At 44.7% G+C, this 55,566-nt stretch carries 71 protein-coding genes (1 of these 71 only partly in view); 67 read left to right on the top strand and 4 right to left on the bottom strand.

Annotation, left to right across the window (positions count from 1 at the left end):
• From IEW48_RS07525 to IEW48_RS07360, 33 genes are all read left to right on the top strand, one after another.
• Positions 1-139, top strand: the 3' portion of a protein-coding gene (locus IEW48_RS07525) for a hypothetical protein (protein WP_188623260.1). Its footprint begins 83 nt before the window's first position; only the last 139 of its 222 coding nucleotides appear in the window; the start codon falls outside the window, past its left edge; its stop codon occupies positions 137-139.
• A 73-nt stretch (positions 140-212) separates the two neighbouring features.
• The gene (locus IEW48_RS07520; protein WP_188623259.1) at positions 213-404 is read left to right on the top strand and encodes a superinfection immunity protein; all 192 of its coding nucleotides are present in this window, start codon (positions 213-215) and stop codon (positions 402-404) included.
• Entirely contained in the window at positions 391-699 is a 309-nt protein-coding gene (locus IEW48_RS07515) for a PrgI family protein (protein WP_188623258.1), read from the top strand. Before IEW48_RS07520 ends, IEW48_RS07515 begins: the two co-directional genes overlap by 14 nt.
• Positions 700-762: 63 nt before the next feature.
• A complete protein-coding gene (locus IEW48_RS07510) occupies positions 763-1,563 on the top strand; it encodes a TraC-like domain-containing protein (protein WP_188623257.1) in 801 nt (266 codons plus the stop codon).
• A gap of 44 nt (positions 1,564-1,607) precedes the next feature.
• Positions 1,608-3,461, top strand: coding sequence for a VirB4 family type IV secretion system protein (locus tag IEW48_RS07505; RefSeq protein ID WP_188623256.1), 1,854 nt, complete (start codon positions 1,608-1,610; stop codon positions 3,459-3,461).
• On the top strand, positions 3,458-4,621 hold the full coding sequence (locus IEW48_RS07500; RefSeq protein ID WP_188623255.1) for a hypothetical protein: 1,164 nt from the start codon (positions 3,458-3,460) through the stop codon (positions 4,619-4,621). Before IEW48_RS07505 ends, IEW48_RS07500 begins: the two co-directional genes overlap by 4 nt.
• Before the next feature lie 10 nt (positions 4,622-4,631).
• The gene (locus tag IEW48_RS07495; protein ID WP_188623254.1) at positions 4,632-6,053 is read left to right on the top strand and encodes a hypothetical protein; all 1,422 of its coding nucleotides are present in this window, start codon (positions 4,632-4,634) and stop codon (positions 6,051-6,053) included.
• Entirely contained in the window at positions 6,043-7,659 is a 1,617-nt protein-coding gene (locus IEW48_RS17495; protein ID WP_188623253.1) for a peptidoglycan DD-metalloendopeptidase family protein, read from the top strand. The genes IEW48_RS07495 and IEW48_RS17495 overlap by 11 nt, the downstream gene beginning before the upstream one ends.
• Positions 7,660-7,679: 20 nt before the next feature.
• On the top strand, positions 7,680-8,294 hold the full coding sequence (locus IEW48_RS07485; protein ID WP_188623252.1) for an EAL domain-containing protein: 615 nt from the start codon (positions 7,680-7,682) through the stop codon (positions 8,292-8,294).
• A complete protein-coding gene (locus IEW48_RS07480) occupies positions 8,278-8,568 on the top strand; it encodes a pilin (RefSeq protein WP_188623251.1) in 291 nt (96 codons plus the stop codon). The genes IEW48_RS07485 and IEW48_RS07480 overlap by 17 nt, the downstream gene beginning before the upstream one ends.
• Before the next feature lie 32 nt (positions 8,569-8,600).
• Positions 8,601-10,061 (top strand): response regulator, encoded by a 1,461-nt coding sequence (locus IEW48_RS07475; RefSeq protein WP_188623250.1) that lies wholly within the window; start codon positions 8,601-8,603, stop codon positions 10,059-10,061.
• Between the two features lie 245 nt (positions 10,062-10,306).
• Positions 10,307-11,029: a hypothetical protein gene (locus IEW48_RS07470; protein ID WP_188623249.1), complete on the top strand. Its 723-nt coding sequence runs from the start codon at positions 10,307-10,309 to the stop codon at positions 11,027-11,029.
• Positions 11,030-11,557: 528 nt separating this feature from the next.
• Positions 11,558-12,541, top strand: coding sequence for a replication-relaxation family protein (locus IEW48_RS07465; RefSeq protein ID WP_188623248.1), 984 nt, complete (start codon positions 11,558-11,560; stop codon positions 12,539-12,541).
• Complete coding sequence (locus IEW48_RS07460; RefSeq protein WP_007503370.1) at positions 12,535-12,732, top strand: hypothetical protein; 198 nt, start codon at positions 12,535-12,537, stop codon at positions 12,730-12,732. The genes IEW48_RS07465 and IEW48_RS07460 overlap by 7 nt, the downstream gene beginning before the upstream one ends.
• Positions 12,732-13,232 (top strand): hypothetical protein, encoded by a 501-nt coding sequence (locus IEW48_RS07455; RefSeq protein ID WP_188623247.1) that lies wholly within the window; start codon positions 12,732-12,734, stop codon positions 13,230-13,232. Before IEW48_RS07460 ends, IEW48_RS07455 begins: the two co-directional genes overlap by 1 nt.
• 155 nt (positions 13,233-13,387) lie before the next feature.
• Positions 13,388-15,265: a type IV secretory system conjugative DNA transfer family protein gene (locus IEW48_RS07450; protein WP_188623246.1), complete on the top strand. Its 1,878-nt coding sequence runs from the start codon at positions 13,388-13,390 to the stop codon at positions 15,263-15,265.
• 54 nt (positions 15,266-15,319) lie between these two features.
• Positions 15,320-16,132: a S1 RNA-binding domain-containing protein gene (locus IEW48_RS07445; protein ID WP_229703979.1), complete on the top strand. Its 813-nt coding sequence runs from the start codon at positions 15,320-15,322 to the stop codon at positions 16,130-16,132.
• Between the two features lie 13 nt (positions 16,133-16,145).
• A complete protein-coding gene (locus IEW48_RS07440; RefSeq protein WP_188623244.1) occupies positions 16,146-16,838 on the top strand; it encodes a hypothetical protein in 693 nt (230 codons plus the stop codon).
• Positions 16,839-16,897: 59 nt separating this feature from the next.
• Positions 16,898-17,344: a hypothetical protein gene (locus IEW48_RS07435; RefSeq protein ID WP_188623243.1), complete on the top strand. Its 447-nt coding sequence runs from the start codon at positions 16,898-16,900 to the stop codon at positions 17,342-17,344.
• A gap of 92 nt (positions 17,345-17,436) precedes the next feature.
• On the top strand, positions 17,437-17,742 hold the full coding sequence (locus IEW48_RS07430) for a hypothetical protein (RefSeq protein WP_188623242.1): 306 nt from the start codon (positions 17,437-17,439) through the stop codon (positions 17,740-17,742).
• 212 nt (positions 17,743-17,954) lie between these two features.
• The gene (gene iscB / locus IEW48_RS07425) at positions 17,955-18,893 is read left to right on the top strand and encodes an RNA-guided endonuclease IscB (protein ID WP_229703978.1); all 939 of its coding nucleotides are present in this window, start codon (positions 17,955-17,957) and stop codon (positions 18,891-18,893) included.
• Between the two features lie 584 nt (positions 18,894-19,477).
• The gene (locus IEW48_RS07420) at positions 19,478-19,651 is read left to right on the top strand and encodes a hypothetical protein (RefSeq protein ID WP_188623241.1); all 174 of its coding nucleotides are present in this window, start codon (positions 19,478-19,480) and stop codon (positions 19,649-19,651) included.
• A gap of 180 nt (positions 19,652-19,831) precedes the next feature.
• Positions 19,832-20,395, top strand: a complete 564-nt coding sequence (locus IEW48_RS07415) for a hypothetical protein (protein ID WP_188623240.1) — start codon at positions 19,832-19,834, stop codon at positions 20,393-20,395.
• Between the two features lie 167 nt (positions 20,396-20,562).
• Positions 20,563-21,036 (top strand): hypothetical protein, encoded by a 474-nt coding sequence (locus IEW48_RS07410; RefSeq protein ID WP_188623239.1) that lies wholly within the window; start codon positions 20,563-20,565, stop codon positions 21,034-21,036.
• Between the two features lie 42 nt (positions 21,037-21,078).
• Entirely contained in the window at positions 21,079-21,549 is a 471-nt protein-coding gene (locus IEW48_RS07405) for a hypothetical protein (protein ID WP_188623238.1), read from the top strand.
• A gap of 261 nt (positions 21,550-21,810) precedes the next feature.
• Positions 21,811-22,071 carry a hypothetical protein gene (locus tag IEW48_RS07395; RefSeq protein ID WP_188623236.1) on the top strand — a complete coding sequence of 87 codons (261 nt, stop codon included), beginning with the start codon at positions 21,811-21,813 and terminating at the stop codon, positions 22,069-22,071.
• Positions 22,072-22,180: 109 nt separating this feature from the next.
• A complete protein-coding gene (locus IEW48_RS07390; protein WP_188623235.1) occupies positions 22,181-22,375 on the top strand; it encodes a hypothetical protein in 195 nt (64 codons plus the stop codon).
• 108 nt (positions 22,376-22,483) lie between these two features.
• The gene (locus tag IEW48_RS07385; RefSeq protein ID WP_188623234.1) at positions 22,484-22,741 is read left to right on the top strand and encodes a hypothetical protein; all 258 of its coding nucleotides are present in this window, start codon (positions 22,484-22,486) and stop codon (positions 22,739-22,741) included.
• Between the two features lie 27 nt (positions 22,742-22,768).
• Positions 22,769-23,038 (top strand): hypothetical protein, encoded by a 270-nt coding sequence (locus IEW48_RS07380; protein WP_188623233.1) that lies wholly within the window; start codon positions 22,769-22,771, stop codon positions 23,036-23,038.
• Between the two features lie 185 nt (positions 23,039-23,223).
• Positions 23,224-23,784 carry a thymidine kinase gene (locus IEW48_RS07375; protein ID WP_188623232.1) on the top strand — a complete coding sequence of 187 codons (561 nt, stop codon included), beginning with the start codon at positions 23,224-23,226 and terminating at the stop codon, positions 23,782-23,784.
• A 15-nt stretch (positions 23,785-23,799) separates the two neighbouring features.
• Positions 23,800-28,575 carry a type ISP restriction/modification enzyme gene (locus IEW48_RS07370; RefSeq protein ID WP_188623231.1) on the top strand — a complete coding sequence of 1,592 codons (4,776 nt, stop codon included), beginning with the start codon at positions 23,800-23,802 and terminating at the stop codon, positions 28,573-28,575.
• A 103-nt stretch (positions 28,576-28,678) separates the two neighbouring features.
• Positions 28,679-29,149: a hypothetical protein gene (locus IEW48_RS07365; protein WP_188623230.1), complete on the top strand. Its 471-nt coding sequence runs from the start codon at positions 28,679-28,681 to the stop codon at positions 29,147-29,149.
• Between the two features lie 62 nt (positions 29,150-29,211).
• The gene (locus IEW48_RS07360; protein WP_188623229.1) at positions 29,212-29,727 is read left to right on the top strand and encodes a hypothetical protein; all 516 of its coding nucleotides are present in this window, start codon (positions 29,212-29,214) and stop codon (positions 29,725-29,727) included.
• Here the strand turns inward: IEW48_RS07360 and IEW48_RS07355 are convergent.
• Positions 29,715-29,879: a hypothetical protein gene (locus IEW48_RS07355; protein WP_188623228.1), complete on the bottom strand. Its 165-nt coding sequence runs from the start codon at positions 29,877-29,879 to the stop codon at positions 29,715-29,717. The genes IEW48_RS07360 and IEW48_RS07355 overlap by 13 nt on opposite strands.
• 150 nt (positions 29,880-30,029) lie before the next feature.
• On the opposite strand from IEW48_RS07355, the gene IEW48_RS07350 reads away from it, so the two are divergent.
• The 28 genes from IEW48_RS07350 to IEW48_RS07215 all read left to right on the top strand — a co-directional run bounded on the left by IEW48_RS07350 (position 30,030) and on the right by IEW48_RS07215 (position 45,076).
• Positions 30,030-30,326, top strand: a complete 297-nt coding sequence (locus IEW48_RS07350) for a hypothetical protein (RefSeq protein ID WP_188623227.1) — start codon at positions 30,030-30,032, stop codon at positions 30,324-30,326.
• 780 nt (positions 30,327-31,106) lie between these two features.
• Positions 31,107-31,349, top strand: coding sequence for a hypothetical protein (locus IEW48_RS07345; protein WP_188623226.1), 243 nt, complete (start codon positions 31,107-31,109; stop codon positions 31,347-31,349).
• 2 nt (positions 31,350-31,351) lie between these two features.
• Positions 31,352-31,792 carry a putative toxin-antitoxin system toxin component, PIN family gene (locus IEW48_RS07340; protein WP_188623225.1) on the top strand — a complete coding sequence of 147 codons (441 nt, stop codon included), beginning with the start codon at positions 31,352-31,354 and terminating at the stop codon, positions 31,790-31,792.
• 60 nt (positions 31,793-31,852) lie between these two features.
• A complete protein-coding gene (locus tag IEW48_RS07335) occupies positions 31,853-32,167 on the top strand; it encodes a hypothetical protein (protein ID WP_188623224.1) in 315 nt (104 codons plus the stop codon).
• A 182-nt stretch (positions 32,168-32,349) separates the two neighbouring features.
• Positions 32,350-33,225, top strand: a complete 876-nt coding sequence (locus tag IEW48_RS07330) for an ERF family protein (protein WP_188623223.1) — start codon at positions 32,350-32,352, stop codon at positions 33,223-33,225.
• Positions 33,222-33,455 (top strand): hypothetical protein, encoded by a 234-nt coding sequence (locus tag IEW48_RS07325; RefSeq protein ID WP_188623222.1) that lies wholly within the window; start codon positions 33,222-33,224, stop codon positions 33,453-33,455. Before IEW48_RS07330 ends, IEW48_RS07325 begins: the two co-directional genes overlap by 4 nt.
• Positions 33,452-33,775 (top strand): hypothetical protein, encoded by a 324-nt coding sequence (locus IEW48_RS07320; RefSeq protein ID WP_188623221.1) that lies wholly within the window; start codon positions 33,452-33,454, stop codon positions 33,773-33,775. The genes IEW48_RS07325 and IEW48_RS07320 overlap by 4 nt, the downstream gene beginning before the upstream one ends.
• Positions 33,765-34,442 (top strand): hypothetical protein, encoded by a 678-nt coding sequence (locus IEW48_RS07315; RefSeq protein WP_188623220.1) that lies wholly within the window; start codon positions 33,765-33,767, stop codon positions 34,440-34,442. The genes IEW48_RS07320 and IEW48_RS07315 overlap by 11 nt, the downstream gene beginning before the upstream one ends.
• Positions 34,420-34,629: a hypothetical protein gene (locus tag IEW48_RS07310; RefSeq protein WP_188623219.1), complete on the top strand. Its 210-nt coding sequence runs from the start codon at positions 34,420-34,422 to the stop codon at positions 34,627-34,629. Before IEW48_RS07315 ends, IEW48_RS07310 begins: the two co-directional genes overlap by 23 nt.
• 22 nt (positions 34,630-34,651) lie before the next feature.
• Positions 34,652-34,891, top strand: a complete 240-nt coding sequence (locus IEW48_RS07305) for a hypothetical protein (RefSeq protein ID WP_188623218.1) — start codon at positions 34,652-34,654, stop codon at positions 34,889-34,891.
• Between the two features lie 87 nt (positions 34,892-34,978).
• The gene (gene ssb, locus IEW48_RS07300) at positions 34,979-35,386 is read left to right on the top strand and encodes a single-stranded DNA-binding protein (protein WP_188623217.1); all 408 of its coding nucleotides are present in this window, start codon (positions 34,979-34,981) and stop codon (positions 35,384-35,386) included.
• Between the two features lie 52 nt (positions 35,387-35,438).
• Complete coding sequence (locus IEW48_RS07295; RefSeq protein ID WP_229703977.1) at positions 35,439-36,161, top strand: PD-(D/E)XK nuclease family protein; 723 nt, start codon at positions 35,439-35,441, stop codon at positions 36,159-36,161.
• 55 nt (positions 36,162-36,216) lie between these two features.
• A complete protein-coding gene (locus IEW48_RS07290; RefSeq protein WP_443092712.1) occupies positions 36,217-36,963 on the top strand; it encodes a Fic family protein in 747 nt (248 codons plus the stop codon).
• A 706-nt stretch (positions 36,964-37,669) separates the two neighbouring features.
• The gene (locus IEW48_RS07285) at positions 37,670-38,218 is read left to right on the top strand and encodes a hypothetical protein (protein ID WP_188623216.1); all 549 of its coding nucleotides are present in this window, start codon (positions 37,670-37,672) and stop codon (positions 38,216-38,218) included.
• Positions 38,219-38,231: 13 nt separating this feature from the next.
• A complete protein-coding gene (locus IEW48_RS07280; protein ID WP_188623215.1) occupies positions 38,232-38,576 on the top strand; it encodes a hypothetical protein in 345 nt (114 codons plus the stop codon).
• A gap of 102 nt (positions 38,577-38,678) precedes the next feature.
• Complete coding sequence (locus IEW48_RS07275) at positions 38,679-38,999, top strand: hypothetical protein (RefSeq protein WP_188623214.1); 321 nt, start codon at positions 38,679-38,681, stop codon at positions 38,997-38,999.
• 85 nt (positions 39,000-39,084) lie between these two features.
• Positions 39,085-39,297, top strand: a complete 213-nt coding sequence (locus IEW48_RS07270) for a hypothetical protein (RefSeq protein WP_188623213.1) — start codon at positions 39,085-39,087, stop codon at positions 39,295-39,297.
• Positions 39,294-39,656, top strand: a complete 363-nt coding sequence (locus IEW48_RS07265) for a hypothetical protein (RefSeq protein WP_188623212.1) — start codon at positions 39,294-39,296, stop codon at positions 39,654-39,656. Before IEW48_RS07270 ends, IEW48_RS07265 begins: the two co-directional genes overlap by 4 nt.
• 8 nt (positions 39,657-39,664) lie before the next feature.
• Positions 39,665-39,880 (top strand): hypothetical protein, encoded by a 216-nt coding sequence (locus IEW48_RS07260; RefSeq protein ID WP_188623211.1) that lies wholly within the window; start codon positions 39,665-39,667, stop codon positions 39,878-39,880.
• Positions 39,881-40,024: 144 nt separating this feature from the next.
• Positions 40,025-40,204 (top strand): hypothetical protein, encoded by a 180-nt coding sequence (locus IEW48_RS07255; RefSeq protein WP_188623210.1) that lies wholly within the window; start codon positions 40,025-40,027, stop codon positions 40,202-40,204.
• Complete coding sequence (locus IEW48_RS07250; protein WP_188623209.1) at positions 40,204-40,596, top strand: hypothetical protein; 393 nt, start codon at positions 40,204-40,206, stop codon at positions 40,594-40,596. The genes IEW48_RS07255 and IEW48_RS07250 overlap by 1 nt, the downstream gene beginning before the upstream one ends.
• Complete coding sequence (locus IEW48_RS07245; RefSeq protein ID WP_188623208.1) at positions 40,587-40,949, top strand: DUF6573 family protein; 363 nt, start codon at positions 40,587-40,589, stop codon at positions 40,947-40,949. Before IEW48_RS07250 ends, IEW48_RS07245 begins: the two co-directional genes overlap by 10 nt.
• A gap of 57 nt (positions 40,950-41,006) precedes the next feature.
• Positions 41,007-42,122 (top strand): DNA polymerase III subunit beta, encoded by a 1,116-nt coding sequence (dnaN, locus tag IEW48_RS07240; RefSeq protein ID WP_188623207.1) that lies wholly within the window; start codon positions 41,007-41,009, stop codon positions 42,120-42,122.
• Between the two features lie 5 nt (positions 42,123-42,127).
• Positions 42,128-42,865 carry a RadC family protein gene (gene radC, locus IEW48_RS07235; RefSeq protein ID WP_188623206.1) on the top strand — a complete coding sequence of 246 codons (738 nt, stop codon included), beginning with the start codon at positions 42,128-42,130 and terminating at the stop codon, positions 42,863-42,865.
• A 138-nt stretch (positions 42,866-43,003) separates the two neighbouring features.
• The gene (locus IEW48_RS07230) at positions 43,004-43,402 is read left to right on the top strand and encodes a DUF4258 domain-containing protein (protein ID WP_188623205.1); all 399 of its coding nucleotides are present in this window, start codon (positions 43,004-43,006) and stop codon (positions 43,400-43,402) included.
• 147 nt (positions 43,403-43,549) lie between these two features.
• A complete protein-coding gene (locus IEW48_RS07225) occupies positions 43,550-43,930 on the top strand; it encodes a hypothetical protein (RefSeq protein WP_188623204.1) in 381 nt (126 codons plus the stop codon).
• Positions 43,931-43,994: 64 nt separating this feature from the next.
• On the top strand, positions 43,995-44,204 hold the full coding sequence (locus IEW48_RS07220; RefSeq protein WP_188623203.1) for a hypothetical protein: 210 nt from the start codon (positions 43,995-43,997) through the stop codon (positions 44,202-44,204).
• Entirely contained in the window at positions 44,201-45,076 is an 876-nt protein-coding gene (locus tag IEW48_RS07215) for a hypothetical protein (protein WP_188623202.1), read from the top strand. Before IEW48_RS07220 ends, IEW48_RS07215 begins: the two co-directional genes overlap by 4 nt.
• A 162-nt stretch (positions 45,077-45,238) precedes the next feature.
• On the opposite strand, the gene tnpB is transcribed toward IEW48_RS07215, so the two are convergent.
• Positions 45,239-46,336, bottom strand: coding sequence for an IS200/IS605 family element RNA-guided endonuclease TnpB (gene tnpB, locus IEW48_RS07210; protein ID WP_188623201.1), 1,098 nt, complete (start codon positions 46,334-46,336; stop codon positions 45,239-45,241).
• 564 nt (positions 46,337-46,900) lie between these two features.
• On the opposite strand from tnpB, the gene IEW48_RS07205 reads away from it, so the two are divergent.
• From IEW48_RS07205 to IEW48_RS07195, 4 genes are all read left to right on the top strand, one after another.
• Positions 46,901-47,800 (top strand): DUF6744 family protein, encoded by a 900-nt coding sequence (locus IEW48_RS07205; protein WP_188623200.1) that lies wholly within the window; start codon positions 46,901-46,903, stop codon positions 47,798-47,800.
• Positions 47,801-47,825: 25 nt separating this feature from the next.
• Complete coding sequence (locus IEW48_RS17410) at positions 47,826-47,960, top strand: hypothetical protein (protein WP_268236552.1); 135 nt, start codon at positions 47,826-47,828, stop codon at positions 47,958-47,960.
• Between the two features lie 97 nt (positions 47,961-48,057).
• Entirely contained in the window at positions 48,058-49,161 is a 1,104-nt protein-coding gene (locus tag IEW48_RS07200) for an AAA family ATPase (protein WP_188623199.1), read from the top strand.
• 12 nt (positions 49,162-49,173) lie between these two features.
• Complete coding sequence (locus tag IEW48_RS07195; protein WP_188623198.1) at positions 49,174-50,571, top strand: vWA domain-containing protein; 1,398 nt, start codon at positions 49,174-49,176, stop codon at positions 50,569-50,571.
• Between the two features lie 213 nt (positions 50,572-50,784).
• Here IEW48_RS07195 and IEW48_RS07190 read toward each other — a convergent pair whose 3' ends face one another.
• Together IEW48_RS07190 and IEW48_RS07185 are read right to left on the bottom strand one after the other, a co-directional pair.
• Positions 50,785-52,002 carry a DNA-methyltransferase gene (locus tag IEW48_RS07190; protein ID WP_188623197.1) on the bottom strand — a complete coding sequence of 406 codons (1,218 nt, stop codon included), beginning with the start codon at positions 52,000-52,002 and terminating at the stop codon, positions 50,785-50,787.
• Between the two features lie 17 nt (positions 52,003-52,019).
• On the bottom strand, positions 52,020-52,649 hold the full coding sequence (locus IEW48_RS07185; protein WP_188623196.1) for an ApaLI family restriction endonuclease: 630 nt from the start codon (positions 52,647-52,649) through the stop codon (positions 52,020-52,022).
• 306 nt (positions 52,650-52,955) lie between these two features.
• Between IEW48_RS07185 and IEW48_RS07180 the strand changes: the two genes are divergently transcribed.
• A complete protein-coding gene (locus IEW48_RS07180) occupies positions 52,956-54,122 on the top strand; it encodes an IS256 family transposase (protein ID WP_188623195.1) in 1,167 nt (388 codons plus the stop codon).
• Between the two features lie 219 nt (positions 54,123-54,341).
• A complete protein-coding gene (locus IEW48_RS07175; RefSeq protein ID WP_188623194.1) occupies positions 54,342-55,391 on the top strand; it encodes a 2,3-butanediol dehydrogenase in 1,050 nt (349 codons plus the stop codon).
• Positions 55,392-55,566: the final 175 nt, after the last annotated feature.

The raw sequence follows: 55,566 nt of genomic DNA, 5'->3' as shown, positions 1-55,566 counted from the left end.
TGTAGCGGCTACATCCGGCAAAAACCCGGCCAAACGGGCCGAAGCGTGGGATGCCGTGAAATGGTACATCATGGCCGCCGCTTTCTTCTTTGCCGTACCTTTGCTGTTGGGTGTCGTGTTGCGTTTAGTGAATGTTTAAACGCCATTTGCCGATATAGAAAAATAGGGGGCGCAATGCCCCCTGCAAAAAATGAAATGGAGGTTGATGTTTTGTGGAACTGGCGATTTATTTGTTATTTTTCCTCTACTTTGTTCCTGCCATCGTCGCTTTGGTGAGGAAACACCACAACAAAATGGCCATCATTGCCTTAAATGTGCTTCTGGGCTGGACTTTACTGGGCTGGGTCGGGGCTTTGGTCTGGGCATTGACTCGTGTGGAGGGACAAAATGATGCCTCAGTATAATGTGCCGCAGGAGTTTGATTCAGAAGAAAAAGTTATAGGTGGATCGTTGTCGTTAAGACAGTTTGTTTATCTTGTCATCATTGTTGTTATTGATCTGGGAGCCCTTTTGTTTGTGCTGTTCAATCCGGTGGGGATCAGCTTTTCCGTATTGCTTACCATTACATTATCAGTGATCATTCCTGTCAGTGTCATTGGTTTGGCACTGGCTTTTTTTGAACACCCGGAATATGGGAAACTGGACAAACTATTGATTTCCTACATTCGGTATAAACGGAATGGAAAATACTACCGCTAGGAGGGGATTGCCATTATTGAACTGATTCTGCTGGCAGTATTGTTCATTGGTGTCGCCGTTTTTTTGCTGATTTCCAAACGGATGAAAAAGAAACTGGTTCAGCAGGCCGAACGGGAAGAAGAGGTACAGGAAGAAGAAAGGAATGAGGAAAAGAGGAAGGGGTCTGAAAATGACATACAGGAATTGATGCCGTTTAAAAAGATTGAAAACGGTCTGATCTGGCGTGAGGACGGCAGTATTCAGGCTGTTATCGGTGTGGATTCTTTGCACTATCACCTTTTGTCAGAAAACGAAAAGCGGACGATTGACGGGGCGTTGGGCAGTCTTTTGTCATCCCTGTCCTTTCCGGTTCAGCCCCTTAGTATTACACGGCCGGTTGATTTGGGGGATTATGTTGATTCCTTGAGAAATGTGCTGGATGAAGCACCGGAATCCATGAAAGAGTATGGACAGGATCACATCCTGTTTCTGGAGGAAAAAACGAGGCAGGAAGTGTTGATCAAGTACGATTATCTTGTTTTCGGCGTTGAGCATATGGATGACGAACAGAAGATGAAAGCGGAACTGGACAGGCGGGCGGGACTGATTCTTTCCGGTTTAAGAAGGGCGGGCATGTATGCGCGTGTACTGGATACACCGGAAGTGGCCGCCGTTTTCTATGACATTTTTCACGGTAACAGGGCCATACGCCAGCGGATACAGGACGCTTTTCGCCATGACTATTTTTCCCTGTATGTTTCCAGAAAGGAAGAACAGCCTCAACAGGGGCTGGATGCACCACCGCCACCTGAAATGGTTGACAAACCTGAACCTTCACAGCCAATGGACAAAGAGGAAAGAAAACGACTGGTCATGCTGGGTTAGCATAGCCTTTCGGTTTTACGAAGTGAAAAAGGAGGTCATGCTTGATGTTGTTTAAGAAGAAGATCAAGGAAAACAAATCTGACGGGATGCAAAAGAAAAGTCTGGAACAGGGCAAAACCACACTGAAGGAGTATCTGGCCCCGGAAGGAGCCGTCATTGAACCGGACTACATTCAACTGGGGTCCGGCGTTTTTATGCGTACTTACAGTATCAGCCACTTTCCTAGCAGTGTTTTTGTCGGCTTTCTGGACGGGGCGGCCAACATCGGGGATGTGGCCATTTCCACACATATCATGCCGATAGACGATTATGAGGTGGAAAAGGAGTTAACTTTGAAAATAACCCAGCTTGAGGCACAGCGCATGATACAGGAGAAACAGGGGAACATTCACCGGTTGGGTGAGTTGACCCGAAGTATAGAAGATGCATGGCGTTTGAGGGATGCCGTGGCCATGAACGAGGATAAGATGTTTTACGTCACGGTTGTGATTACAATTACCGCCAACAGTCTTGAAGAATTGGATCAGGTGTCAAAACTGCTGGAAGAGACGCTGGGCGGACGTTCCGTACAGTTGAGGCGCAATTTTCTGCGGCAGAAAGAGGGGTTGATCAGCACCCTACCCTTAAACCAGAACGAGATGGACAGATACAGAAACTTCAACTTGGGAGCCACCACGGCTCTTTTTCCGTTTACGGCTTCCAACCTTGTACATCCCAACGGGGTTTATCTGGGCACGAACCTCAGCACCAATGCTCCCGTTATCTTTGATCCGTTTATCGGGCCTCCGGTGATGCCAAATGCCAATATCAATGTCTTTGCCATGAGCGGATCGGGGAAAAGCTACACGTTAAAACTTTTGGCGGCCCGTTCGGCTTTAAGGGGTGTGCGGAGCGTATTTATTGACCCGGATGGTGAGTACCGGGCGTTAACGGAAAAAGTTGGTGGTGTCATTGTTGATTTCAGACCGGATCAGGAAGCACTGATCAACCCGTTTGACCTTGAGGAAGAGGAAGACGAACACGGGAACACAAAAGTCAATCTGCACGAGAAAATGCAGGACATCAAGAACCTGTTTAACGTCATGTTCACCAATAATGGCGGCTATCGTCTTTCACCGGAAGAAAACGCCGTACTGGATCGGTGTATCATGTCCTTATACAGCAAGCGGCAGATTACATCTGACCCCAACTCCCTTTATGAGCCTGATCCCCGTCCGGGGTATGTGGGCTACCGCAAAAAAGAGATGCCTACCATCAGTGAAGCCGTTGAGTGGCTGGAGGAACAGGGGACGGAAGTTGGCCAACGTCTGGCCACACTGCTTTTTCCCTATCGCAGGGGAAACCCGTTGGGTCTTTTTGACGGACAAAGCCGTGTGCGGCTGAAAGATGCCGTGGCCATTGACTTTGACATTTCACATCTTGAAGAGGGGATTATGAAGCCGTTGGCCATGCACGTCATTCTAAACTGGATATGGGAGAAATTTGTCAAGCGGAACCGTCATGTGCGTAAGCTGGTGGTGGCCGATGAAGCGTGGATGTACATGTATCACGAGGATTCGGCCATGTTTCTGGAGAAGATGAGCAGACGTTGTCGCAAAAGAAACACCAGCTTTTGCGTGGCTTCTCAATCCTTTGAAGAGTTTACCAGATCACAGCAGGGTAAAGCCGTTTTGACTAACGCTTCAGCCACTGTTTTGCTCAAACAGAATGAGACAGACATTGAATATGTGCAGGCTCAGTACCATTTGTCTGATGGGCAAAGGCAGTTTCTTGAAAGTGCCCATCCCGGTGAAGCGTTGTTGAAGATCGGGAAAAATTTGCTTTCGATTCGTATTGATGCTTCTTTTTATGAACATGAGTTTGTAAACACGACTCCCGGAGGAAGGAAAACGTCATGAAGAAGAAAACATTTGTTGTGCTTATGTTGTCTGTCTTTTTATATGCTTCCTTTCTTGGACAAGTAACAGTATTGGCCGTTGAACCTGTTCCTGAGCAGTTCAGAGGTGACGTTCCCTATTCACCGGATGAAGAATTGCGTCAAGAGGTCATGGAAAAAACGAAAAGGTCTGGCATGCTGGAAAGATTGCTGGCCGCCCTGATAAATGCAGTGGTTGATTTTGCCGCTTATCTGTTGGGAGGCACAAGCATAAAGCATGTTGTATTCGGGCAGGCCAATCCTTTTTCGGGGGCTTTATACGGAGAAAATGCTGTAGGCAACATATTTACGGCTCAGGAATGGAACAACGTGATCAATCCGTTAAGGCTGGCTTTCAGTTCGGTCGCTTGGATATTTTTCGCCATTTCCATTGGTTTTTACGGATGGAAAATGATGATTGAAAGCACCAATCCACTCAAGCGGTCTGACTGGCAGGACAAAATGATGGCCTATATTGGGGCATCTATCCTGCTCGTGCTTGCCCATCTTCTGTTCTTTCTTTTGGCCAATCTGAACAAGGCTTTTGTTGACGGACTGTATTCATTTGCCAGAAATATTCCGCTGTTGGAGTCGGGCTTTTCCGCTTTTTCCACCATCAATACAGATCAGTCGTTAACAGAAAGTGTGTTTTTGGATTCGATCATCTATCTTGCTTTGGCTGTCATGGGTTTGTGGTTAATTATTCTGTACATTTTCCGCAAGTTCATGATTGCGGTTTTGGTGATCATAGCTCCTTTTGCGGCGTGGGCTTTTGCCCGCAACAAAGACGGTATGGCTTTTAAACTTTGGGCGGCTGAATTGACTTCCCAGATTTTCATGCAAACGGCTCATGCATTGGTAATCGTGTTGTATTTCGGTTTTCTAAACGCCAGCTTGGGTTCAGGTAATATGTTTAACTCTGTAGGAAGTGTTCTGCAACCGATCATGACCTTCATATTCTTGAGCAGTGCTGTTGTGGCCGCAGGGGTGTTGCTGTGGAACGCTCTGAGACTGGCGGTGAGTTCCAAGAATCCAAGTATGCGCTATTCGGCCATCAAGGGATTGCAGTACAGTGCCTTTGGTTTTTTTATCAGCATTGGTGCTGTTTTGATCGTAAATATCCTAAGAGGACTTTGGTGGTAGGGGGGATATTATGTTCCAGTTTACGTTTATACAGGCGTTGTTTTTATTGTTTATCCTGTTACCTGCGGGGCGTTTCCTCCGCAGGTTCATTTATGCTCTTTTTGACATGTTTGACCGTGGCAATCCAATTGATGAAGCCGGTAACAGCCTTTGGGCCACCAGTCAAATGCTGAAAAGTGCGTTCAGAACGGTTGGTATCGGTAAAATGGCCTTTGGTAAAGGCGGCGGTGGAGGTGGAGGTTCAAGTCCCGGCCCTATTTCCGGCTCTCCCGCCCAGCCTGCCGGAACCCCGGATCGCTTAACGGGAATCGGCAATGAACGTTCTTTAGGCAATATGGGCGATATGGATATTGCCGCCAAAGCCGGAAAAACACCATTGACGGCCTCAGGTAACAACGGTTCATTAACAGCCACAGGTAATGATGGTTCGGTATCGTTTGGTGATGGTGTATCACCGTTGTCTGAATTGCATGGGATGGAAACAAATTCTCCCAAAATATATGGTTATCTGCCAGAACATCAAACAGGACAGATGCAAAAAGATTTTAACCAGCCTGTTCAACAGGGGGTTCAGCAAGGGCTGGAGAACATGACAAAACAATCTTTGTCAGCAACAGGGACCGATGGAATGGCCGTGTGGCGTACAAGCGGCCGTGAAAACAACCTGCCTGTTGGAAAAAGTTCTTCAGTAGTGGCAAGAGGAAGCACGTCTAACGGATACACTTCAGGAGGAAGGACTTCTTTTTCATCAGTTCCAACAGGAGGAAGGACTTCTTTTTCAACCGTTGGTGGTTCTGCCGTCAAGAGTGGAACGCCATCACAGTCACGCCGGATTATCAGCATGGGTTCGGCAATGGGAGGAAAATCAGTTTCTTCAGGAACCGTCTTAGGCGGTCATATCAATACAAATACCGCTCAAAGAGTTTCAGCGTCTGGAACGTCCCAAAGAGTTTCAACATATGGAACATCTGGAACATCCCAATATGCTTCAGCGTCTGGAACAGCGTCATCTGGAGCGGTAAAAGTTGCTTCACTTCCATTTAAAAACAACTATCAGTCTCCACAATCGTATATGTCTTCCAATATTCGGTCTGGTTCCGGTGTCCGGCGTTCAAACGTTATTCAATTTCAAAAAGCCTCATCATACAGTGGATATAAAACTTCTGGTTCTTCAGTTTTAAGAACCGAAGGTGAAAGGACTCATATTACAAATACAGCGTCCAGAGTGAATGCACCTGCCAGACAGTCTCAAACCATACAGTCTCAAAGGCAACAGTCTCAAAGGCATTATGCACCTTCAACTGGCACTTCAAGCATGAATGTATTCAACGTGACCCCGTCTGCTCAGCCTATTTCCAAATCGGAAGGTGAACAGTCTCAGGAAAAACGGATTATCAACTATACTATGGAGAGAGACGTGAATGAGGAATAGACGGCTCAGAATTGTTGTTGTTGTTTTGGTGATTGTATTTGGGATTCTGATAGGTTTGCCCATTCTTTACATTTCCGCATTTTTTGGCAACGTAGCGATGGGTGATCTTACCGGATCAAATGAAGCAAATGAAGAAGATGAGGCTTTGAGACAAAAGTATCTTGAAGCGGCGGAAAGTGCTTTTCCGGGTGTAAAGAGCTACAATGCCGAAGAATTAAAATACAAACTGCACTGGGGTCTTGTTTATGCAGTTGACTTGTACAGTGCCGAATTGGAAAGAAGTGGTGAGCTTCCTTACAACAATATCAGGAGGCTTGCTGAAAGACTGGCTCCGAAGTTTGAATACAAGGACAGTACCATTACGATTGTGACTGAAACAAAAAAGATTGTTGAAAAGGAAGAAGTGGATGAAACGGGTGAGACGGTTATTGTACAGGAAGAGGTTGTGGAAACCGAGACAGTTGTTGATGAGGTTCTGTTGTTGGTCACTGCCGACACCTTTCGGGGAACATATTTCTATTCCTATGAATGGGAAACGGTTGAGTATGAATGGGATAACACCAAAGTGACAATTACACAGGAAGTGGTATCCGGCATTGATTTTAAACAAAGTTACGAACGTCTGGATGATGTGATCAAACGTTATCTGGACATGGATCGGGTCAGTGAAGATGACCGGACGCTGATTTTAGAAACGGCATTTTCCGCCGGAACGGGAAATGAACATTTTGGCTTTCTGATAGGAATGCCCGGTTATTCAAACTATCTCAACATTGGAGGCATTGACTTTTCCAATCTTCCGCCGGAATGGATACAGGCCTTTCAGGATGCGGGGAAAAGATACAATGTGGACTGGATGATACTAGTAGCGGTTGCCTTTGTGGAGTCTTCATTTAATCCAAATGCGGTGGGGCCGCCCAACCGGACGGGAGAGTTAGCTCAAGGGTTAATGCAGTTTCTTCCCTCTACATGGGCCATTTATGGCATTGACGGGGATGGGGACGGCAAAGCTGACCCGTTCAACCCGATTGATGCCATTTATAGTGCGGCCTATTATCTGTCAGTATTGGGTATCAATGAAGATCCACGTCAGGCCTTGTATCGTTATTCGGGCGGAAGTTATGCCTATGCTGACAGAGTATTAAGTTTATCACAAACTATGACGGTTGGTGGAGGCAGTGGTCAGCTTGCGTGGCCGGTCCCCGGTCACAGCCGGATCACGTCACCATTCGGCCCTCGTGTTCATCCCATAACGGGACAGAGAAGTTTTCACAACGGCGTGGACATCGGCGCTCCCCGTCATGTACCAGTTGTGGCGGCGGAAAGCGGTAGGGTGGTCACGGTTGTAAGCCATTGTCGTGAAGGCAATCAATCATGCGGCGGAGGTTATGGTAATTACGTGGTGATTGAGCATGGTTCAGGATTGAGAACATTATATGCCCATCTTTGGAGTACATCAGTAAGAGTGGGAGATGATGTTCTTAGGGGTCAGATTATTGGAACGGTTGGCAGTACAGGCAGGTCAACGGGGCCTCATTTGCACTTTGAAGTGCGGATCAACGGTTCACCGGTTGATCCCATGCCTTATTTGCAATTTGTCTACTGATTTTTTAAGGAGGGGATCTGTTGGTAAAAACAGAGATTAAGATGGCAAAGGAGCCTGTTGTCCATTTGTCTCAAAGGGAAACGGTATACGAAGAATATCTTTGCCGTCCAACGGGTATGAGTGTTGGGCGGTATTTTGATGTGACTGATGTATATGCTTTGTGGGACAGGGAACGGGTCTGCATTGAAAAGGCACTTTCAATGCAGGCCTTTTTTCCAAAACTGATCAACATTACATTGGACAGCCTTCCCTTTCTGGCTGAGTCTTCCTTTGTCTGGGATGGCGGCATTGAAATTGTGGAGTGGAATCTCTCTGGAAAACCACCAAATGCATATGCCCGGATTCCCTCCTTGATTGAGAAGTTCAAAAGCAGGGGGCTGGAAGTGTGGGTGGATGACGTGACCGAACGGACATACAGCTTTTGGAAACAACAGGATGTGACGGGATTCAAGGTGCATGTTGATGAGATTAAGCAAAAGTGGTGTCAGAAGTTTTTGCAGGAAGAAAAGAGGTCAATTATCGTGGAGGGGGTGGAAGACAAAAGGGAATTTGAACAACTGACTGACAGCAACGTGTTGATGGCACAGGGTTATCTATTTTTCAAGGAGGGTGTATACGTTGGAACGCAATGTTGAGATCAGACCAATGTCATTGGAGCAGTTTACGGACTGGTTGGTTGGGGTTATCTTGCAGTTTTTCTATCTTTTGCAACAGATCAGCGTACCAATCTTTCTAGTGATGTTTGGATTAGGTGGCATTGTACTGATTGTGGGGATGTTGTTTGGTTCGTCACGTATGAGGGGAGCCGGAGGCGGTACTCTAATTATGGCTATTTTCGGTTTTATCTTGGTTTGGCTGGCCCCGACAATTGTACAGATTCTTGAAGATTTGGTCAGCACCGCACCTTAAGCAACAAAAAATGATTGCAGAGGGGGAATTGTATGCACATCATCATTGCCACGGGAAAAAAGGAGATTGACCAGATGATCCAGAGGGTGGCAGGCGGCAACCTGCCTCCCGTTGCCTATCGTGAAGGGGTATTGTTGCAACTTAAGAAAAACCGGCCACAACTGGCTTTTTTGTCTCCCCTGTTACAGGGAACCATGCCTTTTGAACAGCTTTTGTACGAGTTAAGGAAAGCCGGTGTCAGGGTAGTCGTACTTGTTGGTCATACCAAGCCAAAGGAGATCAGGGAAAAATGGCTTCCACTTTCGGTATATGACTATATTCTTGATCCGGTGACGGAAGAAAAAATCCGTTTTGCCATCGAGTTTCCGGCTACACTGGGCATGGCCGAAGAAAAAATTGAACGGTTGGAAAAAGGGGATGTGGAGGACACGGATGAGGGAAATGACAGAGACACCAATCACTCAAAATGGGCATGGTTTGGTTGGAAAAAGAAAAAAGACCCGGTTCAGAAAAAGACAGATCATCAAACGGCACAGGAACCCGGCCAAAAGCCCCACAGTTCCGTCCAGCCCCCTGCATGGACTTTTACCTTTGGAAAAGAAGAAAATCAGCCGTTGCATAAACAGGAACCGGCACAACAGAAACAGGACACTCTGCAAGCTTGGTCATTTGAACCCGTCCCGGTAACACCATCTGAAGCCCAAAAGCCCAATGAGCATGATGAAAACAGGTTAAACCAACATCAGATTCACACTCCGGCAGAAACCGTTCAGTCAGACGAACGTGCGGTTAAAGAAGAAATACATTCGTTCTCTGATAAAAACAAAAATGAACCTGTCTTTCACTTCAGCCCCAATATGACAGGCTTTGCTCAGCAGGAACCACAGGGATACAACATTATCGTCACGTCTCCCTTGACCACGGGCAAAACGTATGTGGCACTCAATCTGGCCGCAACCTTAAGCAAACAGGGGACGTTGACCAAACTGGTCAGCTTTCAGGAAGAAACCACGTTATGGACATATCTGGACATGCCAGTGGGTAAAAACGGGCAGGTACAGGGTTATCCCAACCTGCATATTGAGACGTTTGAAAACATGGACAATCAGGGACATTACCGGGTGATTGACCTGCCTTTTGACCGCTGGAACATGGTCATGCACTGGGAAAATGTGCTGGTGGTCTATGTGGAGGACATGGACATACACCATCAGAAGATATGCGAAAAGCACAGGGAAGCATGGCAGGGTAAGCGTCTGTTGAGGGTACTGAACCGGTTTGTCCCCAACGTGTTGGAGTCAGGTCAGGAACAACGTTTGAGAATGAACGCTGATCTGGTGTTGAGTGACCTGCCCGTTCACTTGGTGGCCATGCGTTACGGCCGTCCGGTAATTCACATTGACCAGACGGCGGCAAGGGAATTTGAGTTTGCCACCAAAACGATTTTATCGGCTTTGCCCCGAACTCAGGAGAACATCAAAACCATTGGTTAGCATTGTCCGACACAAAAACGTTGACATAAAGCCAAAAACAGGACATGTGTCTGACAAATGGAAGAATAAGGATTTTTACTTGTCGGACAAACAAATGGCTTTATATCAATGGTTTTCGGGTTGTCTGTCCGACAAACGTCTTCATCTTGTAAAACGGGCGGTTCGATCTGTTCATTTTGTCGGACAGACTTCCGTTCAACCCTTGATATATAAGCAAAAACGTGTCGGACAAAGGAGGAATCGAGATGTTTTACAAGCCCTATCCAAAGGCGATTGAGCAGGTTGAGAGGTTGAGGACAGAGCTTTACACACGCTGGTTGGAAGGTCTGAAATGGTTCCTGTACCGGGATGTGCAGTCAAAAGAACGTTATGAGCAGATTAAAGAAGTCATCCCATGCAAGGTTGAATGGCAGGAAGATTTTGATTATCCCGTTCTGTTGGTTGAATATCCGGGGATGATGCCTCATTATGATGAACAAATGAACATACGAAACAAAGTAAAGCGTGTTTACCAACATGCCTTTAATCTGGCCAATCTTCACGTTCCTAAAAAACATGTATTTGATCAGGTTCATGTCTTTATCCTGCATTATTTCAAAAACCGCATCATTCGTGACCTTGATAACCGATATACGAAATTTATTATTGATAACCTTCGGTCGGGAGGTTATGTTCACGATGATAATTGGTGCTACTTGTCGTGTACAGAAATAGGGCTTAGGGGAGAAAAAGAAAAGGTGCAGATGTATGTGCTTGAAGTCAGTAATTCTGGTGATTTTTTTAACAATTACCTTATGGAACTAAGGAACCGTTCTCTTGCCATAGCAGAAACTCAGGAAAATGAAACAACTTTTGAAGAACACATGCTGAATCTCAGTCTGGGTAAAAACGATAAAGATAATGACGGCTATGACGATGATCCGTCTCCGAGAAAAAGGAACCCAAAATTAAAAGAATCTTTGTTCTGATACGGTGCTATTTGACACGATTTTTAAGGCTTAAAATTGAGTTTTTTCATGTCAAGAACCCCCTAATTTTCTGGGTTGACCACTTGACATGGGCGGTTTATGTCAAATAACGGTGTTTTAGTAACCGAAAAATGCCTTTTATATTAAAGCGGATCAGAAGGAGTGGTTTGCCGGAAGCTCCAAACAAAGGAATTCATGTCAAGTTGACATGAACAAGATGGGCTACAATCGCTTTTATATCAGTTTTTTATCGAGTTTCTGTCCAAACGGTTTACGGTAAAGGTGCAAACGGAACAGGTGTTCTCTTTTACGGTGTGTTTACGAACGGCTACCGTAAAGGTAGACGGAGTAAACACAGACAGCCATCCCGATTTTACGGTAAAGGTTTTGTGTTGGGAGGCAGTCATTCGGTTTGAAGGGAGTGTGGTTTTGACGGACGGATTTGCGGTGCGAGACCTTGGGTCGAGCCTGAGCAAAGCCGGAGGAAAAAACCACAGCCAAGACAGCCATGGTGAAAGGGGAGAAGTGATGCAGGTAATCAAGCAGGTGACGGAGCGGGATTTGGGGATATTGCGAGATTTATACAGGTTTAGGGTAATGAACGGGGAGCAGATTAGGCGGTTGTATTTTGGGGAGCATGAAGCGTATACCTATCGCAAGCTATATATCATGAGGAACAGCGGGTGGATAAGGTCTAGGAAGATTGCACGGCATTTATCGGACGCAAGCAGGATAGAAGCGGTGCATTACATTACAGACAGGGGATTAAGGGTATTGCGGGAACATCAGTTAATAGGTGATGAGGAAATAGAGGCTAAGGATTTGCATATCAAGAAAGAGAACATGGACAGTTATCTGGATTTTGTAGACCTGTATGTGGAGTTGAAAGACAGTGGATACACGTTTGTCGACTCACGGGAACTGAAGAAGAAGTACCGTACCAATCGGGGAGATTTGTACAAAGGTTCCATCATAGACCGTGATGGAAATGAATATTTTGTGTACATCATCAAGGGTGGAGCACGGGAAAGCACTTTAAGGCGTGTGCTTTTTGAAGCGGAAAAAAACACAATGGAAGTGCCCTTGTGTCGGAACCTGATATTATTTAGAGGCGTGAAGAGTTACGATGAATTTTTGGGCATGATGGACAGTCATGTACTGGCGAGTGCCTGTCTGATGCCGTTTGGATTTGCGTGTCAGTATCTAAGGCATTACCAAGGGAGTCAACACCTTGTGAATTTAATCACAAAACATGGTGAAGCAAGAGAGAATCATGATCATTTAAAAAGCGTGTATCCCTACATCATTCGATGCGGGGAATCTGAAAAATACGTGGCCGATCTGATGATGAACGATTTGGCGTTGTTGGACAGGATGAAAAGGGAGCGGCACGACAAGGAAGTCATGGTGTTTACACATGAGTTGTTCAGTTACGACATTGAAGAGCGTTTAAAAGACATGCGGGGGATTGAGGTTATCGAAATCACGGATAAGGAGTTGGGAATATGCTGATTGAGGGCCTGAAGACCATTTGTGAAATAGTGAACATACCAGATATTAAAGAACAATTGATGGAATACACCCCGGAGGAACAGTGGGAGATATACCTGATGATGCGTGAGATCATGGCCGATGAAATCGAATTTGTTATCCACATGTACGAGTACACCATACGGAAGGAGGGCATGAGGGGAGTGAACTGATGTTAGGGAAGGCGAATTTGGTGTTGGCATTAATCAGTGCCGTTTTGTTGGTAAGCGGTGCATGGTTATTGCCGAAGTGGGTGTGGTGGACACTGTTGGTGATCAGCGTTATAGCGGGAGTATTTGAATATGTGGATGAGCGGAAACAGCCGTACCTGCACATGGTGGCGGCTGTTTTTTACGTGTCCGGTTTGTTGGGAACCAGCGTTTATCACTTTTGGAATGAGCGGGACTTTTTTGTGGCCCCGGTCATTGTCATGCGTGTGGTCTACATTTTAATGTTCATGGTCTTATTGGGATTTGTCTTTGTTTACTGGCGGGCAGTGACAGCGTTTAGATACAAGCGTGGCAATGTGGACAAGGAAAAGCTGGTTGAGGGGACTCAGTCATTTGAAGAGAAGTGGGAGCGGTTCAGGAAATGGCTGAAGGGAGAGGGAGACAGTGAGAAAAAAGATGAGATATACCTTGTTTTGGGAGAAGAAGTGGACGAGAAGCGATAGAGAACAAAAGCCATTTTGAACGCCATATTCCATTTGAACGCCATATTCCAATAGTGATTGACTTTGCTAAGCAAGGGCCGAATCTTCTCCCACATCCCTGCCAGCCCCATACCTTCCAGCCCCATTTGTGACAATGTTTTTGGGAGGTGTTGATTTTGGACAGGCCGATCATCTGGGGTGGGAGTGACGCTTTTACCCACATGCTGGTGGTGGGTCCCACTCGTTGTGGAAAGACGGCAACCATTTTGAAACCAATCATTTACAATCTATTGGTGCAGAAAGCCAAGGGTAAGAAACTGGGCCTTTCGGTGATTGAGCCGAAAGGGGACGTGGCGTTTATGGTACGGGAGATGTGTGAGGAAATGGGACTTGACTTTGTGCATATAGACCCGGCACAGAAGCGTGGGTATGCAGAAAGTGCCGGTTATGATCCGTCCTATGAGAGTCACCGTTTCAACCCGATGGTGGGAGATGAAGATACCGTAGCCGAGGCCACGGTGGCGGTGTTAAAGAGCCTGTTTGGCAAACAGGAAGCCTTTTTCGCCACCGTGCAGGAAGTATCGGCCCGCAACGTGACCAAGCTGTTGAAACGGCTTCAGGGTGACCGTCTGGATTTGGGAGACGTGGTCAACACCTTGCGTGATCTGAAGCTGTTGGAATACAAGGTGAACGAACTGGTTAACCGGCAGGGAGAAGATGATCTGACCAAGTTTTTCAAGGCGGAACTGTTGGGGGCCATGAAAGACAAATACCGCCAGTTTGTGATCGGGCTTCGTGCCCAGTTGGAGAATCTCACGGCCAACCGTCATTTGCGTTCCATCATGACGGGAGAATCCAGTTTTGACATAGATCGTCACTTTGAAGAAGGTGGCATTTTGGCGGTCAACACGGCTTTGGGCGAATTGGGTTCAAGCGGGGACGCATTTGGCCAGTACATCATCATGCATTTGCAATCAGGGACATTCAGGCGTGGGGGGACGGAAAAGACCCGTGTCCCCCACTTTCTCATCGTGGACGAGTATTCCCGGTATATCAACCCGGACATTGAGCGTTTTCTGAACATAGCGGCCGAGTACCGGGTGGCCGGTATCTTTGCCTGCCAATCCTTGAGCCAGTTGGAAGTGGAGACGGGCAAGATGAGTGGTCGAGCCGTAAAGCGGGCCATACTGAACGGCTGTCGCAACAAAATCTGTTTTGGCGGCATAACCAGCGAAGATGCCAAAGAATTTGCAGAGGAATTTGGCAAGAAACAGATCATTGTCCGGCAGGCCACCTATGACACGAGGGTTATCGGGGCCAACATCTTTCCGGCCAGCTATCGGGACACGGAGCAGGAAGAATACCGCTTTTTTTACACTCAACTGATGGACGGCCTGCCCCGTTTCCACTTTGTGTACAAATTGCTTAAAGATGGCACACCGCAACCGCCGAAGATAGGCAAAGGCAGATTCATCCCTCGTGACTGGAAAAAGCGGCGGGAATGGGTGGAGCGGGCGGAAGTGAAAAAACGGTCAATATTTGACCTGTTGTCTTCACTTCGCAAAGCCAACCCGGCAGAGCCGGGACGCTACGCTTTTAAGAAGCGGGAAAAAACATTTGACCAAAACGGCCGTTGGACAGTGGAGGGCGAATGGACGCCTGTTGCGGGCAGTGAATCAGCCGGTTCATCTGCCCGCCACACCGCTCAGGCCTCCAAAACGGATTTTGAAGTTAGAAAAATACGTTTTGTTGAAGCGGAGCCTGTTGTCTTCGCTTCGCAAAGCCAACCCGGAAGCGAACCGGGCCGTGTGGTCTGGTTGGATTCCCAGCCAATGCAGGCTACTGGCACGGACGATCCAGCCCCTGAGTGTGAAAAGACTGTCGTATCCGTTTCAGAAGAAGTGCCACATTCACACGAACATTCACATGAAAGAGAAGTGCCGCAAAATGAACCGCTTGAAAGGGGTGATGCTGTAAAAGAAGAAACAGAAAATGGCAGAGATGAAAACAAAAAAGAGGTTAAAAAACGCCGTATCAGGCAGGAACTATTTTGAAACGGTTTGCTGGGTAACGTATCAGCCTAAAAAAATCAGATGGAGGGTGATCGAATGAGCGATCAACTGTTACAAGTACTGGTAGAGGGTTTTGACCCTGAAAAACTGGAGGAAGAGCGTAAAGACTGGCAGGAAGTGATTGCGGCTTATCAGAACAAAACCATTTTGCAGGCTGTTCTGATCGGTATTGAAAACAAGCTGGGTGAGCCGTGCGGAGTTGTGCAGGTTGGGAACGTTCGAGGCTACATTCCACTCGAGTACTCCGGTTGTGAAAAGCTGAGTGAACTGCGAAATCTCATTGGCACCAAAGTGGCCATGATGGTGCTGAACTATGACCGGGAAAATGACGTATTCACCGCCTCAAGGAAAGATGCCCTTGAACGGATGGCCGAGATCACATGGAGCCGTCTGAAAGAGGGGCAGGTTGTGATTGCAGTGGTGAGAAACGTCATGGAAAAAATCTTGGTTGTGGACATCGGCGGCATTTCGGTCAGAATCCCGGCTTCCGAGATTGATTACGCTTGGATTGACGACTTGAGGGACGAATTCAAGGTCGGAGACCATCTCAAGGTGAAGGTCATGGAAGTGGATAAGGAAAACCAGAAAGTCACCTTGAGTGCCAAGGCATTGAAACCGAATCCGTATCCAGACTGCACCAAGCGGTACGTCAAGGGCGGCGAATACGCCGGAAAAGTGACCGGTGTGGAGGATTACGGTGTGTTTGTCAATCTGGAACCCGGTGTAGATGCGTTAGTGCCACATATGATGTTTGAGCGGCTGAGAAAAGGGGACCGGGTCATCTTGCGGGTGTATGATGTGAACGCCAAGAAAGAGAGAATCTACGGCAAGATTATCCGTAAGCTGTAAGGGGCTGGTGGGTATGGCCAGTCCCTTTTCACTGAGTCATGGCTGGAAAGTGAAATGGAACCGGGAGCGGGTCAGGCCACGGGAGGTCAAAATCCCTTCTGAACTCCATCCCATGCTGTATGCCGTGGCTTCGGTTGGTGTGATCGGTGGTGTGCAGTTGAAACGACTGTTTGATTTGAACACCCAGAAGCTGAAACAACTGTGCAGAGAATACCATTTTCTCATGCGGCACGAACTGTCGCATGAGAAAAACATCCCCATTTACACATTGGGAACTAACGCCATCCATACGTTTCAGTTACCGCCCAATTACTGGCTTCATTGGCAGGCGGAAGACGTTTTGAAATGCATGGTCTTCTTTAAGCTGTACGAGGTGTTTCTGGACTACGAGCCGGAGATTGTGCCGTCCCTTGATCCGTTTGTGGGGGCCATGCAGATTGGGGAGAAGCTGTATTATGTGTTTGTGGCCCGTGATGATGTGTATGACCTTTTACTGTACATGAAATGGAACAAAAACCCGGAACAGCGGATCATTGTCGTGGCGGAAAAACTGGAATACCTGTCCCCTTTGAATCCGTTTCTGTCTGATTTCAGGATCAGGGCGACAACAGACGAGGATTTGACGGAAGGAACCAGTCTTGATGAGATGTTTTACGAATGGACGGGTGATGCGTGGGTCAAGAATGAGTCGATTTATCAAAAGTGAGGGGTTGGGCTTCGTTCCAGCCCCTTAAAGTCTGACACACCAAAGTGGGAGGGATATGAGTGAAAAAAGGCCTTGTTTTTGCCATGTTTACCTTACTGATGCTTGCCGGTTGTGTTGTAGCGGAAGCTGGTGGTGAAGAAGCCTCAGAAAACGGGAGACTGTCTGATGAATATTTTCAGTTTCTGGACACCAACTTTGCACACGTAACGGAAACGCTGGAACAGATCAATGCGCTGTCGCAGGAGCAAAGACCAAGGGACGAAAATTGGACTATGCAGATAGCCGTAGAATTTGTGAAACTGGAGCAGTATATCAAAGAAGTAAAGGAGTACAGGCAAGTGCCTATGAGATTCACGGCTTTCCACAAAAAGTACGTGGAGACGCTGGAAGTTTTTCACGATTCGGTATGGACACTGATAGCAACCGACCAGCGAAAACGTCCCCAAAATGCAGTGGTGGGAGAAATTAGCCGTGAAATACTTGACAGAAAAAACGAGGAAAAATAATTTCGGGGCTGGGAGGATTCATCCGGCTCTGTTATTCCTCTTTTCCACTGTTAAAAAAACCATCAAAAAAAACTAAAGGAGGCTGACGCAATATGCGTTACACTCTTTCAGAAATTACCAAAGGAGATCATGTTTGTACGGCAAAAATAACACTTCAGGACAACATGGTTGTGGGCGAGGCACATGTTGATGCAGATGTGGAAGAAAGCCAAGATGTATGCTTTGTGAATCTGAACATCTTCTACGATCCGGAATTGAGAAACGTTTTGGACAATCATCCGGAAACCAAACAAGAGCTTCAGGAAGACTTGATCGGAATTTTGTATGAGACCATCGAAACGGAAAAAGATGTGATTGAGACGGTCGTCAACTACCCCCGTCTAAAGACGGAGGCATGAAGCCTTGGAGTTGACCAGCCTCAGCCCGGGCCGCAAGGTCAATGGGCTACGTTATCCCGGTCATGGCACCCCGGGGTGCTTGGGCCAGCTTCGGGCAACTGCCGTCCGGCATTAAACAGGCATACGGGGTTGAAGCCAGTGTGCCGGACAGGACAAGCCGGGATAACATTGGCGAGGCCCACATTACCCACAAGGAGGGGCGGGTAACCGCAATGAAGACTGTTAATCGAGTTTTTGTTGTAGACAGGAAAGGAAATCCACTCATGCCGTGTCATCCCGCAAGGGCGCGAAAACTGCTCAGGAAAGGACGTGCCGCCGTCTATCGCCGTTATCCATTTACGATCCTGCTTAAAGACCGCGAAGCACGGGATGACGGCAAAGACATCCAGACAGTCAGGCTCAAGATTGATCCGGGCTCAAAAGTCACAGGCATATCACTCGTTGGTGAATTCCAATGTGGGAAGACCGTCATCTGGGCCGCAGAACTGTACCATAGGGGCGAACAGATCCGTACTGCACTTTTGGAACGGCGGTCCCTTCGGCGTTTGCGCCGGAATCGCAAGACACGGTATCGCGCACCACGGTATCTCAACCGCCGGCGTCCGAAAGGATGGCTTCCGCCGAGCATCATGAGTCGCGTTTTCAACGTATTCACATGGGTACGCCGCTTGCGGAAGTTTGTGCCTCTTGCGCACCTTTCGCTGGAACTTGCGCGGTTCGATACTCAGAAGTTGCAAAATCCTGAGATCAAGGGCATCGAATACCAGCAAGGGACACTCTTCGGATATGAAGTGAAGGAGTATCTACTGGATAAGTTTGGCCGCCGTTGTGTGTATTGTGACGTGGAGAATGTACCGTTTGAGATCGAACATGTTATACCTCGTTCAAAAGGCGGAAGTGACCGGGTATCCAACCTTGTCATTGCATGCCATGATTGTAACCGGGAAAAAGACAACCGTTCACTTGAAGAATTCCTTGCACATGATCCTGAACGTGCCGGACGCATCAAAGCACAGCTTAAGACACCGCTCAGGGACGCGGCGGCGATCAACGCGTCACGATGGGTTTTGTTTGACCGTCTGAAAGAATTGGGATTGGAACTTGAAATTGGAACCGGTGGTCGAACGAAGTATAATCGAAGCGCACAGTAATATCCGAAAGCGCATTGGATTGACGCCGCATGTGTTGGAAAGAGCGGCGAAAATGTCCGTCTTGATCCCGACATGCAGGTTTTAAAAATCATCGCAAAGGGCCACGGCACGCGCCGGATGTGCAACGTTGACAGGTACGGCTTTCCGCAAAGTCACCGCCAAAAAAAGCGAACCTATCTTGGTTTCATGACGGGTGACATAGTAAAAGCTGTGATACCAAAGGGGAAATATGAAGGTGTTCATATCGGACGTATTCAGATACGTCATCGTCCAAGTTTCAGGTTAAACGGGTTTGACGTTCATCCGAAATATTTAAGAATTATTCATAAAAATGATGGGTATGGGTATGCGTCATAAGCGGCGCATTCCCCCTCCCAATGAATTGGGAGGACCCCTGCGCAAAAAAGGTCGTGGAATTCTGACAAAAGGCGTTTTGTTTTTTGGTTTGTGATACCTTTCCCATATCGGGGGGGTCATAACCAAAAAACCTTATTATTACCGTGTTGATACTGTGGTATTAATATGGTAATATATAATCAATAAAATTAGTAATTAGTCAAATTAGTCAAAAATGAGGTGATAATATGACAAAAAGAGAATTAGAAAAAATATGGAAACAGTTAGATGGGGCTTGTGAAGCGATCGAAAAACTTGAAAATAATGGTATCGAAGTAAATATTGATTTTACTGCTCTTGTATCACTGAAAAATAAAGTGGAAGAAATGATTGAGCAAAAAACAAGGAGTAAAAAATCTTAATTTAAAGATTGTCTGAAGCAGTTGAGAAAATCAAATTTACTCGTGACGTTCTTCCCGCATTGGTTGGGGGAGGACGTCACACCAATATATTGTTCTGTGTTACATAATTTTTGATATTGCTACCGTGGTAGGAATATGGTATTATATAATCAAAGCATTGAAAAAAAAGGGGCGGTTTTGGTGAAAAAATTTGTATGGTATTTCAAAAACGATTATATCGTATTAGATGAGACTTTAGAAAACGAAACGTTTGTAAAACACTCATACGTTGGTTTCAGTGATTATTATGTATCGTATACTCCGAACAAGGTTGCTATCAGGAAAAACGGAAAAACTCACGAAGAAAAAATAGAAGTAGAAGAAGGACAAAATTGGAAAAACATAGGGTTTCTAAGAGCTATTGATTTTGCAAAAACACACGAAATAAATCTGGATGGATTGCACTTCATCATCAGCGAAGTAAACGATCCAATATCAAGTTCTTTCGTGGCTTACATCTTTAACGTTATTGATACGACAAGAGATTGTTTTTTTGATGACGAATACCATAATAGATACTTATTTTTTTTCGATGAACATAGATTACGGGGCGAAAACAAATATTACAATCTTGACGACAGAAGCAAGTCAATCACTATACCCATAAAGGAAAGTGATTCGTCATCACAGCTTCAAGAAATAATACACGGATTTGTAAAAAGTTACAAACAAAAGCCCGGCAGAAAAATTTATTATGAAGAATAAATGTTTTGTTCAAGGCGCTTTCCCCATGTGATTGGGGGGAGCGTCACAAAAAAATGCGAACGGGTTGCTCCGCATGTTTTTTTACATATTTTTTGGTTGATTGTATTGATACCGTGGTAGGATTGCGGTAAGATAAAATCAACAAAAAAATAAAAGGAGGTTTTTTGATGAAAGTAAAAGTTCCATACGCAAATGAGGTGTATGAGATTCTTCCGCACGAAAAGATTAAAAACATCATAACTGGTCTTAATCCTGAAACAATCGTAAGAACCGCTCACGAAGGATACATACCGGGAATAAAAGCTGGATATGCCGCAGTCAACCTTGTCACCGGTGAGCTTGAGTCTAAATCGCTTCAGCAAAACGAACACCATAAGGGGATTGATGCATTGTGGGTTGCGATATACAAAATTGGCCCCAATCCTCCAGATTGGCCTATGGAAGAAATATATACAGATGAAGAAATCAGAACGTGGAAAAATTCGGAGGAATATGAAGAAGGAATCTGCATTGATGAATTTCATCAAATTGACCCCATTCAAATTTACGAACGTGAAATTGAAGCTGAAATATATCACTTCAATTTAGACTGGGAGTGGATAAATGAACAGCTTGATCATTGGTATACTAAAGCGCTTTAATATACAAATATGTTGGAAGAGTTGAAAGAAAGGAAGAAAAAAATGGTTGAAAAAATATCTCTTAGCATTCGGAAGGAAATTTTGGATTTGATTGATGAAAGGGGAGAGGCTCGTTCTTCTACGATTAACCGTGATTTGGAACGTCTGTATACCTTATACAGGCGTGCATTGAACGTGATTGAGTTTGGTGTCAATGAAGCTTGCCTTATTACGGAAGCATTGGAGACCAAAAACATGACGGCGGAAACGGCCCATCTGTTGTGGGCCTATGTTGAAGATGCGCTCAGGCACAAACATTTGTCCAAGGTTTGGAACGTTGATGGATCAGAGTTGGTTGAAAAACTCCGGTCTCTGAATGAAATACAGGCTATGGCTGTTATTGATGCAGTTGAACGTTTCTGGACGGGGTTTGAAAAGGGCAAATATCGGGATATGGAAAAAGATGTACCGAAGTGTTTTGGACTTGAAGAAAAGTCCGAAAAAGAAAAGGGGAATTCAGAAAGACGATACTGACATAATATATAATTTTGTAAAAGAGTACTAAGGGAGATGACGCCGGATGCATGTTATTTGTAAAACGCACGGAAGGTTGCGTTGCTGGGAGTGCAGTTACATCGAAGAGTTGCGAGAAGAAAACGAACGATTGAGAGAGGCATTGATAGAGATTGAGAAGGAAACTGCAAAAATAATTGGAAACGACATAAAAAGCATTCCGGCAGATATTGTCTTGCGGTGGAACAGTTTGGCGCGTGTAGCAATTGCTAGGGGTGGTTATTGATAATCAAAACCAAAAATAATATGTCGCCAGTAGGAAATGAGATAAATCAAATGAGATTTATTAAAAAAGTTAAAGATGTTGCTTTTTATTATGAAAGATGTTCCGATGGTAGTTTTAAAGTTATTGCTGATTCGGAACTACAACAAAAGAGCACGATACTTGCTTATGAGAATAGTATTGAAGGTGTTTTCAACTGTGTAAATGTATTTTCTCGTGGTTTTAACTTAAATGGTTTTGAATTAAATATTTCGGAGTAAAAAAGAAACGTCAAAGCAATCGAGTTTTTGTTGCATGGTTCGCTGAAGATGTGGCCAAAAAAGCACTGAAAGGTGAACAGTAGAGCCAAAAAGCGAGAGGAGAAAGATAATGGAGGATAGATTAATCGAGTGGGCTGTTAACAAAGGATTCGGTTGTTGGTACTGCGGCAGAAAAGATATAGAGAATCTACGTTTTTCGCTTGAGTTTGATACTCCTGTTCACTTGTCTTGCATAGAAAAAGCATTAAAGCAAGATCCGAATGATGAGGAAGCGATTGTTTTTTGGCGAGAATTTAATGCATAATACGCCGAAGGTGAAGTATTGATGAGTAAAACGCCGAAGATGTGGTGTAGGAGCTATACGAGTTTTTAAAAGAGGTGAGCACATGACCTACAAATGGGAGGTGAGAGGATGAATGAGGTACGGTTGAAGGAGATTGAAACAAACTGGAAGACTTGGGGAATGTGGGCTGATGAAGGTACAAAGTATCCGATTGAAAGGGATGATGTTAACGAAGTACTAGAGCTTGTTGCAGAAATACGGCGGTTGCACAAACAAAACAAACGATACCGTGAGGCGCTTGAGAAGATCAGTGATATGCACCGTCTCACACATAGCGCAACGGACGCAATCGAGGTGGCCAAGAAAGCGTTGGAAGGTGAACAATAGACTCATGATGTGAAGGGAGGATTAAAAATGTGGATTGTTTGGTCTTACGATGATGGCGTGTTATGTATTACGGATGACAGAGAAAAAGCAGTTAGTGAGTATGAAGAAACAAAGCAGTGGTACAAAGATATGTTTGATGGTGAATTTGATGGTGACGAGCGAGTTATTTTAGCAAAAGTAGAAAAAGTTTTTTACTGTCACGATACTGGAAAACCTGTAATTGAGTATGACGATGAAGGAAATGAAATTGAATTAAAAGATGAAACCTATTGGGATTGGAAAGAAGATACTTTTTAGTACACATCACGATGAAGATGTGGCCAAAAAGCACTGGGATTTTATAATGAAAACAACAACAAATTATATTGGACTATTTTATCGAACAATACCAAAATATTTTTTCCTCTCATTAGCCTTTGTGCAAAACAATATGAGCAATACCAAGTAACAGATTAAGGACAAAGAAAACAGGAGGTGTTTTCATGGGACATATCGAAACCATATACGGTTGCATGTTTGCTGGCAAAACAACCGAACTGATCCGGCGTGTAGAGGGCAAAAACATGCTGGCGTTTAAGCCGAAGCTGGACAACCGGTACAGTACCGGTCACATTGTTTCCCACAACGGGGATACGTTGGAAGCCGTTTTGATTGACAGAGCAGAAGAAATACTGGATCATGTTAATGGAAAAGCAGAATACATAGCCATAGACGAAGTACATTTTTTTGATATTATGATTGGATCAGTATGCCGAAAACTGGCAAATCAGGGTTACAAGGTTATCTGTGCCGGACTTGATCTGGACTTTCGGGGGGAACCGTTTCCTCCGATGCCATACTTGGTTGCCATCAGCCACTCAGTCACTCGTCTTTATGCCAAGTGTGCCCGTTGCGGCAGACCGGCCACCAGAACCCAACGGTTGATTGATGGTCAGCCGGCCCATGTGGATGATCCCGTGATTGTGGTGGGAGCCGATGATCTGTATGAGCCACGGTGCGTGGATTGTCATGAAGTCAGGGGAGTCAGACAAAAGGCGTTTTGATTGAGGGGGATTTGAATGGACGTTATTGATAAGTTGAAGGATTGGAGAAAAATTGATTCTGCTACAAAAAAAGGAGAGTTGTTTGAGCGTTTTGCACTTGCTTACTTAAGAAAATCGCCTTTTTATCAAAACCTGTTTTCAGAAATATGGCGTTGGCGTGACTGGCCTCAAAGAGAGGGATTGGGTGATACCGGAATAGATGCAGTCGCTGAAGAAAGACACACAGGCAATCTATGGGCCATACAAATCAAATTCCATGAGACAACTTTGGGAGCGGATGATATTGCTACGTTTCTGGCTTTATCGGGCAGAAAAGAATTTTCATATCGTTTAATTGTAACATCTTCATCACTTGGTCCTAATGCTCAAAAACTGATCGACAAGCAGGACAAGCCCGTTAAAGTCTTAACTTTGTCTGATATGCTGGAAAGCTCTATTAACTGGGAGTCGTTTAATTGGCAAAAGCCGGAAGAAATAACCTTTGGTAAGAAAAACCTCCGTAAATATCAAAAGGAGGCTATCAATGCCGTAATAGATGGCTTCACACGTGCAGACCGAGGTAAATTAATTATGCCTCCGGGATCTGGAAAGACTTTTACCGCCTTGAAACTGGCAGAACAGATGGTAGGAGCGGGTGGTAAGGTTTTGTTTATGGCTCCTTCTATAGCATTAGTTGAACAGACCATTCGGGCATGGATTGAGGATGCAGATACGCCGTTAAGGGTATTTGCGGTAACGAGTGATCATACTGTAGGCCGAACAGACGATGATCAGTTGGGAGATACAACATTATTATCCTACCCTCCTACCACCAATGCAGAGGATCTGGTTAATCAGGTTAAAAGTGTGCAGTCAAATGAAATGACAGTCGTCGTTTCGACCTATCATTCTTCTCAAGTTATTGTTGATGCTCACAGAGAAGGATTATCAGAATTTGATCTGATTATTGCGGATGAGGCGCATCGGACAACAGGAGTATCCAAAGCACAAGATTCAGATGAGGCTTCGTATTATCATATGATACATGATAATGATTTGATAAAAGGTAAAAAGCGTCTTTACATGACAGCAACCCCCCGTGTCTTTGTTCCAAGAGTAAAGCAAAAACTAGATGAAAGTGGATATGACTACTATTCTATGGATGATAAGGATGTCTTTGGAGAAGAGTTTTACCGTTTGGGTTTTGGGCAGGCAGTTGATCAAGGTATACTTTCCGACTACAAAGTTGTCGTTTTAACTGTTAATGAAGAAGAGGTTCATGAAAAATTATTGCAATACTTAAACCAAGAAGATTCTCCACAAGTTCAGGAAGCGGCCAAAATGATCGGTTGCTGGCGTGCTTTAAATGGCCATCTTCTGCAAGGTGAGGTTAAACCTTTGCAACGTGCTGTTGTTTTTAACAGTACTATAAAAGACTCCAAACAATTTGCTTCAAAATTTAAGGAGACTGTGGAATTATATGCGTATGACATGCCAGATGAATTCAACAGGCGTTCATTTGAAGTTATTCATGTTGATGGTTCTATGCCAGCCTCAGAGAGAAAACAAAAGATAGCTTGGTTAAAAGATGGTTTTGATCCAAATGTTACTCGTATCCTCAGCAATGCCAAAGTGTTAACAGAAGGTATTGACGTACCAGCCCTTGATGCGGTTGTATTTATGCGTCCCCGCAGGTCGGTTGTTGATGTTGTTCAGGCTGTTGGACGTGTAATGAGAAAAGCGGAAGGAAAACAATACGGTTATGTTATCATTCCGGTGCTGGTATCTCCTGATCAAGATCCCAAAGAAGCATTAGATAAAAACAAGGAATTTGACACAGTATGGCAAATTCTGGGTGCTTTACGCTCTATTGATGAGCGTTTGGATGCAGAAGTGCGCTCCATATGGCTCAAAACAAACAACACCAAAAAAACAGATGAATATATAGCGGATGACGAGGACAAAGTCATCATTGACGTCCAAAAAACTGAACAAAAATATGAGCAAATGAAATTGAACTTGTTCAGAAACGAATTGCGCAAAGCATTAATCGGGCGGATTGTCGAAAAAGTCGGGGATCGCCGTTACTTTGAAACATGGGCCAAAGATGTGGCAGAAGTGGCTGGCAGGATAGAGCGGCACATTGAGCAAGTATTACAACATAACAGTGAACTTGGTAATCGTGCCAGAACAACCTTTGAAAATTTTTTACGCTCACTTCATGAAGTTATCAATCCGATGGTGACTAAAGACGAAGCCCTGTCCATGCTTGTTCAGCATATTATTACAAAGCCGGTGTTTGATGCACTGTTTGATAAGTATGCTTTTTTGCAACACAACCCTGTCTCTCAAGCTCTGGATCAAGTGACGGAAGTTTTCCGGGATTTTATCGAAAAAGAGACGGGAGCCCTTGATGGATTTTACCGGAGTGTGCAAACACGGGCACGAGGCATGGATAAGGAAACGGAGAGACAGCATTTTCTTAGCAACTTATATGATACGTTCTTTAAAATTGCATTTCCTAAAACAGCAGATCGTCTTGGGATCGTATATACACCGGTTGAATTGGTTGACTTTCTGGTTAAAAGTTCAGATGTCATTTTACGAGAAGAATTTTCACGTTCCTTAGCAGATGAAGATGTCGTTATCTTAGAACCGTTTACAGGTACAGGAACGTTTTTGTCACGGCTAATGCACACTATTCCCCCTGAAAAATTAAAGGATAAATATAACAAAGAAATATGGGGGAATGAAATACTGTTACTGCCATACTATATTGCCTTAGCTAACATTGAAAGCACTTATTATGAAGTTACAGGCGAACATAAACCTTTTGAGGGACTTGTTTTAACCGATTCGTTCCAACTCATGGAAGATAATGACACAGCAGACAGTCAACTATTCCCTGAAAAGTACACAGAATCGTTAAGGAAACAGAAGCAGGCTAAAATTAATGTTATCCTTTCAAATCCTCCTTGGTATTCCCGTCAGGAAATGGAAGGGATGAACAACCAAAACCTGAAATATAATAAATTGGATAAAAAAATCCGACAAACCTATGCTGCCCATTCATCAGTAACAAATAAAAATGCTCTTTATGATGGTTATATTCGTGCTATTCGCCTTGCCACAGATCGAATCGAAGATAAAGGGGTAATTGCTTTTGTAACAAATAATGGTTTTATTGATAGAAATTTGACCGCTGGGCTAAGAAAATATCTGGCAGAAGAATTTAGCAAAGTCTACGTGCTTAATTTGCGTGGCAATGCCCGGTTATCTGGGGAAGACAGACGTAAAGAGGCAGGCAATGTATTCGGTGATGGAACTCGTGCGGGTGTTGCATTGCTTATTCTTGTAAAGGATAAAGATCATAGTGCTCCTGCTACGATTTACTATCACGATATTGGCGATTATTTGAACAGAGAGGAAAAACTAGCTAAACTACAGGAATATCAGGACATAAGTCATGTAAAATGGGAACAAATAAAGCCAAATAAGTCATATGACTGGATAAATAAACGAAGCGATGATTTTGTCACTTTTCCGGCCATTGGGAACAAGGATAAAAAGGCTGAAGCAAAAGAAGTGATTTTTCATCAATACAGTATTGGTGTCAATACAGCTCGTGACGCATGGGCGTACAACTTTTCTAAAACCAATGTTGCCAAAAATATGAGTTTCATGATAAACGAGTATAACAAAGCTGTTGAAGCATACCTGGCTACTGACTCACAAAACAAAAATCTTGATGAGTTTATCCAGAGTAATACGTTTAAGGTGAAATGGAGTAGCAGTTTAAAACAAAAAATGGAAAAGGAGAACAAATACGTCTTTTCATCCAATAGAATTGTTTACTCACTGTATCGTCCATATGTAAAAGAGTGGCTATACTTTGATTTTGATTGCATTTTCAATCATAGGATAGGTATTCTCCCTAAAATTTTTCCAGAACCAGAAATTGAGAACAGTGTAATTGCTGTACAAGCTCCAGGTAACACCAAGCCTTTCTCAGCGTTAATCGTAAATCACATTCCTGATCTCCATTTTATAGGTGATACACAGTGCTTTTCGTTATACACTTATGAACCAACTAATGAAAATGATCAGCTTGTTACTCAAATAGGGGGAGAAACCATTATCACTGCACCATCTGGGAAACAATATATTCGTAGAGAAAACATCACTGACTGGGCATTAAATCAATATCGCCAACGTTATGGTGATCAAGTCACAAAAGAAGATATATTTTACTATATCTATGGGCTTTTTCATTCTCTCGATTATCGCAAACGGTATGAAAATGACTTAAAAAAAGTACTTCCTCATATTCCTTTTGTTAAAACTTCTGAGGACTTCTGGACATTCAGTCAAGCAGGACGGGATTTAGCCAAATTACATTTGAATTACGAAACTGTAGAGCCGTGGCCACTTGTAGAGGAAATTAAAGGGGACACAAATTCCTTAGAAACATACAAGGTCAAGAAAATGCGCTTTGGTAAGAAACCTGATAAGCAAAACGATAACACAGTGATCTTGTATAATGAAAACATTACACTTCGTGAAATCCCTCAAGAGGCTTATGATTACATCGTAAACGGCAAATCTGCCATCGAATGGATTATGGATCGCTATCAAGTAAAAACCGATAAAAAAAGCGGGATTACAAACGATCCCAATAAATGGCTGGAAGAGCATAACGATCCACGGTATATTGTTAATCTAATTAAACGAGTCACAAGAGTTAGTGTAGAAACTGCGCGGATCATGAAAGAGTTGCCAGAACTTGATATAGAGAATCCTACTGAAACGTAAAATGTGTAGTGTTTCACGGGCAAAGAGGATAAGGAAGTGCGTTTCCTTATCCTCTCGTATTAAGTTAAAAGATGTTTGAGTAGCGAAAAAAGGGGGAATATCCTTGCCTGAGAAACGTAGTTTTCGGAGTAGTGCTTCTTTTGGTAAGCGACAAGAATATGTTGTGATTGCCGAGTTGCTCAGGAGGGGCTTCGATGTTTATCAGACTCTTGTAGATGATCAGGGCATTGATTGCATTATCCGGCAGGAAAAAGGAGACAAGCTATGCTATATCGATATTCAAATAAAAGCCCGTTCTAAAGATTGTAACCCCAGAAATGCAGGGCGCTTTTCAGCCATGGAAATTGTTAATCCCCGGCCCAATTATTACTTCATTTTTTATTCCGAACATGCCGACACTTACTGGGTGATTCCTTCACAAGAGCTTGTCCAGCTAGCAAACCAAATTAAGACTGGACAAAACAAGGGACGGTTCTCCATAAACTTCTGCAATATTAGGGCGGACGGCACGGTGACGCCCCGTCCGAAGTTTGATGGCCATAAAAATAATTTTGACTTGTTGAAGTGGTGGTAATGAAAGTTACTGCCAGTCCCGGTTTTGAAGCGAGTAATGGAAAAAGAAATGGGGAATGATGAATGAAAATCACATTAGCCGAAGCGTTGCCGTTAAGAGCGGCCATCATGCGGCGGATAACCGAACTGGTGCAGGAACGAAAAGAAGTGTCCACGGTCAAATTATTACCGGGTCAAAAAGCAGATTATCCGGCACGGACGGTGGACGAGATCACGGAGGAAATACGAAAGGCCAGACAGGACTTTCGTCAACTGGATCTGCTCATGGCTAAAGCCAATGTCACCCATACTCTGGAATGGGAAGGTAAGGAATATACCATCATGGAGGCCATTGAGCTTGCCAAGCAAATGCGGAGCGAAGTGGCTGAGTTAAAAGCATTGGCTGGAAGGAAAAAGGAGACGGTAGAGACCGACTATGGAAACACCGCTTATATCATACGTGCATTGTATGACCCGGAAGAAATGCGAAAAAAAGCAATCGACTTGGAAAGACGTGTAACAAGACTGAGTCAGTTAATCGACAAGAAAAACTATCAGGTAGAGATCGACTTTCCGGGAGCGGAAAGTTATTTGGGCTGATGCGCCCAGCCTTGAGGGATGGCATGTCCATCCTTCACGGCTGGCCGTATGGCTGGCGGCCTGCGGACACAAAGCAACAGGTTGGCGTTTTTCTGGATGGTGAATTCGGTGTACAATCCAACCGGATCACGGCTCCACAATTTACGGTTCACGTTGTCACGCCAAGACGGACGGGAATACACTTGGTGGAGAAAATTCAAAACCAATTCTGTACGCTTCTGTGTTTGCAGGCGAAACAAAAAAATCACAAAATTTGATATAATAAATTTGGAGGAAAATCAAAAAAACAAGGAGTTGTGTCCATGAGAAGAGAACTGATTGGCAAAGTGGGTGTTGACTCAGGAAAGCTAATCATCACCGATCCGGTTCGTATCAATCAAAATTTGGTTGATGAGGTTCAGGAAAGCATGTACCAGAGCGGCTTCAATAACAAGTCGTTTGATCAACTTCATTACAATACCGGTCATCCGGGTTTGGCAGTCATTTTTTCGTCAGGCTTGGGAGATGGCGTGTATAATGTCTATGCTACGTTTGAGGATATACCGGATTGGGGAGAACGAATCACTAAAGTCGAAATTGAGTTGATTCAGGAGGATTAAATTTTTTCTAAAAAAATTATCAAAAAAATCCTTCAAAAGCCATTTTGAAAGTTTTTTTCCAATATATGTATTGCGTTTGTGGGAAAACGTGCTAATATATAAGTATCACCTCCTTTTTGAATATATATTAAGAACGGCTTGGGACATTCTGGTTCCTGTGTGCTATAACGAACGGACGGAAAGCTCATTACGGGCAACAGCGAAGCGTCCCATCAATGGTGGGTTGGCTTTGCGAAGCAAAGACATACGGGAAAACCAGATGTCCACTTTTTTTAACCCTAAAACAGAACATATATTCGCAAATACGCCTGCCGTAGATTGACATAATCACAAACGGAGGGTAAAATATACATATAGCTTTTCCCACCGTCCTCCCAACAACGGGAGACGGATAGCACAACTGGAAACGGTTGTGCATGAGTTTACCCTCCAGCCCCGTATTCAACGAATACGAGCAGGCAGGAGCGGAAAAAAGCCACGTCATCCATGACGGGCGTTACGTGTGGCTACGTAACGATGGATGATGGGCAACCTTCACGTCACCGTCACTAAAAAAATGGCGTGAATGGGGAAGCTGGCCACTTCCGTAAAAGGGCGTTCCTGTACGGAAGGCCTGTCCTGTTGGGACGAACAAATGCGTAAAAACAGGTCAAGTGTGCCCAATTATGGGTGTGCTTGGCCTTTTTTTGTTTTGAAAGGGGGGACGAGGGTTTGTTGTATGACTCCTTTTTGTTGCGTATAATGGAGTTAAACAATACGCAACGGAAAGGAGGGATAAAAATGGAAAAGGAGGAGAAAAAAATAATGGAGCAGCTTGTTACGACATCAAATACGGAATTATCGCCCGATGAAATTGAGATCATCAATAAAGTTTGGAGAGAGGCTGATATTGAATCAAAACAGGATGTAATGGAATGTATTAAGGAGTATGGTAACTCTCCAAAACTGACGGACGATGAAATTGATCGAATCATTAAAGATGTACGGAAGGAAATTATAAAAAAACAAAGGGGTGTCAAGTAACCATGACCAAAGTGGTTCTTGACACTTCTGTTTTTATTGGCGGTTTCTTGGAAAGAAATGAGTCTTGCATAGCAACCATTCTACTTGTTTTAACAAAGTTTCAGCCTGTTTACACTGATGAAATGGCCAAAGAATTATTGGTAACCATCCACCTTGTGGTCGGTAGAAAAGGCAGGAATCCTTTGCCAGCTTTCAGAAAAGCCGCCCAGTTGCTATTAAGTGCAGAGAGAGTGGCTCGTAAAACACCATTTTCTTGGTGCTATGATCCCACCGATGCCATGTTCATAGAATGTGCCATTGATGGTGGGGCAAAAGTGGTCGTCTCCAATGATCGAAGTCTCACCACGCTAAAAGAGTATGTAACAGATCAAGAGGCTTTGGAGATGATTGATGGGATCGCCTTCTTAACACCAAGAGATTTTCTAAAAGAATATGGGCGCTAAAAAGAACCGGGTTTGCGTCAGGCAGAGCCGGAATTTTTAATTTTAAGGAGGGATTGTGTGATGGCACGGAAAAAGCCCGCTGATTTTTCAGCGGGCAAAACGAGCAACCCTATCATCATTGATGATAGGGTTATCATAACCCGAAAAGGTGAAAAAGTCAAGTCTTTTTCGCCTTCAGGGGAAAGAGCAAGGGAAAAGGTGATTCCTTTTCCCTCTAAAAACCCGGAGAACCTCCATTCCTCTGAAAATGGGGAATGGAGCCGTCTCTGGGAAAGTGTAAACGGGGTGGTCGTGATTTTGTCCGATCTGTCTCCGGCAAAAAGATGGCTGATCTTTTGGGTAGCCGTCTTCATTTTAACCCTGCTTGGTCTATAGGCAGGGATAAAAGGAGTGTTCGTCCGTTTTTATGCATACGGATGGCACTCCGTTTTTTGTTTCAAAAACGTGTTTTCCCGACAGAGCCGATTCTACCGGATTGGCTTTGCAAAGGGTGAACACGTTTTTTAAAAAAACTTTTAAAGGAGGTGGATGTCTCCCCTCTTTGGGGAGACGCAATCATGAAAAGAAGTGAACAAATCACTGAACTGGGAAAAGCACTTGCCGCCTTTCAGGCGGAAGTGGCCAACCCAAAAAACACGGCGGTGAATGAATTTGCCAACGGACACAGATACGCACCGCTGGGAGAGATTTTGGCCACGGTCAGACCAATTTTGGGAAAACACGGTTTGGCTGTGGTACAAGATGCGAAAATTGAAGGGAACACGGTGGTTGTGACCACCACCCTGTTCCATGAGTCAGGGGAGTGGCTGGAGAGTGAGCCGCTGGTACTTCCGGCGGCAGGAAAAGGGGGTGTCACGGCGCAGACGATTGGAGCCGCCATCACGTATGGTCGGCGGTATCAACTGTCAGCGTTGTTAGGCATCTCGTCCGAAGACGATGACGATGCCAACAGCATATCCGTGACCGATCCATCCAAACCGCCCCAATCACCGTCCCAATCTCAGAAACAGCAGACTCCGCAACAAACACAGAAAAAAACACAGACAAAGCAACAAAAGGTACAGCCGATACAACAAGATCAGTCCAAACAGCAGACTCAGCAAAAACAGGAACCGCAACAACAGCCGTCCCAGCAACCGCAAAACAAACCGCAAAACAAGGATCAGTTTAAACTGGTTGACTACAAAACGGGGGAAACACCGCAAGGAACCCCGTTTGCCAAAATCACGGCAGTGAACACGGAAACAGGTGAAACTGTTGAAGTGTTCGGCCGGGATAAAGCGGGAATCGAGCTTTCGCTCTCGATCTCGCAAAAAGAGCCGTTCAGCATGACGTGGAAAGATGCTGACAACGGCTTCAAATTCCTTACATCAGTCAATGGAAAAACCATTGCTGATGTCGAAAGGGAATTGGCTGAAGGGGGTGAAGAATGATGAGTTTCACCCTCATAGAATTATGTGAAGGGCAGACCCCAACGGGTCGCCCTTTTGTAAAAATTGTCGTACGTAACGATGCAGGCGAGAAATTTTTTGTCCTCGCCTGCACACCTGAAAAAATAGCGGAGGCCATGTCTATTCCTGTCGATCGTCCTTTCGGGATGACGTGGCAGGAACAAAACGGCTTTCGCTTTCTTGATTCCGTGAAAAACGGTGATCAATCATGATCACCGCTACGTTCAAAGACGGGAAGGCACTGATTTGTGTCATCCCGTCCAAAACTAAAAGCGGGGTATACCTCGTGCGTGTGGAACCACAAGGTGAAAACCTTGTGGTTTCCCATTTATGCCCCGCCAAACGCTTTGGTAACCAGTGCCGCCATGTGCAGGAAGCGGTAGAATGTTACCGCAACTGGAAATATTGGGAACCGGAGCGAAAAATAGCAGAACGTCACCAACGCATTATTCTTCAGCCCCACTGGGAACAGATCCCTGTTCCGCAGAGTCTGGAGGATTTTGCAAAAGAGGTGATGGAAAGTGCTTCCTGACATTCTGCCCGTGGCCGAACAACACGGTCTCATCATCAATGAACGGACACGGGGGAGACAGGAAGTATTGGCAAAGTGCCCCTTTTGCCAAGAAGACGCAAAACCGGGAAAGGAAAAGAAATTTTACCTTTCCCTGAACACTGAAGATCAGGTGTTCAAATGCTGGTTTTGTGGCGAAGCGGGTGGTGTCTTTCGTTTCATCTCGCTTCTGGAAGATGTTCCGGAAAGTGAAGTGATCGAAAGATACCGTTCCAAAAGGGGCAAGTACAAACCGCATCCCGCCGAGCGGTTGACGTTGCATCAATTGAAACTGATTGATGTCAACTTCAAACCGCATTGGGCGGACTTGCGGAAGTATGACAAACAGTTATACTTCAAGGTTCGCCAAGAAGTGTGGGAGCGGTGGAAAAGTTTTCTCTTTGTTGAAAGGCGTTCTGCTTTTCAACAGCTTTACATGGCCATTGAAACGGGGACATATTCCCGTTTCGTTGCCAATGTAAAGCAAAGAGAAAAAGAGATTGGGGTTCCTTTGCTTGAGCCTGTGTTGGGCGTGTATTCCCGTGAACACTGGCCAACATGGGCGGAGGAAGCATTGGAGTTGCCCCGTGAAATTTTGATTCGATCAAAAAAGGAGGTGCAAAAAGATGAGAAAAATCCAGCGGTTTAAATCTGGCCGGTGGTTGGACACAGAACCGCAACAAATCAAACCGGGCGACATCATCCGGTTATTTGAGCCTGATGGCCGCCCGGTAAGGATTCCAGACTGGCCCAAAAAAGGTCAGTCTGAATTAAAGGTGAGGGAGGTTATTCCCTTGCCAAACGGAAACTACCGTTTTGTGGGGGAGCCAGCTTAAAAAAACAAAAAGAGGTGAAAAAATGATTCTAATTGAACGTTTTGAAAGAGACGGAATTGATGCGGTGACAGCATATTTCCTTGTCGCCGCAAATGATGAAAAGGAATTGCGGAAGGTGTTAAAAAGATATCCGCTGGACGGCGTCAAAATCACACCTTCCGCTTATGATTGCACAGGCCGGTTCTTTTGTGATCCGGCCGAAATACGAAAAATCTGCGATGGCAGATTTTTCGTCAAAATCAACGGCTATTATGATGTGTGACAAGCCGGGAGTTTTCCCGGTTTGACATAAAAACTATCGCCACCTCGGCGGCGAATACAAATAGCCGGGGAATAGAAAGGAGTTAAAATGTTAAACCGAGTAGTCTTGATTGGTCGCCTGACCCGTGACCCCGATCTGCGCTACACCCCAAACGGAGTTGCGGTAGCCACCTTCACGCTGGCTGTGGACCGGCCGTTTACCAACCAGCAGGGGGAACGGGAGGCAGACTTCATCAATATTGTCACTTGGCGCAATCTCGCCGAAAATTGTGCCAAGTACCTAAAAAAAGGGAGCCTCACTGCGGTAGAAGGCCGTTTGCAGACCCGCAATTATGAGAATAACGAAGGCCGCCGTGTGTATGTCACTGAAGTGGTGGCGGACAATGTCCGCTTCCTCGATGGCGGCAAAAAGTCGGAAACAAAACCGGATTTGGAAGACCCGTTTACCGGGGAAGCTGAACCGGTTGATGTTTCCGAAGACGATCTGCCGTTCTGATGGTTTGGGGTACGCTTTTTGTGCGTACCCCTAAAAAAATTATCGGGAGGTGTTGATCCTGATATTTTCGTTTTCAAGATTATCGCTTTATGAACAGTGCCCGTTCCGGTTTTACCTAAAATATATTGAAGAACGGGAAGAACCAGTAACCAAGCCTCTTGCGCTTGGGAAAGCTGTTCATAAGGCGATCGAAAGAATTATTGAAGAAGGTGACAGTTTTGAAGAAGCTGTCACCGCCGGGATAGTTGAAGTGGACTTCCACCCGGAGGTGGAGCGGGAGGAAATTGAGAAGCTGGTTCAGAAAGCACCCGTTCAACCGGGGATGGGTCAGACCGAAGTTCACTTTGAATTACCACTGGCTCCTTTTCCTTCAGCCCCTCGCATACAGGGGTACATTGATCTGATTATAGAGGGCGAAAACGGAACGGCTTTTGTCGACTGGAAAACAAACTGGAAGCCGTATGACGTTTTTGCCACCATGCAGATGCCCTTATATGCGTGGGCAATATCGGAAATGAGGGGGCTGGAAGAGGTGGAAGGAAACCTGTACTTTCTGCGGTTTGGACTGAAGTACGGGCATACCTTCACGGCCAAAGAAATGGAAAATGCCCGGCAGTGGGCTTTGGAGCGGGCAAGGGAGATAGAAGATCATCTTTTCCTGCTCGAACTCGAGTCGGAAAAAGTTGATCGGATATTTCCCGCCAAGCCGTCATCGGCTTGCCAACATTGCCCGTTTGTTATGAAGTGTTATTCAAGATTTGCACGGTTGGCTTGAGGCCGGCCGTGCTTCAAATGTATAATCAAAATATCAATAAAAAAGAGGGATGGCCATGGAATCTTTGCTGAAAGAAGTTGATCGCCTCAAGCAAAAGTTGGATACATACAGACCCCTGCCACCTGAAGCGGTCAAAAATTTGCGGGACGTGTATCGAGTGGAATGGACGTACCACTCCAATGCCATTGAAGGAAACACCTTGTCTTTGCACGAAACCAAAATGGTGGTTGAAGAGGGTCTGACCATCGGCGGAAAAACTTTGAGGGAACATTTTGAAGCAATCAATCACGTTGAGGCGATAGAATATGTAGAGGAAATCATTTCACAAAACATCCCTTTGTCCGAAAAGGTGATTAAGGACATTCACAGCCTGATTCTAAAGAATATTGATGACAGGAACGCCGGGAGATACCGAACAATCAATGTTCGTATATCTGGAAGTCAGCATGAGCCGGTACATCATCTGAAAGTCCCTGAACAGATTGGGGAGATGTTGGATTGGTACAAAGATGTTCAGGACAAACTTCATCCGGTGGAATTGGCGGCCAAGTTGCATTTCAAGTTTGTGTACATTCACCCGTTTGTGGATGGGAACGGACGGACGGCCCGATTGTTAATGAATTTTGTTCTGATGCGAAATGGTTATCCCCCAGCGATCCTAAAATCTGATTCTGAAAAAAGATTGGCGTACTATGAAGCTTTGGAGACGGCCAGTGTACACGGCGACTTGGAACCGTTTGTTAAACTGGTGTTGGAAGAAGCGAAAGAAAGTCTGGTTAAGTATTTAAGTATATTGGGTTAAGTGGTGGGTGGTTGACTTTAGGCATTTAGAAACCAAGCTGGATCAGCACCAAAAAGTGTTTGGTGTGGTGGCGGACAAAGTAAGGAACATCGAATACAGCATTGATTTTCTAAGCGAGAAAACAGGAAAACACGACATGAAAATTAATAGTATCCAAAAAACGCTAAAATCATCTACCGGGGAATAGTCCCCGGTTTTTTTTGGCCACCAAAACGAACATATGTTCCATAATGGTGATCAAAAAAGCTATTTTTTCTTGACAACACTAATTACATGATATACCATGATAATAGATTTTTGTTTTTTTACCGGTGTTTAACTATTAAACGCCGGATACGCTTCTCAGATGGTATACGCATACCATTTGAGAGGTAGGAGTTTACCCTCCAGTCCCGTATTCACCGAATACGAGCAGGCAGGAGTGGAAAAAAGGGATGCCAGCCATATGACGGGCGTCACAGTTGGCCGTGTGACGTGGGTTGGTATTCGGTCTCCGCACTCCGTCTTTAAAAAAACAGTGCGTGAGGGGAATGGGCCGTTCCCGCAAAAGGGCGACTCTTTATGAGTGGCCTGTCCCAATGGGGACGAATAAATGTGTAAAAATAGGTCAAGTGTGCCCAAAAAAGGGTGTGCTTGGCCTTTTTATTTTTTAAAAAAAAATTAAAAGGAGGTGAAGCTCCCGCCTGCGAAAAGGAGGGAGCTAAAAATGGAGAAAGTATTTAGGTTTAAATCAATCAACCACCCCAAAGAATGGGGGGTTTTTGGGGTTTCAATCTGCCCTGTTTCAGGGCAGATTAAGATTGTTCAGTTGAAAGGGATGGCCCCCTATGCGGGGTTCGTCCCCAGAATACTCAGCGAATTTTTCGCTGAGGTTGTCGAGTCCATCGTTGATGGGTTCGACAGAAAAAACCCTTTTCGGACTCATGTCTGGAAAGGGATGTCCGGTTGTTATGATGCTTACATAGAATGGGCTGAGCGTGTCGACCCATTCTATGTACGAAAAGAAAAACTTGTCGTACATGTTTCCATGTACGGCAAGTTGAATGAAGGACTTCAGGCGTTTTTGCCTGATGTTCTTGAAATTATGGAGAGCCACCCAGAGGTTTTCTGGGATGGGCTTGAAGATGATTTTGAAATCGAGGAAATCGAACCCTTCGAGCCAGAAGGGTTTCGGTTTCCTTCTTCCCAAGCTCATCGGAAGGCTTGGGAAAAAATAAAAAAACAAAAAGGAGGTGAAGCTCCCGCCTTTTCATAGGCGGGGGCGAAAAATGAAGAAAATCGTTAATTTAACTCCCCACGCCATCCGTGTAGTGGGGAATGACGGGCAGGAGATCATCACCATTCCGCCATCCGGGCAGGTAGCCCGGGTGGCGATGGTAAAAACACCGGCTGAAGAAATTCCAGCCGGTAACGGAATAAACATCCCCGTAAACCACGTCACTTACGGGGATATGGAAGAGTTGCCTGCCCCTCAACCCGACACCATTTACGTGGTGTCAGCGGTTGTGGCGCAGGCAGTCCCCCACAGGGACGATGTTTTCGTTCCGGGGGACTTGGTGAGGGATGACTCCGGCAACGTTATTGGTTGCCGGGGGCTAAACAAAACCGTCTAGGGTTTCCTAGGCGGTTTTAATTTTATAAAAAAACCGCCACCCCGAACCTGCCGGCGGATAAAAAATGAAGCAGGGCGTACAGCAGGGGAAAAGGAGGTAAAAATGGCAGAAAAGGTGAACGTTTATGAGGGCGGCGTAGTTGTCGCCCAAGTAAATTACAACAATAATTTAGACTTCTGGGACGGCCGCAATTGGTCCTGCGGATCGGTCGGCCGTCACAAAGGGTTGACCCGCCTCAAAGATGGCCGGTTCGTCCTGATTCATGGGACGGATTGGCAGGGTGAAAGAGATTTCGCCGAGATCATCTCGGCGGAGCAAGCCCTTCAGGAGATATTGTCCTCAGGTAACGAAGAGTTGCTTGAGGAAGAAAAGTTTGCTGATTTGAAAGCCCTTCTGGCAGAGATGCCGGAAGAGGTTAAATAAAAAGCGGCCCGGTTTTTTCCGGGTTGTTTTTTTAATCATAAAAAAAGGAGGTGAAGTCCCCGTCCCACGCAGACGGGGACAAAAAATGAGAGCTAACTTTGAAAAAGGCGAAAAAGGCTTCGTCACATTTGTAGACGAGGTCGGAAGAAAAAAGAGTCTTTTCTTCCACAATGGTGCTTTCTCCGTTGTGGAGGAAGTGTCGGTGGAGAGGGCTAAAGAAATTCTTGACCATATCACCACCGGTCGTTACCGGTGGTTGAAATATGGTCAAAAAAGAAAGGCAGGTGTCGTCAGATGAGCGCACCTGCTACGAAACCAGTTGAGACGGTCGAAGAGGCCGTCCAACTGGCCAACGAGATAGAACGGCTTGAGGCTGTTCTGAAGTCCATGAAAGCCCAATTGAAAGCATTTGTGGACGAGAACGGTCCGGTCGAAACCCATGATGCGGTGTGGGGCTATACCGTATCCGTGTCATGGGTATTTGAGCCAGAATCTTTGAAAGAGTTGGCTCAGGAATTGGCAGTGGAAGGAGAAAACCCGTGGCAGTATCTTTCTCTTTCTGCCACGGCAATTAAAAAACTGGGGTGGGACGAAAGTGTTCTGTCCCGGTATGGAAAGAAACGGGAGACGAAGCGGTTTGTATCCCGGAAAAAATAAAAAAGGGGGTGCAAGGGCGTTGCAGGGTTTCCCGCAACGCCCTAAAAATGGAAGAAAAATTAAAAGTAGGAGATCTTGTCCTCGTTCTGCATGAGGACAAGATCATAACAGAAGGAAGAATCGTCAATATCAACGAATTCCGCCCCCCGGCGGAAAAATTTGCAGTTGATATTGGTTTAGATGATGTAGTCTTTCTTCCAGAAGAAAGACTACTAAAAAAATAAAAAGGGAGGTGCAAGGGTGTTGTAGCGAAGCGTCCCACCTATGGTGGGTTGTCTTCACGAAGTGAAGGCATGGGGCTTCCTGCAACGCCTGAAAAAATGTTTTATGTTATGAAAACTGTTTTCAAAGACACGGGAGACGAGATCGTGTTTTCCGTGTCAAAAGTACGCCTCGTTTCACTTCGTGAAGAAGTGGAACAGGGCAAAAGGCTACTTGATTTAGAAGGGGCTGAAGTCCTGTTGGAAACACCTAGCAGGAACGAGGCCCTGAAGTTTGCTGACCGTATGGCTTTTGAGCTATACGGCGGCTATGGGAGTGAGTTGTGATGCAGGTACAAAAGCTCACTCCCACTACCTTCCTCGTTACCGGGGGAGGTGTACGGGCTGAAGTGGAAGTAGAGGAAAAATTCCTCGTTTTCGGGGAGTGGCTTCTCTCAGGCTCCAAACAGCCCGTATTCAAGCTTAGCGGCAAAGGTTCCAAAAAATTTGCCGCTGAGATAAAGAAAGCCGTAATGAACCACATCCGGCAGGAGGAAATCCTGCGTAGTGGTGAGACGGCGTACAAAGTGTTGGTCACTTCCTGCTTCTTTGGTCGGTATGATGAAGAAATTCGCTTATTGACCGAGGAAGAACTCCTGAATCTGGCGAACACACCGGGTATTGGAGTGGAAGTGATTGAAGAGATTGCGGGAGAAAGGAGGGAGACAGAATGGATTTGATTTTCTCCTACTCCCGCAAAGAAGCCATTGAGGACGGTGTCCTCGTAGATGTCACGGAAACGGCAAGGGAAATGGGATTCCGCTTTCCTGTTGCCGTTACCCGCACCGTCTGGGACGCCATCCTCACCCCCAGCCCCTTTGATTCGGTTCAAAGCACATCCGGCAGGTTATGGGATTGCCTCTGGATGTTGTTTTTGGCGATCAAACGGGGGAACGGTGGGGGGAGTGAAATTTTCTTCTCCTTCATCGTTAATGATGAGGGAGAAGAAAAAATGGTTCAATTAAAAGCAATTTGCCATCCCGGTGACATGATGGAACCGGTTATCACCATCATGTTGCCGGATGAAGATTAAAAGAAAGGAGGGAACAGTGCTGGTTCGGAGGTTTTTCTCCGAATCAGCAAGAATAAAATGCGATTTGAAGCTGATCCGAAATTTTTTTCGGAGACAGTCAGCCTTGTTGCCAAAAACACCAGTTCCCATTCCACCATTCCCGTTTTTACAGGAATAAAACTGGAAGCGGGAACAGACGGGCTGACTGTCACCGGAGGGGACGAAAATCTCACCGTTCAGGTATCTGCCCTGAACGGTGAGATTAATATTAAAGAAACAGGAAGGATAATCGTCCCGGCGAAACATTTCGCCGGGATCTTAAAAAAACTGCCGCCTGAGCCGGTAAAAGTAACTACACAAGGACAAAGTGTCAAACTAAGATCCGGCTCGGCGGAAATCAGCCTAAACGGGATGGATGCGGAGGAATATCCCCGTCTGCCCACTAAAAAAAGTGGGGGTTGGACCATCCCGGCGAAAAAAATCAAAAAGTTGATCCGTCATACGGCATTTGCCGCATCACGTTCAGAATCCCGCCCCATCTTAACTGGTTGTTTGATCAAGATGGGTGAAGGGGAGCTAAAAATAATTGCCACGGACTCTTATCGGTTAGCCCAATGCTCGGTTGAGGTTGAGACGGAAGACGGCACTGAATTTCAGGCCGTTGTACCGGGTAAGGCTCTAGTGGAAATCAGGCAAATGCTATGTGATGACGAATCGGTTTCCCTCTATATGGCTGGTAGTCATATGGTTTGGGAAACCGGGAACAAAACATTTTTCACTCGCTTGTTAGACGGTACGTATCCAAATACGGACCGTGTTATTCCGACAAAGTTTAAGACTAAAATCCAGACAGACAGCAATGTTCTGCGGTCTGCTCTGGATAGAATGAGCGTGTTGGCAACAACACACGAAAATAATGTGGTTATCATGAAGATAACCACAGAGGAAGTTGAGTTGCTAACACCAAAATTTGATGTCGGGCAAGCGGGTGAAAAAGTAAAAGTAATAAAAATGGAGGGCGAAGAAATCACGATTCGTTTTAACGCCAAATTCGTGATGGACGCTCTCCGTGCGATAGATTCAAGTATGGTCGAAATTTCTCTAAGTGGGGAAGTTTCACCATTTGTCATAAAACCGGTGGATCAGAAGGAACATATCCATCTGATCCTGCCAATAAGAGTAAGAGTATACTAACCAGCTTGCTGGAAAAAAAGGAAAGGAGGGAAAGCCCTCTCCGCAACACTACGGAGGGGGTTTTCCCCTCCAATTGCGGTTTGGGCGCAAATATGACGAAAAAATACATCTCAATGGCAAGAGAAGCTGTTGAGAAATATCAGCCGGAACATGTTGATTTACAACATGTTCTGTGTGTGTTGTTCGGCGGAAACATTTCCCCCGAACTTTGCGGTCGATTGGCCGCCATGGGGCTGAGGGAAATAGAAAAAATGTCTGTTTCAGAACTGCGGGAACTGGGGCTGAAACCGACACAAATTACCCGTCTGCAAGCGGCGTTTATTTTCGCCAGCAGATGGGCAGAAAATGGCGGCAAAAAAACCGCCATAAGAAGCCCGGAAGATGCTTACATGCATATTTCGGGCAAACTTAAGAATAAAACACAGGAGCATATTTATCTCCTGTGTTTAGACACTAAAAAACAAATTGTCCACGAACGGACGGTGTTCGTGGGCAGTTTGAATACATCAATCGTCCACCCCAGAGAAATATTCGGGGTGGCGATCAAAAACAGCGCCGATTCTATTATCATGGCGCACAATCATCCGAGTGGAGACCCGACCCCAAGCCGGGAGGATATAGAAATTACCCTCCGGCTCTGGGAAGTCGGAGAAAAGCTACAAATAAGATTGCTGGATCACCTTATTATAGGTGATCCAGATTATATAAGTTTAGCGGATAGGGGAGTTATCCCCCTCATCTAAATCTAATAATAAAAAAGCACAAAGGAGGGAAAACCCTCTCCGCAATATTTGGAGGGGGTGATCCCCTCCGATTGCGGTATGGGCGTAAAAGCAGGGGAACTCCATCTGTGGGGTTCCCTTTTGTGTGGAGGTGAAAGTATGGGTTGCCGTAACCCGGAAAAATGTCGGGAAAGAGCCGCCCGGCATCAAGCATTCATGACAAAAACGATCCCAAAAGGCGAAGTCCTTTTGGAAGGCTTGCAGGCTCAAATCGACTGCATCAAAATTGCGTTCTCAAAGCATTTTACAAGAGAACGCAGTTTTGAAAGAGCGTTTTCACGTTCGGAAATTCTGCAAACGATCAAACACGGTTGGGTCATCGAATACGACACCCGTGACAAAAAGGCATGTGTTTTGGGCTATACAGCTGAATATCGCCCAATACACGTCATCATTTTTTTTGGGGATGTTCCGGTTGTAATTACGGCATACAATCCCCGGTCAAAGCCATGGAAGTGGAACAAGTCCTTCGATAGGAGGATTTGTTTCTGCAAATGAAAAGTTTTTGCACGACAAAAACAAGCACTTTGGGGTATGATGGTGATAAGAACGATAAAAGGGGTTGATCTTGTGGCTCGTCCCAAATCACCGAATCCTCGGTCTTTCACCATTCCCGAAGTGCGGGTAACAAAGGAGGAAAAGCTCATGTTTGAACTGAAAGCCAACCTGTTCTTTGGCGGAAGCACGGCTGAACTGATCAGACAGGCCGTGCAGGCGTATAAGGACAGGATAAAAGAGATGGATTGCCCACATTGTGGAAGGAAAATGAAAATTGACTTTTTTGAGGAAGTCATGTATGCCGATGTGGGCGATCAGCGGGTGGAAATCTTGGTCACCAACATCCCGAAGCATGTTTGCCATCCGTGCGAACGGATGGTAGAAAATTTGAAGCTTATGGTGGCCATTGAAGAAGAAGTTGACCGGATTATCCGGGATTGTCTCCGAAACAAAAAAGCTTTCCCCAAGCAGATTGATTTTCTTGATCTGATCGGCATGGGGAAAGCGGATCTGGTTCCAACCCAATAAAAACAAAAGCACATTTGCCTGAACTATGGGCGAATGTGCTTTTTAATTTGAAGGAGGGTTAAAAATGCCAAAAATAAGTTTTGAAGAATTCAGGAAAAATCCACCTAAATCACTCAAGGTTTACGATCCGGGGCGAAGAGAGAATATCATTTTAGATTATCTGCCCGAAGAAGGGCAGTATATAACCCGGAAGAATATGGGGACAAGAAGGGTGCAAGTTTACCATTGCTGGAGCATTGAAAATGCATACAAGCAATGGGTGGTAAACAAATGAAATCGGTAGTCAGTTTTCCGAACCGTGGCCCTTGGGGCAATTCCTCCTACCGGGGGAATTGCTCCGGACATCTTATCAAGGAATTAATTTTACACTTCTTTCCCAATTCCAAACCAAAAAGATTTGTCGAAGTCTTTTCCGGTGGCGGAACAGGAAAAGAAGTGGCAAAAGAATTGGGCATTGCCAATAGTATTCATTTGGATCTGAACACCGGTTGGAACGCCTTAAAGGACGAGATCCCATACGGAAGCGATTTTGTTTTCAGTCATCCTCCGTATTGGGATATTATACGTTACGAAGAGGTCAGAGGTTCGTTTGATCCAGATGATTTGTCAAATGCTATGAGTTACGAAGAATTCATAGCAAAACTGGATCAGGTGAACGCCAAAATTTATGCTTCCCTGTTTAACGGTGGCCGCCATGCCATACTGATTGGCGACATCAGAAAACAGGGAAAATATTATTCTATAATAAAAGATATGACATGGTTTGGAGAATTGGAAAGCCATGTCATTAAGGTGCAACACAATTGCGCCTCTGACCGGGTAAAGTACAGCAACACCAATTTCATACCGATTGTTCATGAGCATCTATTGATTTTCAGAAAAAACCAAGTATGGGCAGTTCGGGTGAAAATGGTGTTGTCGAAAAAATTCGACCTCCGCCATTTCAAAAACATCACTTGGCGAGACTTGGTACAAGGTGCTTTGGAGTGGCTGGGAGGAAAGGCTTGCTTGTCCCAGATTTACAAGATCATAGAAGGAAGTAGAAAGGCACGCCAGAACAGACACTGGAAAGAAAAAGTACGCCAGACTCTCCAGCTTTATGATGATTTTGTTCGTCTGGAGCGGGGAGTCTGGAAACTCAGATAAGCTTGCCCGTGGGATTCTGCCTGCGGGTTTTTTTTTGTGCCATAATTATGTTGAACACTCCCACCACCTACGCTTCGCTTAGAGGTGGGGGATTCTTGGGAACAACAGCCTACTGGCTGTTTATTGACCAAGCTATCCCCGTGTGTCCCACGGTTAAGTTGGCTAGGAGACCAACAGACGCAAACCTTCTTTCAATATATTTTTTGCGGCATTGAGATCCCGGTCATGGTGTGTGCCACATGTTGGACAGGTCCATTCCCTCAAACCAAGATTCTTCACATCCCTGTTGCGGTATCCGCAAGAGGAACACAACTGGCTGGAAGGGAAGGTCTTGTCCACCAGCACAATCGACCGCCCATACCACTTTGCCTTGTATTCCAGCATGGAGCGAAACGTTGACCATGACACATCAGCGATGCTTTTGGCTAAACGATGATTTTTCTGCATGTTCTGCACAGATAAGTCCTCAAGGCAGATCACTTGGTTTTCGCGAATCAGCCTTGTGGACAGTTTGTGCAGAAAATCCTTGCGACAATTGACCACCTTTTCATGCAGACGGGCCACCTTAAGACGGGCCTTGTGCCAGTTGGAACCGCCCTTCTTCCGGCGGGAGAGTTTCCGTTGCCAGCGAATGAGTTTAGCTTCATACTTTTTCAAATACTTGGGATTGGGAATGATTTCCCCTGTGGAAAGGGTTGCAAAATCTTTGACACCGAGATCAAGGCCTACCTTGCTGTCACAGGCAGGCAGCGGTTGAATCTCTGTTTCCACCAGCACCGACACAAAGTATTTGCCCGATGGATTTTTCCGAATGGTGGCGGAAAGGATACGCCCTTCCACTTCACGGGACTTGGCGAATTTCACCCAGCCCAATTTAGGCAGACGGATACGGTTGCCTTGGATGGTAATGGAGCCATTGTTGTTCTTGGAGGTATAGGATTGCACCGGGTTCTTCCGGCTTTTGAAGCGTGGAAATCCATGCTTTTTAAGGAAAAATTTTTTGAAAGCATCATCTAGATGCCGCAACTCTGTTTGCAATGCCGTGGCATCCGGTTCCTTCAGCCATTCAAGCTCCTTTTTGAGTTGTGTGAGCATGGATGAACAAGCGTTGTACCCTAACGTTTTCCTTTCAGCTTCATACACTTCCTTTCGTTTGGCCAAGAAGTGATTGAACACATAGCGACAACACCCAAATGTTTTATGGACCAGAGTTTGTTGTTTTTGATTGGGATACAGGCGAAAACGATACGCTTTCTGCATAGATTTTCCCTCCTAACCTTAATCTTATCACTTCCAGTTCATAGAGGGAATATATGTTTGTACCCGATTCATCCCCCACTTACACTTCGTTTAGAAGTGGGGGTCTTCTCGGAAATTGATGATAAACCCGTGGGTGTTCATATCCACGGGCTTTTTTTTGTTCAATAATTTTGATAAAATATACATATAGCTTTTCTCACCGTCCTCCCTGATGGGAGACGGACAGCACAACTGGAAACGGTTGTGCATGAGTTTACCCTCCAGCCCCGTATTCAACGAATACGAGCAGGCAGGAGCGGATAAAAGTTTTGTCACCGAATGACGGGTGTCATGTTTGGCCACATGACATGGGTGACAAAACCGTCTCCACGCCACCGTCTCTAAAAAAAGGGCGTGTGAGGGAGATGGAGCCGTCTCCGCAAAAAAAATGTGTTTTCATAAAAAACAGGTCAAGTGTGCCCATTTTGCGGTGTGCTTGACCTTTAATGGTTTGGATAAAAAAGCGATCTGGATTTTTCCGGGTCGCTTTTTTTATTATAAAAAATTTTGTAAGGAGGGATAAAAATGAGCGTTCAAATCGAACGCTTAGCGGCGGTTCACAAAGAAGGTGAAGGGATCATCGGCCACCTCACTTGGTGGTCGATCCGAGAACATCACGTCACACGGGATGTTCTCAGTCAAAAATTGAATGAAGCGGGGCTGGATGAGGGATGGCTTCCCAATGAAATCCGTCCCGCAGACGCTTTCCGGCGGGCCACCAAAGAAGTGGAATGTCGGAAGAAAGAAACGTCTCAACCCGGTGTTTACAAGAATTACCTTATCCGGGAAGTCTACTCGGACAAGAAAATGGTTCAGCGGAACATCGTGGTTGAGACAGTAGATCAGAAGGGCAAACGGCTTGACTACGAAGGACAGGCCGCTCTTCTGGTCTTAGATAAAGAAGCCGATCAACTCAAGGTCGGCGTTGTTTTGCCAGAAGTAGAGGAACTGGCACAGGAGGCCAGTCGCCTCTACGACATATACAAAAGCCATTACCCGGCCCAAGCGGTGCGGGTGATGGTGGCAGACATTTTAAAGTCCATGTCACCAACACCGGTTAGGCCAACAGGGGGCGTCTATTTCGTCCCGCAGTCACATCAAAACGAATTGGCGAAGCTGTGTGCTTTTGTCAATTCGCTGGACAAAGGGGAAGCTTTCAAAATTCCCCTCATAGACACCATGGACAACCGGCAAATGGTGAACCGGAAGTTACAGGATCACCTTGAAGAAATCATGGCGAGATGCCATGTTGCCCTCAAAGGTGATCTGAAAAAATCACAGGTGAAGGAGATCATCGAGGAAGCCAAACGGGTGATCTCCGACTTCCACCAATACCGGGAAATCGTCACGGACGACATTGACCGGTTGGAGAACTACATTGACACGATCAGAAAGAATGTGGCTCTCATGGTGGAATCGTTTTAAAATGATCCATGAGGAGGTGAATCTCATGGATCAGAAAACACCATCTTTCCCTGAAGAAGTGTTGACTCCCGAAGAAGAAAGACGGCTGAAATCAGCCTTGAAAGAAGTTGAAGAGGGGATGACACTGAAAGGGAAAGAGGTCGAAGCGTTGTTTGATTAAAAAAGAAAGAAAGTTTATCTTGAAAATGGCGTGTTCCTTATAGGGACGATAGGGATGCGCCATTTTTATTTTTCAAAAAAATTCAGGAGGGGTTAACATGGAGAAACTCATTAAAATAAAAAGCTATTTAGAAGGAAAGTTTTATGAGCGTGAAAAAGAGATTGAAGGTTTGCTGGTTGCGCTTTTGGCCCGTCAACATATGCTGTTAATCGGGCCGGCAGGGACGGCAAAATCACTTTTGTCGGTGGAGTTGGCCAAAATTATCGAAGGAGCCAATTATTTTCAATGGCTTCTGACCCGGTTTTCAACACCGGAGGAACTGTTTGGTCCTGTCTCTCTGAAAGAGTTAGAACAGGGCGTTTACAAACGGAATACCGCCGGAAAACTGCCGGAGGCTCATCTGGCGTTCGTTGATGAAATATTCAAGGCCAATTCGGCCATACTGAACAGTTTGTTGACGCTCATCAACGAGCGACTGTTTTACAACAATGGTCATCCGGTCAAAACGCCTCTCATGACCATTGTGGGAGCCTCGAACGAATACCCGGAGGAAGGGGAAGGGCTTGAAGCGTTGTTTGACCGCTTTCTGCTTCGGTTTGAGGTAGATTACATTGCTGATGATCAGAATTTCATCAGCATGTTAAAAGGGTCAAGCAGTTTAACGGAAGCACCGTCCATCACACTGGATGAACTACATGACTTGCAGTTTCAAACCAGTTTGGTGACCGTGCCGGACGAAATATTCCAGACCCTTGCCGAAATTCGGCGAAAACTCCGTGACGAGGGAATTCATCCCTCGGATCGGCGGTTTAAACAATCACTTTCGCTGATCCAAGCCAAAGCGATCTTGGATCAGCGGAACACGGCACAACTTCAGGATCTGCTCATTCTCCAGAACACGCTCTGGGAAACCCCGGAGCAGAGAGATGTGGTAACGGACATTGTAAAAGAACACGCACAGGACAAAGTCACGACTATGCTTAAACGAATCAGAAAGGAATTCAATGAAATTATGAAGCAGGTATACGAAGAAAAGACGACAGAAATGGTTCTGGAAGCAAACAAGAAACTCAAGCAACTAGATAAAGAACTGGAGAAGTTGTGGAAAGAAAATCCAGAACAAAGAGAAACAATTATGGAACTAGCAGAAGTAGTAAATGATACTCGCCGTGACCTAGCAGAAAACATTCTGGATATATAGGAGGCGGTCATCATGAGGAAAACAAAATCCGTTTTGAACACAGATTCCTTTGACCGCCGCCAGTACAAGGAGTTATACCAGATGTCTCAGAAGCTCAAAGAGTTGGAGAAAAAGGGGAAGGAGCTTCTCCCCTCTTTCCCCCACCTGCAAGGGGACATCTGGGCTAGTTTCTTCAAGATGAATCCCGAAATACGAAATGACTTAGCAGAAGACCTGATAACAAACAAGATGTTGATGGAGAAAATCATGAGCAACGAAACGTACCAGAAACACCGGGATTCAACCAAGCTGGATGACCTGATGTCCGCCATTGCCTGCATGACCATGGCGGACAAAACGCTCAAGTGGATCAACTCAATGATCAACACAAACCATGAATTACAGCAATCATACCAAAAAATGATCGGAGAAATGGGGGGACGTCAATCTACCCAAGAAAACAGACAAAAAGCGGACGAAGCAAAAAAAGACTTTGAAAAAAACATGAAGCGTGTCATCCAGCAGGAGATAGATAGCTTCAACAGCCACATTACTTCAGCTATTGAAGCAGCCAAAGAAACCAAACAGGCCTTGAAAGATATGGTTTCCGGGTTGTCTCCCGGAAGCGGCAAGGCCGAGTTAAAAAAGATCCCTTTAAGGGACAAACTGACCTTGGCTGAAAAACTTTCCGGGAATCAAAAAATACGAGAAATATCCCATTGGACCGGACGCATGAAAGGCATCGCAAGGAAAAAACAAAAAACGAAGCACAATCAAAGCATTGAGCGTTCGGGCGTGGGGATGGGAAGTATGGTGGAGCGGCTTTTGCCGTCTGAGTTGGCCATGTATTCCCATCCAGCCACTCGACTGGATTTTCTTCGCCGATTTGCGGAAGGCCAGACCATGTTGTATGATCCCAACGGGAAGGAGACTTTGGGGAAAGGCCCCATTGTCCTTTGCCTTGACCAGTCGGGCAGTATGGAACATCTTGATACTCAAGCCAAAGGATTTGCTTTGGCATTGATGTCCATTGCCCGCAAGCAAAGGAGGGATTTTGCCCTGATACTGTTCAGCACAAGTGCAATAACTATCAAATTTGCAAAGGGCAAAATCGCTCCCAATGACATGGTGGAACTGGCCACAACATTTCTGAATGGAGGCACCAATTTTTATGCCCCCTTAAAGCAAGCGTTGGATGTTATTGAGGAAAGCCAGTTTAAAAAGGCCGACTTGATCTTCGTGACCGATGGTCAGGCATCCCTGCCCCATGCATTTGTCGAGACGTTCAACGAGCTCAAAAATGAAAGACAGTTTAACGTGTTGAGCGTTTTGTTGGGACACAGAGACATGTATACAGTGAAGTTGTTTTCGGACGAAATTGTCACTGCTGAGTCGTTTTTGGATGCCAGTGACACAGCGTTCGAGATTTAGATGACCGGGAGCAAGTCTCCCGGTTTTTTTGTGCAAGTAGGTTTAAAAAATCGTCTGATTCGTCTAATTAGGAGAGGCGTGGTGAAATCCTTGATATAACAGCATTTCGGTCATTTTCATTTGCCTAAAATGACCCTCAAACTGTCGAACTCGGGCAAACGTAGACGAAAATAATTACCAGAAAAAGACGCCAACTTAAACATGGCGTCTTTTTTATTGGGTAACAAAATCTTTTACATTACCATGAAATTTTATCCAATTTCTTATAACTAAATCGTAACTATCAATCACTATCAGATTTTCATCTGGTTGTTCTTGGGTAATGAAGTCCATTAGATTATCTTCATGCTTTGTTTTTATTAACACTTTTAATATGCAACCACGCTTTTTACTTGCATGAATTAATTTTTCCAATGCTTCCTCAAATGTTTCTTCTGGTTTTTGAATTTTTACTGGAACGGGTTTTTCTTTATAATATTCTCGTAAAAATCCATCAATACCTTTATTTCTTTGTACTGGAAGAGCATTTAAACTATTGAGTATTGCCATTTCTGTTTTATCTTTTGTTATATATTCTTTTTCACCTTTTTCCAGTAAAAATGATTTGGTTTTAATTGGATTGTTTAATCGTTCATTTGTAAGCTCGATTGCATCTTTTGAAATATCAATACCAATATAATTCCTATTCAATAAATCAGCGGCTACTAAAGTTGTTCCGCTACCGCAAAAAGGATCTAAAACGGTATCTCCTTCATCAGTTACAATTTTGATTATTTGTTCCAATAATAAAATTGGTTTTTGAGTTGGATATCCAGTTCTTTCTTTCGCTTTTGGGTTTAAAAATGGTATATGCCAAACATCTGATAAAGGAACTCCTTTTTTCTCTTTACCCAGAACAACTTGTCCATTTTCATCCACTTTATATTTGGACTTTGCATTTTCATCTCTAACACGTTCTTGCAATATTTGGTCTAAGTTAGTTGTGGGTGAATAATCCGTATATATCGTGTTAAATTTGAATGATTTGGTTTTACTATAAAAATATATATTTTGATGGTTATTCAATAGGCCTTTTTTAGAATTAGACCACCGTTTATATACCCATATGATTTCACTTTGGAAATTATCCATTCCGAAAACTTCATCCAAAGCAACTCTTAAATAATGGGAAGCAGATTTATCACAATGTAAAAAGATAGAACCAGTTTTTTTCAAAACTCTATGGCATTCTTGTAGCCTATCCTTCATAAACTGAATATAATCCGAAATTGAGTCCCAACTATCATCAAATGAATATTCTTTGGAATTATCTCGTGTCTTCAATGTTTGCTTTTTTTGTGTAAAAAATGGTGGGTCTAAATAAATTAGGTCAACACTTTCTTTTGGTATATTCTTAAGTTGTTCTAAACAGTCGCCTAATAATACTGTCATTTATAATTTATTCCTCCTTACTTCGTGTTTTCATCAGCTATCTTTGTAAGGATAGCCTTTAAATCCACCCCAGTAGTATTTTTAACATATTCCCATGCGGAATCTCCATAGAAATAATGTCCGTCTACTCCCTCATATAATGTTTCCAATGCTTGTTGGATTTTAATAGCTTGTGCTCTATTTGGATAATAAAACATAACACGAATAGGAACATAACCAGCATCTTTAATAACTTTAATTCTGGTATGTTCTTTAGTTATATGGTCTCCATCAGTTGTTGCATCTCTCCATTTGATTTCATGAGCATTGTTATCTACTAAACAATCAATTTCAAAAGTTTTTGGTCTTTGTCCACGAGTATTAGGTATTCTTACCTTTTGTGCTTTTTCTCCAAATTTATGAACAAAACACAATGTAGCCGCTTCTTCGAGGAATGAACCAGCATATTTATAAAGGAAACGTCCTTTATTTTGGTAAACGTCAATCATTTCCCCTTCTTCAAGGGTTACTTTTAACACTCGATAAATCAAATAATGCGATTTATCATCTTGGTTCATATCTTCTACACGTTCTTTTACTTTTAATTCTAATTGAGTTGCATATCTGTCTGCCAGTTCTCGAATTTCTTGCTCGATTGTTAAAGTCATTTATTTGTTCCCCCCATTATTATACTTCATTTAATTGTACTATAAAAATGGGTATTTTTACATTTGTTATGTAACATAATGATATGTTATGTAACATAATGATAGAATTGATACATGATTAGCCTTTTAAAAAACTTGATTAGCTCAATGTTTCTAACAGTTCTCGCTGTTTTGTCGTGTTTTATATGTAACATTTCAAATGATGATGTATAAAATTTTGTGTAAAGCATTTTACTAGATCAAAAGAAAAAAGTAGGGTATTCTCTGATTGAACCCAAATATTCCAGAGAAAGGAGAACCCTACCTATGTCTAAAAGTATACCGAATGTCGACTGGGCAAATCAACTGGAAAATGCCATTCGTCAGTTTGTAAAAGAAAAATTAGAACTGATTATGCGGGAAGAAATCAAAAATTTCCTCGAAATCGAACAGGCTGGAACGCCGAATATGAGAAACGGCTACTATCAGCGAAATCTAGAGACACAATATGGCCGGATTGAGAGTCTTTTGGTTCCAAGAGACCGAAACGGGGAATTTCAAACACAGTTGTTTGCCTCTTACCAACGGCACACGGGCTGGCTGGAGGAAGCAATCATTAGGATGTACCAAAGTGGCATGAGCACGCGTGAAAATGGCAAGTTTATCGAACGAATTCTAGGAAGCACCTATTCTCCTGCGACGATCAGCCGGATTACCGATGTCGTGAAGGAAGACATCGAGAAATGGCACGCTCGTCCACTACACCAGCGTTATTCGGTCTTATATTTGGACGGCTTGTACGTGAAACTTCGCCGGGATACGGTAGAGAAAGAAGTTATTTATGTGGTATTGGGGGTGAACGAAGAAGGGTATCGTGAAATTCTTGATTTCTTCGTAGGAGGACAAGAAAGCGCCTATGTATGGCAGGAGATTCTCCAACAGCTCTACAAAAGAGGCGTCAAGGAAGTGCTTCTTGGCGTCTTCGATGGCCTTCCGGGGTTGGAGGAAGCCTTTAAGGCGGTGTATCCGAAAGCCGATGTGCAGCGCTGTGTCGTGCACAAAGTCCGCAACACCCTCAGCCGTGTTCGGAATAAAGATCAATTCGAAATGGCGGAGGACCTGAAACTCATTTATCGTTCTCCGAATAAAGAAATCGCATTGGAGATGTTTCAACAGTTTCAATCCAAATGGTCTCACAAATACCCAAGGGAAGTCCAATCTTGGGCCAATGAGTTGGATGTCCTCCTTACATTTATGGATTATCCAAGCAGTATTCGAAGTGTGATTTATACGACCAATGCCATCGAACGAATGATCAAGGTGATTCGGAAACGCCTAAAACCGATGAACAGTTTGAGCAGTTTAGAAGCCGCTGAAAAAGTCGTATATTTGACGATACAGGACTTTAACGAGAAATGGGCAGGGCGAAAGTTGCGAGGATTTGCCGAAGCGCAAGAAGCCCTTCAACGAATGTTCAAAGAACGTTATTGTTAACCAAATATTGTAAATAAACAAAATAAGGGGATTTTCCCTTTCCACACAGGAGACTGAATATTCAGTCTCCTGTGTGGAGAAAATCAGTCCCCTATCAATTCAAATCCATTTCAGAGAAACCCTACCCCATTTACATTACACAAAATTCTTGACGGTACCAATATTTTTGAGGTAATATAATTAAAATTAAATTAAACCTTTGGGAGGAAGAGACTCATCATGAAAGCCGCACGATGGTACAATGCTCGAGACATTCGCGTGGAAGAAGTCGAAGAACCTAAAGTAGAAGCAGGAAAAGTAAAAATTAAAGTTGAATGGGCTGGAATCTGCGGAAGCGATTTACATGAGTATGCTGCAGGGCCAATTTTTGTACCTGTCAAAACACCCCATCCGCTCAGCAGAGATGTGGCTCCGATTATTATGGGGCATGAATTTTGTGGACGAGTTGTCGAAGTTGGCGAGGGAGTCACTAAAGTTAAGGTCGGGGATCCGGTCGCGATTGAACCTGTTCTTCGCTGTGGAAAATGCCCAGCTTGCAAAAAAGGAAAATATAACCTTTGCGAGCAATTAGGCTTTCATGGTTTATCCGGCGGAGGTGGAGGATTCTCCGAATATACCGTGGTTGATGAATACATGGTTCACAGAATGCCGGAAGGCCTATCTTTCGAACAGGGAGCCTTAGTAGAACCTGCAGCCGTAGCGTTGCATGCGGTTAGAATGAGTAAAATCAAACCGGGGGATACAGCTGCTGTCTTTGGTACGGGGCCGATAGGCCTGCTTGTGATTGAAGCATTGAAAGCAGCAGGTGCCTCGGAAATTTATGCAGTGGAGATTTCCAAAGAACGTTTGCAAAAAGCTAAAGAACTTGGGGCCACCTATGTGATCAATCCAAAAGAGGAGGATCCTGTCAACAAGCTTCTTGATCTGACAGGTGGCGTTGATGTTGCGTTTGAAGTAACAGGAATTCCGGCAGTACTGCAACAAGCGATTGATAGCACTGCATTTGAAGGGGAAACGGTTATTGTAAGTATTTGGGAACATGAAGCAGGCATTCAACCGAATAACATTGTGATGAAAGAACGAAACGTAAAAGGAATCATTGCGTACCGGGATATTTTCCCTGCCGTAATGGAATTGATGAGACAAGGCTATTTCCAGGCGGAAAAACTCGTCACTAAGCGAATTAAGCTGGATGAGATCGTCACCGAGGGATTTGAGACACTGATGAAAGAAAAGGATCAGGTGAAAATCTTGGTCAAACCGGAATAATGGAGGAAAGGATGATCTGACATGGATCATCCTTTTTTTCGTACGTCTGGCATGGGTGCGTTACTATAGGGTAAAAGTCCCGAACGGGGGTTGGCGAGCGCCTACCGTTAGCTGAAGGTAAGGATTTCCATTGTGAGGCGGAATCTAAAAAATCTCGACATACTTTTTTTAAATC

It is taken from the genome of Caldalkalibacillus thermarum (genome assembly GCF_014644735.1).
GTDB lineage: Bacteria > Bacillota > Bacilli > Caldalkalibacillales > Caldalkalibacillaceae > Caldalkalibacillus > Caldalkalibacillus thermarum.
The sequence above is the reverse complement of the archived record's forward strand: the minus strand, read 5'-3'. Positions and strand labels throughout refer to the sequence as shown.

What these genes read in the sequence shown, in the direction of transcription:
- IEW48_RS07265 (WP_188623212.1), top strand. Translation starts at nt 39,294, where the DNA reads ATGAGCGCACCTGCTACGAAACCAGTTGAGACGGTCGAAGAGGCCGTC.
- IEW48_RS07350 (WP_188623227.1), top strand. Translation starts at nt 30,030, where the DNA reads ATGAGAAGAGAACTGATTGGCAAAGTGGGTGTTGACTCAGGAAAGCTA.
- IEW48_RS07495 (WP_188623254.1), top strand. Translation starts at nt 4,632, where the DNA reads ATGTTCCAGTTTACGTTTATACAGGCGTTGTTTTTATTGTTTATCCTG.
- IEW48_RS07310 (WP_188623219.1), top strand. Translation starts at nt 34,420, where the DNA reads ATGAGAAAAATCCAGCGGTTTAAATCTGGCCGGTGGTTGGACACAGAA.
- IEW48_RS07250 (WP_188623209.1), top strand. Translation starts at nt 40,204, where the DNA reads ATGCAGGTACAAAAGCTCACTCCCACTACCTTCCTCGTTACCGGGGGA.
- IEW48_RS07230 (WP_188623205.1), top strand. Translation starts at nt 43,004, where the DNA reads ATGGGTTGCCGTAACCCGGAAAAATGTCGGGAAAGAGCCGCCCGGCAT.
- dnaN (WP_188623207.1), top strand. Translation starts at nt 41,007, where the DNA reads ATGCGATTTGAAGCTGATCCGAAATTTTTTTCGGAGACAGTCAGCCTT.
- IEW48_RS07305 (WP_188623218.1), top strand. Translation starts at nt 34,652, where the DNA reads ATGATTCTAATTGAACGTTTTGAAAGAGACGGAATTGATGCGGTGACA.
- IEW48_RS07380 (WP_188623233.1), top strand. Translation starts at nt 22,769, where the DNA reads ATGTGGATTGTTTGGTCTTACGATGATGGCGTGTTATGTATTACGGAT.
- tnpB (WP_188623201.1), bottom strand. Translation starts at nt 46,336, where the DNA reads ATGCAGAAAGCGTATCGTTTTCGCCTGTATCCCAATCAAAAACAACAA.
- IEW48_RS07180 (WP_188623195.1), top strand. Translation starts at nt 52,956, where the DNA reads ATGTCTAAAAGTATACCGAATGTCGACTGGGCAAATCAACTGGAAAAT.
- IEW48_RS07390 (WP_188623235.1), top strand. Translation starts at nt 22,181, where the DNA reads ATGGAGGATAGATTAATCGAGTGGGCTGTTAACAAAGGATTCGGTTGT.
- IEW48_RS07475 (WP_188623250.1), top strand. Translation starts at nt 8,601, where the DNA reads ATGCACATCATCATTGCCACGGGAAAAAAGGAGATTGACCAGATGATC.
- IEW48_RS07215 (WP_188623202.1), top strand. Translation starts at nt 44,201, where the DNA reads ATGAAATCGGTAGTCAGTTTTCCGAACCGTGGCCCTTGGGGCAATTCC.
- IEW48_RS07455 (WP_188623247.1), top strand. Translation starts at nt 12,732, where the DNA reads ATGTTAGGGAAGGCGAATTTGGTGTTGGCATTAATCAGTGCCGTTTTG.
- IEW48_RS07190 (WP_188623197.1), bottom strand. Translation starts at nt 52,002, where the DNA reads ATGACAGTATTATTAGGCGACTGTTTAGAACAACTTAAGAATATACCA.
- IEW48_RS07515 (WP_188623258.1), top strand. Translation starts at nt 391, where the DNA reads ATGCCTCAGTATAATGTGCCGCAGGAGTTTGATTCAGAAGAAAAAGTT.
- IEW48_RS07320 (WP_188623221.1), top strand. Translation starts at nt 33,452, where the DNA reads ATGATCACCGCTACGTTCAAAGACGGGAAGGCACTGATTTGTGTCATC.
- iscB (WP_229703978.1), top strand. Translation starts at nt 17,955, where the DNA reads ATGAAGACTGTTAATCGAGTTTTTGTTGTAGACAGGAAAGGAAATCCA.
- IEW48_RS07360 (WP_188623229.1), top strand. Translation starts at nt 29,212, where the DNA reads ATGAAAATCACATTAGCCGAAGCGTTGCCGTTAAGAGCGGCCATCATG.
- IEW48_RS07335 (WP_188623224.1), top strand. Translation starts at nt 31,853, where the DNA reads ATGGCACGGAAAAAGCCCGCTGATTTTTCAGCGGGCAAAACGAGCAAC.
- IEW48_RS17410 (WP_268236552.1), top strand. Translation starts at nt 47,826, where the DNA reads ATGGATCAGAAAACACCATCTTTCCCTGAAGAAGTGTTGACTCCCGAA.
- IEW48_RS07470 (WP_188623249.1), top strand. Translation starts at nt 10,307, where the DNA reads ATGTTTTACAAGCCCTATCCAAAGGCGATTGAGCAGGTTGAGAGGTTG.
- IEW48_RS07185 (WP_188623196.1), bottom strand. Translation starts at nt 52,649, where the DNA reads ATGACTTTAACAATCGAGCAAGAAATTCGAGAACTGGCAGACAGATAT.
- ssb (WP_188623217.1), top strand. Translation starts at nt 34,979, where the DNA reads ATGTTAAACCGAGTAGTCTTGATTGGTCGCCTGACCCGTGACCCCGAT.
- IEW48_RS07280 (WP_188623215.1), top strand. Translation starts at nt 38,232, where the DNA reads ATGAAGAAAATCGTTAATTTAACTCCCCACGCCATCCGTGTAGTGGGG.
- IEW48_RS07285 (WP_188623216.1), top strand. Translation starts at nt 37,670, where the DNA reads ATGGAGAAAGTATTTAGGTTTAAATCAATCAACCACCCCAAAGAATGG.
- IEW48_RS07445 (WP_229703979.1), top strand. Translation starts at nt 15,320, where the DNA reads ATGAGCGATCAACTGTTACAAGTACTGGTAGAGGGTTTTGACCCTGAA.
- IEW48_RS07330 (WP_188623223.1), top strand. Translation starts at nt 32,350, where the DNA reads ATGAAAAGAAGTGAACAAATCACTGAACTGGGAAAAGCACTTGCCGCC.
- IEW48_RS07375 (WP_188623232.1), top strand. Translation starts at nt 23,224, where the DNA reads ATGGGACATATCGAAACCATATACGGTTGCATGTTTGCTGGCAAAACA.
- IEW48_RS07340 (WP_188623225.1), top strand. Translation starts at nt 31,352, where the DNA reads ATGACCAAAGTGGTTCTTGACACTTCTGTTTTTATTGGCGGTTTCTTG.
- IEW48_RS07290 (WP_443092712.1), top strand. Translation starts at nt 36,217, where the DNA reads ATGGAATCTTTGCTGAAAGAAGTTGATCGCCTCAAGCAAAAGTTGGAT.
- IEW48_RS07370 (WP_188623231.1), top strand. Translation starts at nt 23,800, where the DNA reads ATGGACGTTATTGATAAGTTGAAGGATTGGAGAAAAATTGATTCTGCT.
- IEW48_RS07200 (WP_188623199.1), top strand. Translation starts at nt 48,058, where the DNA reads ATGGAGAAACTCATTAAAATAAAAAGCTATTTAGAAGGAAAGTTTTAT.
- IEW48_RS07465 (WP_188623248.1), top strand. Translation starts at nt 11,558, where the DNA reads ATGCAGGTAATCAAGCAGGTGACGGAGCGGGATTTGGGGATATTGCGA.
- IEW48_RS07405 (WP_188623238.1), top strand. Translation starts at nt 21,079, where the DNA reads ATGGTTGAAAAAATATCTCTTAGCATTCGGAAGGAAATTTTGGATTTG.
- IEW48_RS07440 (WP_188623244.1), top strand. Translation starts at nt 16,146, where the DNA reads ATGGCCAGTCCCTTTTCACTGAGTCATGGCTGGAAAGTGAAATGGAAC.
- IEW48_RS07195 (WP_188623198.1), top strand. Translation starts at nt 49,174, where the DNA reads ATGAGGAAAACAAAATCCGTTTTGAACACAGATTCCTTTGACCGCCGC.
- IEW48_RS07325 (WP_188623222.1), top strand. Translation starts at nt 33,222, where the DNA reads ATGATGAGTTTCACCCTCATAGAATTATGTGAAGGGCAGACCCCAACG.
- IEW48_RS07410 (WP_188623239.1), top strand. Translation starts at nt 20,563, where the DNA reads ATGAAAGTAAAAGTTCCATACGCAAATGAGGTGTATGAGATTCTTCCG.
- IEW48_RS07385 (WP_188623234.1), top strand. Translation starts at nt 22,484, where the DNA reads ATGAATGAGGTACGGTTGAAGGAGATTGAAACAAACTGGAAGACTTGG.
- IEW48_RS07275 (WP_188623214.1), top strand. Translation starts at nt 38,679, where the DNA reads ATGGCAGAAAAGGTGAACGTTTATGAGGGCGGCGTAGTTGTCGCCCAA.
- IEW48_RS07205 (WP_188623200.1), top strand. Translation starts at nt 46,901, where the DNA reads ATGAGCGTTCAAATCGAACGCTTAGCGGCGGTTCACAAAGAAGGTGAA.
- IEW48_RS17495 (WP_188623253.1), top strand. Translation starts at nt 6,043, where the DNA reads ATGAGGAATAGACGGCTCAGAATTGTTGTTGTTGTTTTGGTGATTGTA.
- IEW48_RS07220 (WP_188623203.1), top strand. Translation starts at nt 43,995, where the DNA reads ATGCCAAAAATAAGTTTTGAAGAATTCAGGAAAAATCCACCTAAATCA.
- IEW48_RS07345 (WP_188623226.1), top strand. Translation starts at nt 31,107, where the DNA reads ATGGAAAAGGAGGAGAAAAAAATAATGGAGCAGCTTGTTACGACATCA.
- IEW48_RS07430 (WP_188623242.1), top strand. Translation starts at nt 17,437, where the DNA reads ATGCGTTACACTCTTTCAGAAATTACCAAAGGAGATCATGTTTGTACG.
- IEW48_RS07420 (WP_188623241.1), top strand. Translation starts at nt 19,478, where the DNA reads ATGACAAAAAGAGAATTAGAAAAAATATGGAAACAGTTAGATGGGGCT.
- IEW48_RS07245 (WP_188623208.1), top strand. Translation starts at nt 40,587, where the DNA reads ATGGATTTGATTTTCTCCTACTCCCGCAAAGAAGCCATTGAGGACGGT.
- IEW48_RS07500 (WP_188623255.1), top strand. Translation starts at nt 3,458, where the DNA reads ATGAAGAAGAAAACATTTGTTGTGCTTATGTTGTCTGTCTTTTTATAT.
- IEW48_RS07225 (WP_188623204.1), top strand. Translation starts at nt 43,550, where the DNA reads ATGTTTGAACTGAAAGCCAACCTGTTCTTTGGCGGAAGCACGGCTGAA.
- IEW48_RS07505 (WP_188623256.1), top strand. Translation starts at nt 1,608, where the DNA reads ATGTTGTTTAAGAAGAAGATCAAGGAAAACAAATCTGACGGGATGCAA.
- IEW48_RS07175 (WP_188623194.1), top strand. Translation starts at nt 54,342, where the DNA reads ATGAAAGCCGCACGATGGTACAATGCTCGAGACATTCGCGTGGAAGAA.
- IEW48_RS07460 (WP_007503370.1), top strand. Translation starts at nt 12,535, where the DNA reads ATGCTGATTGAGGGCCTGAAGACCATTTGTGAAATAGTGAACATACCA.
- IEW48_RS07270 (WP_188623213.1), top strand. Translation starts at nt 39,085, where the DNA reads ATGAGAGCTAACTTTGAAAAAGGCGAAAAAGGCTTCGTCACATTTGTA.